Below are 57,202 nucleotides of genomic sequence, written 5' to 3' on the forward strand. Positions count from 1 at the left end.
CGTGATGCGGAAGATGCTGGTCATTCTCAACGCCCGCGTGCGCGACGCCTCAAGCGGACCGATCCCCGCTTGAGGCACGCCCAGGGCGCACGGCAGCGGCTGCCGGCCGGCAGCCGGCTTTGCCGTGTCTGTCTGCCAGACGGCCAAAATCCCATCCCACAACACAGTTGCTACACGGACGTACTTGCGGCGTCCCCGCACTCCGACACCGCCCCGCCTTCGACAGTTTTATGTGGTCTGTTGGAACGGCTCCTGGGGTCAGACCCGTTTTCCGCAGGAAAACGGATCTGACCCCGGATTCATTTCGATATCTGACAGAAAAATCGTGTCGACCAAGGTCGACACCTACCAACAGCCGCGCGGACAACCATCGCAGCTCCCAACAGCTGCAGGAATCTGTCAGAGGTGGGGAGGTGTCGGAGTGCGGGGTGTCAGCCGCATGGATGCGGCTGCCAAGCCTACACGGACGTACTTGCGGCGTCCCCGCACTCCGACACCGCCCCGCCACCCCACGGATAGCCTGCTTTTGACGTTGACGTTGACGTTGACTTTGCTCGACGCTTCGGCGGGTGCAGGGCGCAGCCCTGCCAACTACAACCACCGCCCCTGCACGACCACGCGTCGTTCAACCGGCACGCCCGCCACCGCCGCCGGACCGTGATCCGCGCGCACCGCCACGAACGTCGCCGGCAGCCCTTCGCCAATGCCGTATTGCGGCAGCCCGATCACCTGCGCGGCATGCGCGGTGACCATGTCCAGCGCCAGATCCAGATCGGCATCGGTGTAGAACCCCGAGCGGTAACCCAGCAGCATCGCCCGCTGCAACAGATCTCCATTGCCGTAAGGCCACCAGCAATCGCGGATGTTGTCGTTGCCAGCAAACACCCGCACCCCGGCATCATGCAGCGCACGCAACGGCGGGAACGGGTGGTCGCCCGGTGCATTGCTCATGATCGCCACGCCCGCCCGGGCCAGCGCCTCGCCCACCTGCAACGCACGCGCCAGCGGTACTTCGCCCAGTGCGTAGGCATGGCTGACCGCCACCCGGCCCTGCAGGCCCGCGGCCTGGGTGCGCGCGGCAATCCGCAGCAACTGCGCCAGTCCGGTTTCGCCCGGCTCATGCAGATGGATGTCCAAGCGCACGGCGTGGCGCTCGGCCAGGCCGAACAACAGGGCAAGCTGTCCTTCCGCATCACCGTCCAGCGTGGTCGGATCGATCCCGCCCAGTACCTGCACGCCAGCGTCCAGGGCCTGCCGCAGCACCTCGGCGGTGCCCGGGCAGGACATCACCCCGGCCTGCGGGAACGCCACCAGCTGGATCTGCATGATGTCCGCGCAGCGCTCGGCGGCCTCGCGTACCGCCTGCAGATGCTGCAGGCCGGTACTGCCATCAATGTCCACATGGCAGCGCATGGCCACGGTGCCGAAGGCACTGCACTGGCGGATCAGCGCCTCGGCACGCTCGACCATGGGCGCGGCCGCGGCGACGGCGGCCTTTTCCACGGCCAGGCGCTCGCGCAGGCTGGCCACCGGCTGGTGCGGGTGCCAGCGGTCACCGACGAAGCTCTTGTCCAGATGGATATGGCCATCGACCAGCCCCGGCAACAGGGTGAAACCGGCCAGATTGACGCTTTCCGCCCCTTCTGCCGGGCCGCCCGCTGCGTTGATCGCATGCAGTTGGCCGTCACGGATGTGGAAGTGCAGCGGCGCTCCGTGGCGGTCCACGCCACCATGAACGAACTGAAGGGTCATGGGTTACTCCACTGGCCAGACAAGGGGCTCATCGTGCGCCCACTCGCTGCCATCAGCCAACGAAATATGGCAATGCCACACATTCACCAGAGCGATGCGTGCCGCTCGTCGCCACGCTGCACACACCCCTGAACAGGTAACATAGCGCTCTGTTCCCGCTGTAGATGCCGCATGGGCCCGTCCGACCGCCACGATCGTCTTCGCCGCTGGCAGGCCGCGTCCCTGTTGGCCGCCGCGCCGATCGCCAGCCTGTCCGCCAGCGATGCCGCGGCCAGCACTACCCCGCCGCCCGCACCGCCCGGCCAGCAGCGCATCGCCGCCGCCGTGTTGGTGGAACGCCTGCACCAGCGGGTACTCAATGGCCAGAGTGCCACGGCCACCCTGGAAAGCTGGTGTGCCGAGCACGGCCTGGCTGAGCAGGCGCGGGTGCGCGCGGTACGCGTGCGAGGCCAGGACAAGGCTGCACCGGCCGATGTGCTGCACGCGCTGGGCGCAACCGATGGCAGCGCCGTGCACTACCGCCGCGTGCAGCTGGTCTGCGGCAGCCGCGTGCTGTCCGAGGCCGATAACTGGTACCTGCCTGCCCGCCTCAGCCCGGCGATGAACCAGGTGCTGGACAGCACCGACGAGCCTTTCGGCCGCGTGGTCGGGCCCCTCGGGTTCCAGCGCCAGACCCTGGCCGACCAGACGTTCTGGCCGCCACGTGGCGAACGCAACCAAGGGGTGATCCTGGAAGTGCGCGCCCTGCTGCGCGACCGCGGGCAGCAGCCTTTCAGCTACGTGATCGAATCCTACGGCGTCGCTGCGTTGCCCTAGCGCACGAGGCGCCTTCACGTGCTTTGCAACGTATTCGATGGTTTCTGCCAAGGCGGCAGGTCACCTTCGAATGCATGTGTACCGAACCCCTGCCCTCGCCCATTCCCGCACTGCACCCGGTACTGCGCCGGCACCTGCTGCATCTGTCCCACGGCGGCGTGATCGTGCGCCCGCTGCACCGCAATGACCTGAACGAGTGGCTGGGTATGTGCGTGACACGGCGCGCGCAGCACGGCTTCAGCTGCCGCCCGGACGCCGATGTACAGCTGCTGATCGGCGTGCAGCGCTCACGCCTGCAGTTCGACAATGATCAATTGCTGCTGGGCGTGTTCGACGCCAGCAGCCGTCGCCTGGTGGATCAACTGGGCGTACGCCTGCAGTCCACCCAGGCGCGCGCCGCCGAACTGTACCCGTTCTGCCAGGGCCCGTGGCGTGGTGCCGAACGCCTGCGCGACACGCTGTACGCGCTGTGCCCGTTCCTGTTCGAACAGGTGGGCCTGCACCGCCTGTATGTCCTGCTGCCGGCGCGGACCCCAGCGGCCATCGCATCGGCCTGGACCGAAGCGGGCTTCGCCCACGAGGGCGTGCTGCGCGGCCAGCACTTCGACGGCCAGCACTGGCAGGATCGCCACCTGCACGCCCTGACCGCGCCGGAATGGCGTCGCCGCCAGGGCGAGGTGGGCTAGCGCACCCGCTCCAGCGCCTGGCCGGCACCGGTCAGTACCGAACAGGCATGGTCCTGCAGTTCCTCGGCGCTGGCCTCGTTGCCGCTGGCCGGATCCAGTCGGGTCGCCAGCAGCACGAAACCGGGCGTGCCCTGCACGTTCTGCCGGCCCGCCACCAGCAGGCTCCACTGGCCGACATCGCCCACACCGCTCAGCTCATGTGCCAGCAGGTTCAGCGGATTGGCGGTCAGTTCGGCACCGGGCAGCAGGCGCGCCTGGTACTGGTGGCCGCGCAAGGGCACAGGCAGCGGCGCCCAGCGGGTTTCCAGCGCAGCGGCCTGCGCGTCCAGCGCCTGCAGTACATCGGCGCGCAGGCAGTCCACATGGATATGCAGCTGGTGCTGCGAACGTCCGTGCGGCGAATTCAGCGCCAGGCTGGCCACTTCACGCGGCAGGGCCTGGCCCAGTGCCCGTTCACTGTGTACGCGCGCCTGCCAGGCCGCGGCGAAATAGTTGGGCACGCCGCGCCGGTACAGCGCCGGGCTTTCAATGCCGCTCACCTTGTCCAGCGGCATGAGCAGGTACTGGTAATCGCCGTGGGTATCCTTCACCAGCACGTCGCGCCGGTCGGCGGCGGTTTCCACCCGCAGGCAGCTTCCCTGCGGCCCCTGCTCGCTCAGGCAGTCGCGCTGGATGACCCGCCACAGCGCATCGGAGTGGGCGGGCGGCGGCGGCGTGCTGGCACAGCCGGCCACGCAGGCAAGGGACAACAGCAGCAACGAACGGGTGAACACAGCGCGATCCGTACAGGCGGGCCGCCATTCTACCGGCTGCCGTCAGCGCATCAGTAGGTGCCGAACGGCACTTCGACCTGCAGCGGCGTACCGGCAGGCAGCAACTGCAGCGTGTAACGGTCCAGCGCGCCTTCCTCATCGGCCTGCGGCAGACGCTGGAACTTCAGTTGGTACTGCGCCTGGCCCCAGCGCACGGTCGTGCCCGCAGCATCCACCGCGGCACCTTCGGGCAGCAGCAGGCCGCCCAGATCGCTGTACGCGCCGGGCACGTCGGCAAAAGAGTAGTCAATCAGCTCGTCTACCCGCTGCATGGCATATACATGCGGCACATAGGGCCGCGCGGCGCTGTGCAGATTGCTCAGATCGGCTACCCAAACCGCAGGCAGGTGGTACTGCTCGCGCAGTGCGTTGACCCCCAGCGATGGGCTGGCCACCTGCAGGCAGCACACCGTGCGCCGGCCCTCCCGGTCCAGAATCGCGAACCGGTCACCGCGTGTGGCCGCCTGCGGCAGCATGGCAAAGGCGAGGTTGCGCTGCGCCGGCTCGTAGCCGGTCTCGGTCTGCAGGTTGCGCCAGGCGCCGAACGGAGCGCCATCGGCCGCGGAAGCCGGGTCGACCTGGGCCTGGGCGAGCGCCGCCGTGCACAGGCACAGCACGCCTGCCAGGATCTGCGCCAGGTGGAGTCTGCCTGCCTTCATCTGCGATCACACGCCTGTCGATACACCGGCCACTATGCAGCGTGGCGCCGCCAGCGGCAATGATCGCATCGCTCCCGGCCGCACGGCGGCGGTGCTATGGTGCAGCCAATCCCCTGCGCAGGAGCGCCCGCATGACCGCCATCCGCCTGTCCCTGCTGCTGCCCGCCTCGGCCCTGCTGCTGTCGGCCTGTGTCAGCACGCCCGGCCCGCAGGTAAGCGGCAGCGGCCACTGCAACGCCAGCGCGCTGGGCTGGGCCGTCGGACAGCCGGCCGACGAAGCCAACATGCGCCGCCTGTCACGCGAGAGCGGCGCCGGCCTGGTCAACCCGATCGGGCCGAACACCATCACCACCAGGGACATCCGCCCCGACCGCCTGCGCGTGTACGTGGACAAGGACAACATCATCACCGCCGCCCGCTGCGAATGACCCCGGGTGTGCCCCACGGCCCGCGCCCCGGCATTTCGTAGAGCCGAGCAAGCTCGACTCTACCCATCCGTGTAACCCGAACAATCTGGCAATGACTGGTCCGACCGATAAGCACCACCCCTGAAGTGGAACACGCGCGCATAGGTACACGCCGGGTCCTGCTCGGTCCGCAGGTCCTTCCTGGTCAGCGGCGCCCTGGCCAACGAATCTCCGTTGCGCGAAACACCGGCCGGAAAACGCGTAGCCACGGTCTGGTAATGCAGCACCGGCATGCCCGTGGCAGCGGCATCCAGCGAAAGCCGTGCCGAGAATCCATAGGTGTCATGGCAGGCCCCGGCGCGGCGCTTCACGTCCTGCTCGCCGAAACAGGCGCGGATCTCCGCCTCGCCCGTCCACGCCAGTCCCAGCACCTCATCGTCGATCTGGATGCCGTCGTCCAGGTGCCGCACGCGTGCCAGCTGCAGGCGCGACGCCTCGGCACCGCCGCCGGAATACATCGTGTTGACCTTGCTGATGCCGCCCACCAGCACATTCTGCCGCGCACGCTGCTGCGGATCGGTTACGGTCTGGTCGGCACCCACGCCCGGCGCCATGCGCACGATCCACGGCCATACGGACAGTTCGCCGTCGGGCGGCAGATCGATGCTCACGTGGTAGGCATGCGGCTCCCGCTCGCCCGCCACTTTCTCGAGAACTTCCAGCACGCTCGGCCGCTCACCGTCCGTAGCGGCCGGCTGCACGCGCACGCACCAAAAGCCATCGCGGGTGCATTCATACAGACCCGAGGAACCGCCGCGTTCGTCCACGCGCAGCACCTGACCCAAGGGCTCCATCACGTTGCCAGCGGCATCGCGCTGCTGCGGCAGTATCGGTCCCTGCGCAGATGCCAGTGCCGGCGCGGACAGCAGCAGCGAAAGCCAAGCGGCTCGCGAAATCATCGTGTGCATCGTCATTCCTGCGCGTCGGCGCGTCCCTGCGGAATGCCGATGATAGTCAATGCCCGCTGCAATCGCAGCCGTCCCACCCGGCCGCCTTGGACGTGTGGCCGATACCGGGATTGTCGGACCCCGGCTGCAGATTGCACGCGCACCTTGACGTTACGGCTGGTAGGCAGTGCGGAGAATTGCTGCGGGCGCGAAGCCATCATCAGTTGGCGACTCCAGGCTCTCACCATTCCAGCTTGCGTGCCTGAGCCACTCGACGGCCTTTTCAGCGAACGTGGCGAAAGTCGGGGCAAGAAGGTACTTGGTATCTTCGTCCGCACCGAAGGCAATCATTTGACCTTGATTGCCCCCCACGTCGGGGTCGAAATCCAATCCCATGTGATTTCCCCCGCCGTCGTGGGTCAGCGGTATCCAGCGTGCATTCGTGTACATCGGCTTCACCGCACCTGCGGGACTCGACTCCATGAATTCGGCGCAGCTTTCGTTCATGCCGTCGGCCTCAACCTCACGCCAACCTCGCCACTGCTGCAGGATTTCCGCGACCGAGAGCATCTGATTTCCAAACAGAATGCCAAAGCCATCCTGTCCGTTGTGAATCATCAACAACTGCCTTAGCAGATCTGGCAGCGCGACTCCAAGCTGAGCCTCCAGTTCAACCAGTTCGGCCTCAGAAGCTCCCGGCCGTAACTGCATCTCATCCAGGCAAGCTTTTTCCAGAAGCGGCTCCTTGATCGACGCCCATATTTGATCTGCACTCTGCATTGGTTCCGTATCCGTGTCAGCCAGTACCTCAGGCTAGTGCCACGCCAATCATTAGGGAATGCAACACGTCCTAATTTTCGACCAATGCGCGCCTAATGCCCGCTGCAATCGCAGCCGCCCCACCCCGCCACTTTGGACGTGTGGCCGATACCGGGGTTGAACGTGTTGCTCGGGTCCAGCTGCCGGTAGAAGCCGGCCAGCGCCGGCTTGGCCGGGTACAGATGGCCCACGTTGTGCTCGGCGGGATATTCCGCGCCGCGCTTGTCCAGCAGCGCCCACATCGCATGTTCGATCGCCATCGGGTCCTCGCCCTTGCGCGCGATGTAGTCCTGGTGGAAGACGTGGCACAGGAAGTGGCCGTAATAGAGCTTGTGCAGCAGCCGCCCGTCGATATCCTCCGGCAGGGTTTCGAACCACTCGGCATCATCCCGGCGCAGCGCGATATCCAGCGCCACGATGTCCTGCACCTGCGCGCGATGCACTTCGCGGTAGCGCACCGCGGCACCGGCCACGGCGAACCGGTGCAGGAAGGCCTTGCGCCCTTCCTCCGCCGTGCAGTGGAAGAAACCACCCTCATGGATGGCGAAGCACTCGCGCAGCCAGCGCTCGGTCTCAGCAGCATCCTGCGCCGATACCTTCAGCAGCAGGTGATGCTCGTAGCGCTGGCGGAACTCGCCCATGCGCGGCGGCAGGTGCGAGGGCAGCAGCGCGGTCAACGCCTGCATCACCCGGTCGGTCACGCCGCGCAGCCCGACGCGCTCGAACCAGCCGTCAACGCGGCTCTTCAATGCGAATGCAGCCGGCACACGGGCAGTGCCCAGGCGGTCGATCAGCAGGAAGGTGTCCTTGCCGTAGCGCTCGCCGATGTCGTACGCATCGCGGTGGATGTACTCACCGGCAATCGGCAGCCGCTCGAAGCCGGTCAGCAGCTGGCGGCGGATGGCGGTGAGCGTGGCGGTGCGGTTGCTGCCGATGTAGAACACTTCGGCCGCTTCCTTCTCGAACGTGTCCAGACGCACGGCGAAGACCGCCAGCTTGCCCGCAGAACCTGCCGCTTCGAAATGGCGGCCGGGGTCGGCATTGAAGCGTGCCGGGGTATCGGCATCGACCTGGCGCACGTCTTCGCCGTAGCGCTGGTCGGACGCGGCGCGGCCATCGCCATCGCCCACGTCGGCCGCACTGTACTGGCCGTCCTGCAGGCGCTGCAGGATCTGCTCCGGTGTATCACCCAGGGCGATACCCAAGTGGTTGATCAGTTGCAGCCGGCCCTGCGCATCGACCTGCGCGTACAGCGCCAGCTCGGTATAGGCCGGGCCACGGCGCACCAGCGCGCCCCCGGAATTGTTGCAGACCCCGCCCAGCACGGAAGCACCAATGCAGGACGAACCGATCACCGAGTGCGGTTCGCGGCCCAGCGGCGCCAACGTCTGCTCAAGTCGGTCCAGGGTGGCACCGGGCAGGCACAGCACCTGGCGGCCTTCGTTCAACAGCTGGATGCCGGTCAACCGCAGCGTGCTGACCAGCACGATCGGGCGCCCATAGTCGTTGCCATCCGGGGTCGATCCACCGGTCAGGCCGGTGTTGGCCGCCTGCAGGATGATCGCCGCGCCGCCCTGCACCGCGGCCTGCAGCACGTGCCACAGTTCCAGCAGCGTACCGGGGCGCACCACCGCCAGCACCGGGCCTTCACCGAAGCGGTAGCCGCGGCGGAAACGGCGGGTGGCCTTGTCACCGGTCAGTACATGGCGGCGGCCAACCGCCTGGCGCAGCTGCTGCAGCACGGCGTCATCGCCGCTCACGGCAGGCTCACCAGCGAATCGCGGCCGATATCGGCAATGCGGCGCGCACCGGTCAACGTCATCGCCACCTGCATTTCCTTGGCGATCAGGTCCAGCAGGTTGGCAACCCCTGCCTCGCCTTGCGCCGCCAGTGCGTAGACGAAGGCGCGCCCCAGCAGCACCGTATCGGCGCCCAGCGCCAGCATGCGCACCACGTCCAGGCCATTGCGGATGCCCGAATCGGCCAGGATTTTCAGATCGCCCTGCACCGCATCGGCAATGGCCGGCAGCGCCCGCGCGGTGGACAGCACACCATCGAGCTGGCGGCCACCGTGGTTGGACACCACGATGCCATCGGCGCCGAACTTGGCCGCATCACGCGCGTCATCCGGATCAAGGATGCCCTTGATCACCATCGGCCCCTTCCAGAACTCGCGGATCCATTCCAGGTCCTTCCAGGAAATGGACGGATCGAAGTTGCTGCCCAGCCAACCGATGTAGTCCGCCAGTCCGGTCGGATGGCCGCGGTATGCGGAAATATTGCCCAGGTCGTGCGGTCGACCGGACAGGCCCACATCCCATGCCCAACGCGGATGGGTGATGGCCTGGCCGATGCGGCGCAGCGACGCATTGGGGCCGCTCATGCCCGAGTGCGCGTCACGATAGCGCGCGCCGGGCACCGGCATGTCCACGGTGAACACCAGGGTGGTCACGCCGGCGGCCTGCGCCCGCTCCAGCGCATTGCGCATGAAGCCGCGGTCGCGCAGCACGTACAGCTGGAACCACATCGGGCGCTGGATGGCCGGTGCCACTTCCTCGATCGGGCACACCGATACCGTGGACAAGGTGAACGGAATACCGCGACTGTCGGCCGCGCGTGCCGCCTGCACTTCGCCGCGGCGTGCGTACATGCCGGTCAGGCCGACCGGAGCCAGCGCCACCGGCATCGCCAGTTTCTCGCCGAACAGCTCGGTTTCCAGGCTCAGGTCGGACATGTTGCGCAGGATGCGCTGGCGCAGCGCGATGTCGGACAGATCGGAAACGTTGCGCTTCAGTGTGTGCTCGGCATACGCGCCGCCATCGATGTAATGGAACAGGAACGGCGGCAGCCGGCGTTGCGCTGCGGCACGGTAATCGGTGGAGGCGGAAATGATCATGGAGTCAACCGGAAGGAGTCAGCCGTGCGGGGACGGCAGGCGCGAGGCCCGTGCACGCCGGGCTTCGTTGTCATCGAGCGTACGCAGCGTGGTGTGCACGAATTCAAGGTGGGCATGCGCGGCCGCGCGCGCACGCTCGGGATCCCCGGCCAGCACTGCATCCATCATTTCGCGATGCTGGTCGGACAGGGGCGAGAAAGTCCGGGCCGAGGTGTACAGCTTCTCGCGGCTCTGCGAGATGTTGGTCTGCAGCAGTTCGAACAGGCCACGCATCACCTGCAGCAGCACCAGGTTGTGCGACGCCTCGGCAATGGACAGATGGAACGCGGCATCGGCCTGCGCTTCACCGGCAGGGTCATCCTTGCCATGCGCGTCCATCATGGTCTGGAACGCGGCGGCGATGCGCCTGCGGTCCTCATCGGTCGCGCGCAATGCGGCGTGCCAGGCCGTGGCACCCTCCAGTGCGTGGCGGATTTCCAGCACGTCGAAGCGGTATTCCGGGTCGCCCTGGAACAGCGGCAGGTACGGCGCCAGCGGTTCATCCAGCGCCTGCCGGGCGCGTGCGGCCGGTGCGGCCACGTAGGTACCGCCGCCCACCCGTGCGGTCAGCAGGCCCTGGCTGGCCAGCTGTGCAATGGCCTCGCGCAGCGCCGTGCGCGATACGCCCAGCTGCACTGCCAGGGCGCGCTCGGCCGGCAGCCGGTCGCCCGGCTGCAGCTGCTGTTCCTGCACCAGCGCGCGCAGCTGCGCGGCCACCTTGTCCGAAACCCGTTGCATGGTCATGGCGCCATTGTCACCCGAACCGCACGAGGCTGGAGAAGCAGAGCGGCCATGGCTCAGGGAATCATCCAGGTCAGCCAGTAGGCCTGGGCCAGGGTGATCAGGCCGACCATCGTGGTGAAGATCAGACTGTGCTTGACGGTAAAGCGGAACAGGTCCGATTCCTTGCCGGCCAGGCCCACCGCCGCACAGGCAATGGCGATGGACTGCGGGGAAATCATCTTGCCGGTCACCCCGCCGGTGGTGTTGGCCGCCACCAACAGCACATCGGACACGCCGATCTGCTGCGCGGTGGTGGCCTGCAAGGCAGAGAACAGCGCGTTGGAGGACGTGTCCGAACCGGTCAGGAACACGCCCAGCCAGCCCAGGAACGGCGAGAAGAACGGGAAGGCATCGCCAGTGTGGGCAAGTGCCAATGCCAGGGTGGCCGACAGCCCGGAGTAATTGGCGATGAAGGCAAAGGCCAGCACCATGCCGATGGAATAGATCGGCACGCGCAGCTCGCGCACGGTTTCGCCGAAGGTCTGCAGCGCGGCCTTGGCCGGCATGCGCAGGGCGATGATGGCGATCACCGCGGCCAGGATGATGGCAGTACCAGTGGCCGAGAACCAATCAAACTTGTAGATCGCCTCGTAGCTGAGCGGCGCCGGCACGATCGGCGGCATCTTCTGCACCATCTGGTCCAGGCCCGGCACCGGGATTTTCAGCACCCAACCCTGCAGCGCACCGCCAGTGGCGAACAACGCCTTGAACGGCTTGATGCTCCACAGCGTGACCATCGCCGTGAGGATCAGGAACGGCGACCATGCCTTGGCAATCTGGCCGACGCTGTGGCGCGGTGCCTCCAGCGCCTGCGCCGCGGCCTGCGCACTGGTTTCGGTATCGAAACGGAAGATGCGCACCGGCTTCCAGCGGCGCAGGAACAGGGTCAGGCAGACCAGCGAGGTCAGCGAGGCGGTGATGTCCGGCAGCTCCGGGCCAATGAAGTTGGAGGTCAGGTACTGGGCGATGGCGAACGAGCCACCGGCCACCAGCACCGCCGGCCAGGTTTCCTTGATGCCACGCCAGCCATCCATGATCGCCATGATCCAGAACAGCACGATGATGGTCAGGAACGGCAGCTGGCGCCCGGCCATCTGGCCGATCTCGAACGCGTCAAGTCCGGTCACCTGCCCGGCGACGATGATCGGAATGCCCATGGCACCGAACGCCACCGGTGCGGTGTTCACGATCAGGCACAGGCCAGCCGCATACAGCGGCTTGAAGCCCAGGCCGACCAGCAGCGCGGCGGTGATCGCCACGGGCGCGCCGAAACCGGCAGCGCCTTCCAGGAAGGCACCGAAGGCGAAGCCCACCATCAGCATCTGCAGGCGCTGGTCTTCGGTGACCGACAGGATCGAGGCGCGGATGATGTCGAACTGACCGGTCTTGACCGAAACCTTGTACAGGAACACCGCTCCGATGATGATCCAGGCGATCGGCCACAACCCGTAGACGAAGCCATAGCCGGCCGCGCCCAGCGCCTGCGCCAGCGGCATACGGTAGAACAGCAGGGCTACGCCGAGCGCGATGGCCACGGTGAGGGTGCCGGCCAGCCAGCCCTTCATGCGCAGCACGGCCAGGGCGACGAAGAAGAAGGCGATCGGCAGCAGCGCGATCAGGCTGGACAACCACAGGTTGCCAGCGGGGTCGTACAGGTGTTGCCAGGGCTGCATGGAAAATCTCGGCGTTGACGGGAAACCCACCGCAGTGGGGCGGTCCGTGGCGCGCGAGTATTGGTCGTACCAGTTCTCGCAATAAACGCGCCACTCGTGGCGGATTGAACCGCCATTTCCGCAAGACGCCTATTAGACCATAGCGTTAGTTTCGGTTTATTGGTATGACCATTAGGAGAAAGGGTCAGAGCCCCTGCGGGGATCTGACCCTTGATTGTCGCGGGGTCGGATCCCCGCAGGGGCTCCGACCCCAGCCCGGCACTCACAGCTTCTTCTCCACACGCCGTATCACCGCCAGCACCAGCAGGCACAGCACGCTCACCCCCATCGCGATCACGTACTTGCCAATGCCCACGGCAATGCCGATGGCGGCGGCCATCACAAGAGAACTGGCGGTCGTCAGCCCACTGACCTGGTCTTCGCGGTTGCCGCGCAGGATGGTGCCGGCGGCAACGAATCCCACGCAGGCCACTACGGCCTCGATCAGGCGCACCGGATCGACCTGCAGCAGGTCCCGGTAGCGCTCCTGCTGGAAATGCTCGGCCACCGAATCGCCCAGGCCGACGATCAGCGCCGCCGCACCCGCAATCAGCATGTGTGTGCGCAGGCCCGCGGCATGTTTGCCCATCTCGCGCTCGACGCCCAGCACGCCGCCAAACAGCATGGCGGCGGCAACGCGCAACAGGATGGATACGTCCTGGGTAATTTCCATCGGCAGGCTCCGGGATTTTCCCGGAGCGTCGCGCGCCGCGCGTGGCACCACAGTGAAGGCGCCCGCACGGCCGGTTCACCCGGTAGCGGAACCGCACCTCAGCGCATTACTGCGCCAGGTAACCGCCATCGATCGCGTAATAGGTACCCGTCGCGAACGAGGCGTCATTGCTGGCCAGCCAGGCCACCAGCGCCGCCACCTCGTCCGGCTTGCCCAGCCGCTTCAGGGCATGCTTGGCTTCCAGCGTGGCACGCGCATTGGCATCCATCTTGTCCAGCAGCGGCGTGGCAATGAAGCCCGGACCGACGGCGTTGATGCGGATGCCATCGGCGGCATGTTCCCATGCCGCAGTCTGGGTCAGGCCCACCACGCCGTGCTTGGCCGCCACGTACGCGGTGGAACCGGCAAAGCCCACCTGGCCCAGGATCGAGGCCATGTTGATGATGCTGCCGCCCTTGCCCGCCGCGCGCATTGCCTGGATCTGCGCACGCTGGCACAGGAACACGCTGGTCAGGTTCACATCCACAACGCGCTTCCAGCCATCAACCGGGTAATCGCCGCTGCTGGCCGCTGGGCCGCCAATACCGGCATTGTTCACCGCCACATGCAGCCCGCCCAGTTCGCTCACCGTGCGCTGCACGGCCGCTTCCACCGCCGCCTCGTCGGTCACGTCCAGCGCGATGCCGATCGCTTCGGCACCCTTGGCCTTCAAGGCCTGTACGGTCGCATCCACGGCGTCCTGCTTCAGGTCCCACACCGAAATGCGTGCGCCCGATGCAGCCAGCAGCTCGGCCACGGCCAGGCCGATGCCGGAAACACCGCCGGTAACGATGGCGGTCTTTCCGCCCAGCTGATAATCGATCATCTGTGTACTCCACGTGTTGGCAATCGATGCGGGCCTGCCCGCCTGCTCTCGAATCTACGCCGCAACGTGTTACGGAAACGGCACGCGGCGCACCGGCGCCACGCAACGATCCTTCCCATCGCTGCAACGCGCAGCGCCCTATGCTCATGCACACCTCCCCTGCAGTGCATGGACCCCCGATGAGTGCCGAATCCCGCGTACTGTTCACGCCCACCCGCCTGGGTGATATCGCCGTTGCCAACCGCATCGCCATGGCCCCGCTTACGCGCAACCGCGCCCTGCCCGATCGCGTACCGTCGCCGCTGGCAGTCACCTACTACCAGCAGCGGGCCAGCGCCGGCCTGATCATTGCCGAAGCCACCCAGATCAGCCCGCTTGGCCAAGGCTACCTGGACACCCCGGGGATCTACAGCGCCGAACAGGTTGCGGCCTGGAAATCCATTACCGATGCCGTGCATGCAGAAGGCGGTCGCATCGTGCTGCAGTTGTGGCATGTGGGCCGCATTTCCCACACCAGCCTGCTGCCCGATGGTGAAGTACCGGTGGCACCCAGCGCGATCCGCGCCAATGGCAAGACCTTCACCGCCAATGGCTTCGAGGATGTGTCCGCGCCACGTGCGTTGGCCATCGAGGAAATCCCGGCGCTGGTCGAGGACTACCGCATCGCTGCACGCAACGCGATTGCCGCGGGCTTCGACGGCGTGGAAGTACACGCCGCCAACGGCTACCTGATCGACCAGTTCCTGCGCGATGGCAGCAACCACCGCAGCGATGCCTACGGTGGCAGCATCGAGAACCGCACGCGCCTGCTGTTTGAAGTGGTCAGCGCGGTAGCCGAAGCCATCGGCCCGGCCCGCACCGGCGTGCGCCTGTCGCCGGTCACGCCGGTCAACGATGCCCACGACAGCAATCCGCAGCCGCTGTTCAACCGCGCGGTGGAACGCTTGGACGGCATCGACGGACTGGCCTTCATCCACGTGATCGAAGGCGCAACCGGGGGTGACCGGGACAACATTGCGTTCGACTACGCTGCGCTGCGTGCCCGCTTCCGCGGCCCGTGGATTGCCAACAACGGCTATGACCTGGACAGCGCCGCGCACGCCGTCGGCAGCGGCTACGCCGACATGGTCGCCTTCGGTCGCGCGTTCATCGCCAACCCCGATCTGGTTGCACGCCTGCGCAGTGGCGCGGCCCTGGCCGAACTGGACCCGGACACGCTGTACGGGGGCGGCGAACACGGCTACACCGATTACCCCGCCTTGAGCGCGTAAGCGCCGCATCCGCCGGGCATGGCCCGGCGCTACCGGATCCCTGCGACCACTCCATCCGCCGGGCATGGCCCGGCGCTACCGCCTGCTCTGGTAGGCGTCGACCTTGGTCGACACGCGTTGGACGCCATCACAGTCCAGCATGCCCGGCGTCACCCCGCCACCCTCAATACACCGGCAGATCGATGTAACTGGCCTGCGCGGCGCTGTGCCAGACCCGCTGTGTGGCCTTCTGGTAATCGTCCGGCTTGGCCAGGTAGATGTTCGGCACGTAAGTCTGCGGATTGCGGTCATACAGCGGGAACAGGCTGGACTGCACCTGCACCATCACCCGGTGCCCTTTCTGGAAGGTGTGGTTGGCATTGGGCAGGTCGAAGCGATACGGCAGCACCTGGTCGGCGGCCAGCGGCTTGGCCTCGCTGAAGCTTTCGCGGTAGCGGCCGCGGAAGATCGCCAACGACACCGGCAGCTCGTAGCCTCCCATCTCCGGCGTCGATGCTTCCTGGTCTGGATACACATCGATCAGCTTCACCACCCAGTCGCTGTCGGTGCCACTGGTGGACGCCTGCAGGTGCACCACCGGCGTACCGCCAATGCGCAGCGGTTCGCTCAAGGGTTCAGTGATGAAGGTCAGCACATCGGGCCGACCATCCACGAAGCGCTGGTCCTTCACCAGCCAGGTGGTCCACATGTCACGGTCGCCGAAACGCACCGGGCGCGGCACGAACGGCACCGGCTTGGCCGGGTCGGACACGTACTCCTCGTAGTCACCCTCGCCTGCCGCCGGCGCCTGGAAGGCCAGCTTGCCGCCGGCACGCAGGTACAACGGCTTGCTGGCCGCCGTGCAGTTCTTTTCGCAGCTGCGTGGCCAGCCCTGCAGGCGGTCCCAGTGGTTTTCACCGGTGTTGTAGATCAGCACCGGCGGCGTGTCGGCCTTCGCCGCGCCGTCCACCAGATACTGGTCGAAGAACGGCTTGAGCACATCGCGGCGGAACTGCAGGGCGGTATCGCCATCGAACTTCAGGGCGCCCAGCGAGTCACCGGTGTAGTTCACCTGGCTGTGCCGCCACGGGCCCATCACCAGGTAGTTGTGGGTATTGCCGGTGTCGCGCCCTTCCATCGCCTGGTAGGCATGGTTGGCGCCCCACATGTCTTCCTGGTCCCACAGGCCCTGCAGCCACATGGTCGGCACCTTCAGCGGCGTCTTCGCCATCACCGCATCCAGCGCCTGGCCCTGCCAGAAGGCATCGTAGGACGGGTGCTGCACCAGCTTTTTCCACCAGTTCAGCTGGTCCACGCCGGTAAAGCGCGCGTAGTCACCGGCCGACCCGATGCGCAGGAAGGTGCTGTAGTCGTCGTAGCCCAGGCTGGGCAGCGGCGTGCCCTTGCCGCGCTTCTCGGTCTGCATGGCGAAGTAATTGAAGTTGACCTGGCGGAACGCACCGTAATTGAGCCAGTCGTCGCCCATCCAGCCATCGACCATCGGGCTTTCCGGTGCGGCAACCTTCAGCGCCGGATGCGGGTCGGTCAAGGCCATCACCACGGTGAAGCCTTCATACGACGAGCCCAGCATGCCTACCTTGCCGTTGGTCTCCGGCACGTGCTTGACCAGCCAGTCGATCGTGTCCCACGCGTCGGTGGAATGGTCGACCTTGGTGTTGTTCAGCGGCCCACGCAACGGCCGGGTCATCACGTAATCGCCTTCGGAACCGTACTTGCCGCGGATGTCCTGGAACACGCGGATGTAGCCGCCGTCGACAAACACCTCGTCGCCCTGCGGGAGCAGGTCACGCATGCGCGGCGAATCGCTGCGGTTGGCGCGGCCGGCCGCGTCGTAGGGCGTGCGGGTCAGCAGGATCGGTGCGTTGTGCGCGCCCTTGGGCACCACGATCACGGTGTACAGACGGGTGCCGTCGCGCATGGGCACCATCACCACACGCTTGTCGTAGTCGCGGCCGATATCCGGTGCAACGAACGGCTTGCCACTGATGTCCGGGGTCATCGGCGGGGTATCGGCAGCCAGCACGGTGCTGGACAGGCCAAGGGCGATCGCTACAGCAACGGCACGCACATGCATGGAAACCCCTCCCGACAGGAAAGTCCCAAGCCTACTCCTGCCCAGCCCGGTGAGGTGTGTGCAGGCTTTGCGTTCTGCGCTCTTTGGGGGCAGGACTGATGGCACATGCCAACCGGGGCGGCGCTGACCGCCGGACGGTAGTGCGGGCCGCTGGCCGGCGCTACCGATCAGGCGGTTGCCACTTCATGCAGCGCCAACCAGCGCCAACGCCCCTGCTCCTGCCGCAGCACCGCCAGCGATTCCCGCCATGCGGTCGCCCCATCGCCCACTGCATGCCCCTCGCGATAGCGCAGCACGGCCAGCGGTGACGGCGCTTCAATCATCTGCACGGCGTCGATGTCGATGCGCAGACCAGTGCGGGCCCCATGCCCACCCGCGAACAAGGCCTGCACCGCCTGCCGATCCAGCCGCCGCCCGGCAATGCCGACCATGCTGAAGTCCGCGCAGAAATGCGCCATCAGATCATCGAGTGCGTCGGCGCCGACTTCGGCGCGAAACCAGGCTTGAAGCTTATCGTGCAGTTCGTGGATTTCATGTTCAGCAGTGCGGTGCATCAGGCATTCTCCGGTTGCGCAAGTGTCAGGGGCTGCGAGCGGCGCAACAGCGCCATCGGCAGCAGGGTCAGGACAGCGGCCAGGCCCAGCGCCACGCCGGTGGCCCGCGCCGGCAACCACTGCATGGCCAGGGCCAGCAGCAGCGCGATGGCGGCGGTGCCAAGGCAGAAGCTGAGCTGTCGGTTGAGATTCCACAGCGCGCTGGCATCACCCAGTGCCTCGGCCTCCACACCATGGAACGCCAGCGTCTGCGCGGTGCTGCTGCACAGGCTGCCGCCCGCCCCCATCAGCGCGAACAGCAGCGCCGCCAGCGCGAACGAAGGCTGCGGCAGCAGGGCCATCAGCAGCAGACCCGAGGCCTGCAACAGCATCCCGCCGCGCAGCACCGCCGCAGGCCCGAAACGCGCCAGCAGGCGACGGCTGGCGGTGATGGCCAGTGCCGAGGCCAGCGCCCAAGGCAGCATCAGCGCGCCGATGCGTGCGGCGCTGTAACCGGCCTGGTGCAGCTGCAACGTGCTGGCCAGCTGGCTGCCGATGAACACGCCCGGCACGGCCAGGTACACCAGCATCGCCAGCCGCAGCCCGCGATGCGACAGCAGCGACCAGCGTAGCAGCGGCTGTGCCTGCCGGCGCGCGTGGCGCAGGTGGGCGGTCGCCAGCAGCAGCGCCAGCAGCAGCAGAAACGCGCCGGCAATCCGGTGGCCGGGCTCGCCCAGCCAGGTCAGTGCCAGCAGCAGCACGCCCAACGCGCTCATCGCCGTGGCCAGCGCATAGGCCTGCAGGTGCGGCGCGGTGCGTTCACCATCGGCCGGCATCCAGGCCATCACCAGGCCCATCGCCGCCAGTGCCAGCGGCAGGCTGGCCCATAGCACGCCGCGCCAGGACAGCCACTGCACCAGCAGCCCACCCAACGCCGGCGCCAGCGCCGGTACCAGCAAGGCCACCAACAGGATGCGGCGGGTCAGTGCCCCGCGCTGGTCCGGCGTGCACTGCCGGTAGGCTGCCGCCTGGGCGACCGGGATCAGCAGTCCACCGGCCAGTCCCTGCAGCAGCCGCCAGCCGAGCAGCCAGCCGATGCCCGGCGCCGCACCGGCCAAGGCCGCCGCCATCGCGAACAGCAGCAGCGCCACCAGCAGCAGGCGTCGCTCGCCACAGCGCGCGGCCAGCCACGGTGCCAACGGAATCACCACGCTCAGGCCCAGCATGTAGGCCGTGCCGACCCAGGCCAGCAGGCCGACATCGGCATGCAGCTCGGCCGCCAGCGCCGGGTAGGCCACCGTGGCGATGAACATGTTCACCAGGTCCAGGGCGAACACCAGCAGGAAGATCGCCTCATGGCGCTGGCGGGGGGACGGCATCGGCGGCGCTCCAGCAGGGAAGCGGCCAGCATGCCTTTCGATGGCTGTTGGAAAAACAAGACAGCAACTGCAACACTGTCAAATCTGTTTTGACAATGAATCGCCATGGTCAGCCTGGATCGCTTCGACATCTTCCGCGCCGTGGTCGAGGCCGGCAGCCTTACCGCGGCCGCCGACCGCCTTGGTCTCAGCCGCGCGGTGGTCAGTTTCAACCTGAAGCGGCTTGAGCAGGAACTGGGGGTGACCCTGCTGCTGCGAAGTACCCGCCACCTGGCCCTGACCGAGGCCGGCGAACAGTTCCTGCAGCATTGCGTGCAGGCACTGGATGCGGCGCAGGCGGCCATCGATGCCGCGCGCCGCGACCAGCATCAGCTGCAGGGCACGCTGCGCCTGACCACCACGCCGGAGTACGCGCAGCTGCGGCTGATCCCGGCGTTGGAGGCATTCCGAGCGCGGCACCCGGCGCTGCAGCTTCATCTGTCCACGTCGCCGGCACCGGCCGACCTGATTCCCGAGCGTTTCGACGTGGCCATCCGCCTTGGCCGCCTGCCGGATTCAGGCCTGCACGCCAGCGAACTGGAACGCCATCCGCTGTGCGCGGTGGCCGCACCGTCGCTGCTGGCGCGCCTGCCCTCTGCCGACGCAGCGGATGACCCGGTGCAGCTGGGCACCCTGCCCCGCCTCGGCTATCCGCGCCTGGCCGATGTGCCGGTGGTGGCGCCGGACGGTAGCGACGCGTTGTTTGCCACCAATCCTGGCAATGCCGTGGTGCGCGTGGACGGCGCCAGCAGCCTGCGCGCCTTCGCCCTGGCCGGTGCAGGCGTCACCGTGCTGCCGCGCTGGCTGATCGAGGACGACCTGGCCCACGACCGCCTGCGGCCGGTACTGCGCCAGCACCGCTTCCCGCAGCAGAGCGTCTATGCCGTCTACCCGCACAGCACGCAGCCCTCGCCGAAAGTGCGCCACCTGATCGATTTCCTGCGCGGGTGGTTCACCGGCACGCCCGGCGGATGATGGCGTCCGCCGGGGATGCCGTGGCCGGGTAGCGCCGGGCCATGCCCGGCGAACCCAACACCTCCCACAAACAAACACGGCCCCTTGCGGGGCCGTGTCTTCAAGCATCCATCACCTGCGGAATCAGCGCAGCACCTGCTCCACCAGCTGCACGTCCACGCTCTGCAGCGGTTCGGCTGCGTTGCGCGACAGCTGCACCTGGTAGGTGCCGCCGTCGATCTTCCACTGGCGGGCCTGCGCATCGTAATGCGCCAGCGTCTTCGGCTCGGCTTCGATGCGGATACGGCGCTGTTCGCCCGGCTGCAGGTTCACCTTGTCGTAGCCGATCAGGCGGATCGGCGTGGTGCTGCCGGCCGGCAGCTTCAGGTACAGCTGGGCCACGTCGGCACCGGCGCGCTTGCCGGTATTGCGGATGTCCACGCTGGCGACCAAGCGCGAACCTTCCACGCTCACCTTCAGGTTTTCATAGGCAAACGAGGTGTAGGACAGACCATGACCGAAGGCGAAGGTCGGGGTCAGGCCCTTGGCCGCCATCCACTTGTAGCCCACGTTGGCGCCTTCGATATCGAAATCGAACACATCGCCGAACGGCTTGGCCGGCTTGAAACCGAGGCCATCCACGTGCGGGCGCGGCAGCTGCGATTCGTCCACCACCCAGGTCACCGGCAGGCGGCCCGACGGATTCACCTGGCCGGTCAGCAGCGCGGCAATGCCTTCGCCACCACGGATGCCGGGGTACCAGGCCTGCAGCATGGCCGGAACCTGCGCCAGCCACGGCGTGCGCACCGGGCCATTGGTTTCCAGCACCAGCACGGTCTTCGGGTTGGCCTTGGCCACCGCGGAAATCAGTGCGTCCTGGTTGTCAGGCAGCTTCATGTCCGGCAGGTCGACCGATTCGGCCGCCCACTGGGTGGCGAACACGATGGCCACGTCCGCCTGCGCGGCAGCCTTGGCGGCCGCAGCGGCATTGCTGCCGTCCACATATTCGATGGTGGCGTCCGGACGTGCTGCACGCAGCGATTCCAGCGGCGAGGACGGATGGAACATCACCGGGCCCGGCCACGTCGTGGGCAGCACGCCCGGCACCGCATTGGTGCCCTTGGCGGTCACACCCACCATCGACGAACCACCACCACCGATCACGCCCTTGTCGGCATGGCCGCCAATGATGACGATGCGCTTCACGCTGTCGGCCAGCGGCAGCAGGTTGCCTTCATTGCGCAGCAGCACGCTGCCCTCTTCCACCGTGCGCTGGGCCACGGCGAAGCCGGCTTCGGCATCGACCTTCTGGTGCTGCGGCGGGTTGTCGAAGTTGCCGTGCAGGAACATCGTGCGCAGGATCCGCGCCACCATGTCGTTCAGGCGCGCCTGCGGCACCACGCCGCCGTGCACGGCCAGGCGCAGCGGTTCATCGAAGAACACCGCCGCATCGAACACTTCACCGGCCGATTGCTGGTCCAGGCCGGCCAGCGCCGCCTTCGAACCGCTGTGCACGCCGCCCCAGTCGGACATCACGAAACCGGGGAACTTCCACTCCTGCTTCAGCACCTGGTTCATCAGGTAGCCGTTCTCGCAGCCGTAGGTACCGTTGATCTTGTTGTAGGAGCACATCGCCACGCCCGGGCGACCGGCTTCCAGCGCGATCTCGAAGGCCAGCAGGTCCGACTCGTGCATGGCCTGTTCGCCGATGCGCACGTCGTGGAAGTTGCGGCGGGTCTCCATGTCGTTCAGCGCGAAGTGCTTCATCGACGAAATCACGTGCTGGCTCTGCACGCCCTGGATCAGTGCGCCCACCATCGAACCGGCCAGCAGGGGGTCTTCACCGGCGTATTCGAAGTTGCGGCCGTTGCGCGGGTCACGCTGCAGGTTGACGCTGCCCGAAAGCAGGATGTTGAAGCGCTGCTGCCAGGCTTCTCGGCCCATGGTCGCGCCACCGGCGAAGGCGACTTCGCGGTTCCAGCTGGAGGCGGTGGACGGGCCCGACGGCATGGCCGTGGCGAAATCGCCCGGTCGGATGCCACCCGGGTTGGTCACGCCCACGCCGGCGTCGGCCGACTGCTGCGCCGGAATGCCCAGGCGCGGCACCGCCGGCACGAAACCGGCCGAACCCACCGCGCCTTCCGGCAGCGGACCGCCATCCTTGCCCAGCCCGAAATAGCTGTGCAGCATCTGGAACTTCTCGTCCTCGGTCATCGCCTTCAGCAGCAGCGCAGCGCGCGCATCGGCGTTGAGGCTGGCGTCCATCCACGGGCGCTCACCGCCCTTGTCGGCCGCATAGGCCAGGGTCAGCAGGGTTGCCTGCAGGCCACTGCCATCGATCTTGAACGGTGCGCTGCTGGCCGCCTGGAAACCATCGCTGAAGTAGCTGGCGTCGGCTTCCAGGGCCACGCGCGAGGGGTCGAAACCGGCCGCTTTGGCCGATTCACCGGCCACCGCGCCCAGCAGCACCGCCGGTGCGCCCAGCCGCGAACGCGACACCAGCGCCGGCAGACGTGCGGCGCCGGCACCGGCGTCGGTGTAGACGGCCACGGTGTGGCGGCCGTCATCCAGGCGCAGGTAGTTCAGGCCCGGCTGGTCCGGGCCGCTTTCAGCGGCAATCGGCAGACGGGTCAGCACGGCCTGGCCGTGCTGGGTCTGGCCATCGTCCTGGCCGGCGGCAATGAAGCGGTAGTCGTAGCCCAGGCCATCGGCCAGCAGCTGCAACGGATCGACCTGGCCGATACCGCGCTGCACCTGGCGCACGCTCACTGCGTCCACCTGCAGGGTCTTCAGCTGCGCCACCAGGGCCGGCATGGCATCCGGCGCGGGCGCCTGGTCCAGGGTCAGCACGGTGAAGGCGTCCGGGGCGGCCCAAGCCGGAGCGGCCAATGCGGCAGACAGGGCAAGGGACAGGGCAAGCGGCTTTGTAAACGTTTTCATCGGCAGGCGTAATTCCGTTGCCAAGGCAATCGGTCCAGGGAAAGTGCCGCCGAAGGGTGCAGCGTCATGCCGCGCAAGCGTTGCCGGGCAACAACCTGCAGGCCAAAGGACGGGCCGGTCTGCGCGCGGGACCCTCCTCCCGGCGTGACAACCTGCCTGCCCGGGCCGCACACGGCGACCCATCATGTGAAGATTGTGCGAGGGCGTTGATCGCTGTCAACAGGACCTAAGTCACAGGCGCCCGCGCGCACGGTGGTTATCAGGCCATCACCGCTGGTCATCAGCGTGGCCGGTGGTGCTGCCGATAATGGAATTCCCGGCCCCGAGCGCTGCCCATGACCCTGCACCGCGACTTCGACCATCTCTGGCGCGACCGCTGCGATACCTCCAGCCAGCGCAGCCCCCGCGTGCTGATCCGCGTGTTCGTCGCCCCCGGGGAACTGGAAGCACGGGTGGCCTTCTACGAACAACTGCAGGGCGTGGTGGCCGACGCGGGCTTCCCCTTCCCCGATGCCGGCCTGCGCCTGGCCATGGTCGGTGCGTTCCTGCTGATCGAAGGCAATGACACCGCACTGGCGCCGTTCACCTCCACCACCGGCACCCTGCTGGTCGATGACGTGCGGCCCTATCACGACAGGTTGGTCGCAGCCGGCGCGCAGATCATCTTCCCGCTGCAGGTGGTACCCACCGGCGCGGCGTTCAACGCGGTGCACCCCGATGGCACCGTGGTCGAGTACGTGCATCACCGGCCGGACCCAGACGGGCGGTGATGCGACGGCCGGGCTGCCGCCCGGCACCCGCAGAGACAACGGCAAACGCAACAGCAAGATCAAATGCCGCATTCCGTGGGATGGCGGGGCACTGTGGGTGTGCGGGGTGTGAGCCGCATGGATGCGGCGACCAAGCCTCCACGGATGGATTCACGGCGTCCCCGCACACCCACAGTGCCCCGCCTTCGACGGTTTCCTGCGAGCTGTTGGAACCCCTGCTGATGGAAGCTGCTGATGGTGGTGGGTGCCGACCGTTGGTCGGCACGGGGGTCGGATCTCCATGGATTCAATTCCGATGGAAATCCATCCACGCATGGCGTGGATCTACAATCGCTGCATGTCCTCACCTGCCCGGCCCTGGAACGGCACCTTGCTGCTGCACGCACACGTGGCGGTGCTGCAGGGCCATGCCGGTGACAGCGGCACGCACGCGCACTACGCCCACCAGCTGTTGCTCAGCGATGGCGCGCCCTGGCAGGTGGAGATCGATGGCGTGGCACAGCACGGCCAGCGCCTGTGGCTGCCGTCTTTTGTGCCACATGCCATCCTCGCCGCGCCCGCGGACGGCTGCACGCTGTTCCTGGAACCGGCCCACGCCGATCCCGCACAGATCCAGCAGCGACTGCCCTCGCTGCCCACCGATATCACCGCCCTGCAGCAACACCTGCCGCAGCTGAGCCGTGCGCAGCCGCTGGACCGTCGCGTGCAGGTGGCGCTGGAACGCATCGCCCAGCACCTGCCCGGCCCGGTACCGGCCGCCGACATCGCCGGGGCCGCGCACCTGTCCACCAGCCAGCTGCATCGCCGCTTCCAGTCCGACCTGGCCGTGACCCTGCGCGGCTGGGTGCTGTGGCAGCGGCTGCGCAGCGCCCTGGCGCATCATCTGCTCGGCCACAGCCTGACCGACAGTGCGCACGCGGCCGGCTTCGCCGACCTGGCCCATCTGTCGCGCAGCCTGCGCCGCATGTTCGGCATCGGTGCGGCGCAGCTGCAGGGCCTGCAGCTGCGCGCTGCCTGAGGCGCACTCAACGGCGACGGCGCAGCCTTTCGGGTACTTCGGGTACCTGCCCATGGGGCAGGTCGCGGAACGGCGCCAGCAGTTGTCCGGCATAGTCACGCGGATAGTCGGGCTGGCTGCCGATGCCCAGGTCACGCACGCGCAACCGGTAACCCGGCGCATCGAAGGCAGTGCCGAGCAGGTGATCCCAGACGGTCAGGAACAGTCCGAAGTTGACATCGCCCGCCGTGCCGTAGCGCATGTGGTGGAAGCGATGCAGCGGCGCCCACGCCATCACCCGGCCCAGCACGCCCGGCCGCATGTCCACGTTGGAATGCTGCAGCAGCAGCTGGATGGCGATGGCGAAGGCCAGCACCGCCGCCACCGGCATCGGCAGGCCCAGCACCAGCAGCGGCAGCACGCCGCCCAGCGCTTCGGCGGCCTGGTGCAGCGGATGCTTCATCAGGCCGTTGAAGCCGTACATGCGGGTCACGCTGTGATGCACCGCATGCAGCCGCCACAGCCATCCGATGCGATGGCTGGCGTAGTGCACCAGGGTGATGCCCAGATCGGCGGCAATGATCGCCAGCAGCACCTGCACCGAAAACGGCCACTGCCCTGGCCACAGCTGCCACGGAATCACCGCCGCCAACAGAGGCACCGCAGCGATCGACAACAGGTTCAAGCCTTCGTTGACCAGCGCATGCAGGCTGTCGCGCAGGCGGTCGCCCTGCGCCTGATTGAACGCAGGGTCATACGGCCATGCGCGTTCGGCGGCGAATGAAACAGCGATGGCTAGCGCCAGCAGGGCCAGCAGCCACAGCGGGCCCCCCTGCCGATGGCCAACCCAGACCACGGCAGCGGCAACGAATCCAGACAGGAACAACGGCGCATACAGGCGGAGCATCCAGTGCTTCATGGGCAATCCGGGAGTGAGGGGCCTGCATGCTGGCCTGGCCCCCGGCCTGCCGGCTTGAACAAACCGCGCAAGCCGAACCGGTTGCGCCATCCACGCACGGCGTGGATCTACAATGGCGCCCTCATCGCGCCGGGGGCAGCATGGATTCCTTCAACCTGATGCGCACCTTCCGCCGCATCGTCGAACGCGGCGGCCTGGCCCGCGCGGCCGAAGACCTGGGTCTGTCAGCGGCCGGCTTGAGCAAACAGCTGCGCACGCTGGAGGCGCACCTGGGCGTGGTGCTGCTGCAGCGGACCACGCGACGCATGAGCCTGACCGAGACCGGCCAGGCCTATTACCGCGAGTGCTGCCGCCTGCTGGACGAGCTGGAAGCGCTGGAACGCGGTATCGCCGAACAGCGTGGCGAGGTTGCCGGGCGCCTGCGGGTGAACGCGCCGCAGTCCTTCGCGCTGAGCACGCTGTCGCCGCTGCTGCCGCGCTTCCTGCAGCAGCATCCACAGCTGTCGCTGGACCTGGTGATGGAAGACCGCCTGCTCGATGCGGTGGGCGAAGGCTTCGATGTGTCGCTGCGGCTGCGCGCCGAGCTGGACGATTCACGCCTGGTGGCGCGGCGGCTGGCCTCGCTGCAGCAGGTGTTGTGCGCGGCACCGTCCTACCTGCAGCAGCATCCGGCACCGCAGGTGGTGGACGATCTGCAGGCGCACAGCGTACTGGCCTACAGCCTGTCCGACTCGCCCGGCAGCTGGCCGCTGCTCGGCCCCGATGGCCAGGTGACCATCACCCTGCCAGCGCGCGTCACCGCCAACAACAGCCTGCTGCTGCGCGACCTGCTGCTGGCGGGCCTGGGCATCGGCGCCCTGCCCTCGTTCCTGGCCGCGCCCGCACTGGCAAGCGGCGCCCTGCAGCAGGTGCTGCCCGACCACCGCTATCCACCGCGCTTTGTCCATGCGGTCTACCCCACCGCGCGCTACCTGCAGCCCAAGGTGCGGGCCTTCATCGATTTCCTGCACGCCGAACTGCCCGGCTGCGCGGGACTGGATTCGTAACCGCCAGCGAAAACTGAGCTGCCCGAAACCCGCTGTTTCGGCCACGCTGCGCTGCCTACGCTGCCGCCTCCCCTCTCACCGATGGCAGGCAGATGTCTTCCGCTCCCTCCCCCACCACCGCCGCGCCGGTGGTCGATTTCTTCCACGATGTGGTCTGCGGCTGGTGCTTCGTGCTGGCCCCGCGCCTGCAACAGGTTTCGGCCGAACTGGGCATCCAGGTGCGCCACCGCAGCTTCGTGCTGCAGGACTCGCGCGCCCGGATGATCGACGTCTTCGGTTCCATGCCCCGCGCCAAGGACACCATCCTGCGCCACTGGGCCGACTGCGCGGCGCATGAAGACACTGCGCGCATCGACATCGACGGCATGCGCGCGCAGACGTTCGAATATCCGTCCGGCTGGCTCGGCGCACTGGCCTGCCAGGCGGCCGGTGTGCTCGGCGGCAACGATGCCCATGGCGCGATGTTCGATGCGGTGCAGTGGGCGCACCTGCACCAGCACCGCAACATCGGCGATGCCGACGTCCTGCTGGACATCGCCGAATCGCTGGGCCACCGGCGCGGCGTCTTCGCTGGCCACATGCGCAGCGACACCGTGCGCCAGCGCGTACAGGCCGACCGCGCCGAAGCCGCCGCCCTCGGCATCCGTTCCATTCCCACCGTCATCGGCGGCAACGGCCTGCGCCTGCAGACCCTGCCGCTGCCACAGCTGCGCCAGGCCCTGGCGCCTCTGGTCGCGGCCACCGCCGCGCCCTTCCCCACCCTGCAAGGAGAAACCCCATGACCCCACGTACCCTGGCCAGCGCACTGGCCCTGCTGGTGGCGGCCGCCGGCGCAGCCAGCGCCGTGTCCGCACACGAACACGTTCCTTCCGGCCAGCAGGTCGGCACCAGCCCCTGGGGGCCGAAGGACGAGATCGGTCGCCTCAACCTGATCACCGACGCCTCGCGTGCCGCCATCCTGTCGCGGGTCAGCGGCGGCAAGGCCTACGATCTGGCCACCGAATACTACGTCGGCATGCCCAGCTGGCAGGACGCCGGCGACCCGCACTACCAGTTCTGGATGACCCATACCCCGCGCGGCACCGTGGTGGACGACCCGATGGACGTGGGCCAGGCCATGAACCTCACCCGCAGCTACACCGGCACCGCGTTTTCGATGTACAGCCACACCGGCACCCATATCGATGCGCTGAACCATTTCGGCATCCACGGAAAGATCTGGAATGGCTTCGAGGCCGATGAGCACCTCGGCGATCGCGGCTGGAAGGTCACCGGCATCGAGAAGTTCCCGCCGCTGATCGCCCGTGGCGTGCTGATCGACGTGGCCGGTGCCAAGGGCGTGGACATGCTGCCGGACAGCTACCGCGTCACCCGTCAGGACCTGAAGGATGCGCTGGCACGCCAGCACGTCACCCTGCAGCAGGGCGACGTGGTGCTGATCCGCACCGGTCGCATGCGCCTGTTCGAACAGCCCCGCGCCTACATGGCCAACCCGCCGGGCATGGGCCTGGATGCGGCACGTTTCCTGGTGGAAGACAGCGGCGCGATGATCGTCGGCGCCGACAACCTCAGCTTCGAGACCTTCCCCTCGGAGGTGTCCGATGATTACGTGCCGCTGCACACCTACCTGCTGGCCCAGCAGGGCGCGCCGATCATCGAGCTGGTGGCGCTGGACGAACTGGCCCGTGACCAGGTCTACGAGTTCGCCTTCATCGGCGGCCCGCTGAAGATCCGCGGCGGCGACGCCGCCCCGCTTCGCCCGGTAGCCCTGCCGGTACGCCGGTAACGCGCCGGTAGCGCCGGGCCATGCCCGGCGAACGCATGGCGTCCCATACCGGGTAGGTGCCGACCTTGGTCGGCACTCCCCCATGCCGGGTAGGTGCCGACCTTGGTCGGCACTCCCTTCCCCCTTCAGCAACCTGAAATCCACCCCTCGATTTCATTAGTAATTCTACTCACAAGGCGAGTAGCATGTCCGGTCTCAGCCCCTGATACCGGCCTGTCGATACTCGTTCCATGCCCGCCGTTCCCGTCCACTGCTGCCGCTTCCAGCCTGCCCGGCGCCTCCCCTGGAGGACCGGCTGATGGGTGCCGTCGTCGCCCTGGACCGCCTGCTGGATGGCCGCCAACTGTGGCGCGGGCCGGCCCGCCATGGCCCGGCCAGCGACCATCTGGCCAGCGGGCACCCGGCCCTGGATGCCCGCCTGCCCGGCGGCGGCTGGCCCGCCAGCGGGCTGTGCGAAGTACTGCTGGCCAGCCCCGGCGTGGGCGAACTGGCCCTGGTCTGGCCGGCGCTGGCGAAGCTGAGCCAGCGCGATCGGCCGATCGTGCTGGTTGCCCCGCCGCATCGCCCGCATGCCCCGGCCTGGGCCGCGGCCGGGCTGGACCTGGCCCAGCTGCAGATCATCCACGCCACGCCGAAGCAGGCGCTGTGGGCGGCCGAACAGTGCCTGCGCTCGGCCGCCTGTGCGGCGGTGCTGTGCTGGCCGCAGCAGGCCGATGATCGTTCCCTGCGCCGGCTGCAGGTGGCCGCCGACAGTGGCCAGTGCCTGGGCTTCGTGTTCCGCGAAGCGCGCGCCGCACGCAATCCGTCGCCGGCCAGCCTGCGCCTGCAGCTCGACCCCGGCCAGGTGCGCGTGCTGAAGTGCCGCGGCGGGCTGCCGCCTGCGCAGCCCTTGCCGCTGGCCATCGCCCACTGAGGCCGCGCCATGCATTGGGCCTGCCTGTTGTTGCCGCAACTGGCGCTGGACAGCGTACTGCGCCAGCAGCCGGACCCGCAGCGGCCGCTGGTGCTGCTGCAGGGCCCGGCCCAGCGCCGGGTGCTGCGCGCGGTCAGCCCGGCCGCACGGGCCGCCGGCCTGCGCCCGGGCATGCTGCTGTCGGCCGCGCAGGTGCTGGTGCAGGACATGCAGCTGCACGACTACGATCCCGCCGCCGAACAGCAGACCCGGCAACTGCTGGCCAGCTGGCTGTACGCTTACAGTTCGCAGGTCAGCCTCGATTTTCCGCATGCACTGGTGCTGGAAATCCACGCCAGCCGCGCCCTGTTCGGCGATTGGCCACGGATCGAACAGCGCCTGCGCCACGGCCTGCATGAACTCGGCTTCCGCCACCGCCTGGTGGCGGCGCCCAACCCGCATGCCGCGCGCGTGCTGGCCAACGTGCATGACGGCCTGGGCATCGATGCCACGCAGCTGGCGGCCGCGCTGGCGCCGCTGCCGCTGGCACGCAGTGGCCTGCCGGCCGATGCGGTCACCGTGCTCGGTCGTTCCGGCCTGCGTACGCTGGGCGCGGTGTTCGACCTGCCGCGCGACAGCCTGGCCCGCCGCTTCGCCCCGCAGGTGCTGCAGCAGCTCGATGCCGTGCGCGGCCTGGACAACACGCCACTGCGCTACTACCAGCCCCCGGACCGTTTCGATGCCCGCATCGAATTCGAATACGAAATCGAATCCAGCCAGGCCCTGCTGTTCCCGCTGCGGCGCCTGCTGCTGGACCTGGCTGCCTTCCTCTGTTCGCGCGATGGCGGCGTGCAGCGCTTCGACCTGCACTTCGAACACGACCTGCTGCCGGCCAGCGTGCTGACCATCGGCCTGCTGGCGCCCGAACGCGATGCCGCGCTGCTGTTCGAAATCGCCCGCAACCGCATGGAAGCCTTCGCCCTGCCCGCCGGCAGCCGCGCACTGCGCCTGCAGGCCGAGCAACTGCCGCCGTTCGTGCCGGTGGCACGTGATCTGTTCGACACCCGTCCGGCCCAGGCCATGCCCTGGAACCAGCTGCGCGAACGGCTGCGCGCGCGGCTGGGCGATGATGCCGTGCAGCCGCTGGCGGTGCAGGCCGACCATCGCCCCGAACGTGCCAGCGGCACCCAGCCGCCAGCCAAGCCTCCTACGCACTGGCCGCTGCGCCCCGGTTGGCTGCTGGAGGCACCACAGCCGCTGCGCGACCCGCGCCTGCGCATCGTCGCCGGCCCGGAACGGATCGAATCGGGCTGGTGGGACCAGGCCGATGCGCGGCGCGACTACTACGTGGTGGAAACCGCGCACGGGCAACGCGGCTGGGCGTTCCGCCCGCGCAACGATCCACATGCGCCGTGGATGCTGCACGGCTGGTTCGGCTGAACCAGCATGCACGCAGAACTGCCCGCCTATGCCGAACTGCATTGCCTTTCGGCCTTCAGTTTCCAGCGCGGCGCCTCCACCGCCGACGAACTGTTCGCGCGCGCCGCCAGCCAGGGCTACCGCGCCCTGGCGATCACCGACGAATGCTCGCTGGCCGGCATCGTCCGCGCCTGGCAGGCGGCCAAGGCACATGGCGTGGCGCTGATCGTCGGCGCCGAACTGCAGATCGAAGATGGGCCGAAGATCGCCCTGCTGTGCACCGACCAGGCGGCCTACGCCGGGCTGTGCCAGCTGATCACCACCTGCCGCCGGCGCGCCGGCAAGGGTGAGTACCGTTGCCTGGCCGACGATCTGCAGGGCCTGCCCGACAGCCTGCTGTGCCTGTGGCTGGACCGGCAGCCCGATGCCAGCCACCTGCAGGGGCTGCGCGCCGGCTTCGGCGACCGCCTGTGGCTGGCGGTGGAACTGCACCACGAACACGACGACGCGCGCCGCCTGCAGCAGCTGCAGGCCTTCGGCGAACGCCACGCGCTGCCGCTGGTGGCCAGCGGCGATGTGCACATGCACGTGCGCCGTCGCCGCGCCCTGCAGGACACCCTTACCGCCATCCGCCACCGCTGCAGCGTGGCCGAAGCCGGCTGGCGCCTGTTTCCCAATGGCGAACGCCACCTGCGCCCGCGCACGTCGCTGGCCCAGCTGTACCCGCCGCAGCTGCTGGCCGAAACCCTGCAGATCGCCGCGCGCTGCCACTTCAGCCTGGACCAGCTGAAATACACCTACCCGCGCGAACTGGTGCCCGCAGGCCACACCCCGGACAGCTGGCTGCGCGCGCTGGTGGAACAAGGCATTCCCGAACGCTGGAAGGACGGCATCCAGCCGGCCCAGCGCCAGCAGATCGAACACGAACTGGAACTGATCGCCAAGAAAAACTACGCCTCCTACTTCCTCACCGTGCAGGACATCGTGCGCTTCGCCCGCAGCCAACAGATCCTGTGCCAGGGCCGCGGCTCGGCGGCCAATTCGGCGGTGTGTTTCGTGCTGGGCGTCACTGAGATCGACCCGGCGCGCAGCAACCTGCTGTTCGAGCGCTTCATTTCCGAAGAACGCGACGAACCGCCGGACATCGACATCGATTTCGAGCACGAGCGCCGCGAGGAAGTGCTGCAGTACGTGTTCAAGCGCTATGGCCGCGAACGCGCCGCGCTGACCGCCGTGGCGATCAGCTACCGGGGCCGCAGTGCCATCCGCGATGTGGCCCGCGCGCTGGGCCTGCCGATGGACCAGGTGAACGAGCTGGGCGCCGCCATGGACCACTGGGGCGGGCACATACCGCTGCCGGACACCCTGCGCGAACGCGGCTTCGACCCGGACACACCGCTGATGCGGCGGCTGCTGTCACTCACCGCCGAACTGATCGATTTCCCGCGCCACCTGTCGCAGCACCCGGGCGGTTTCGTGATTTCCGAACATCCACTGTCCACCCTGGTGCCGGTGGAAAACGCGGCCATGGCCGACCGCACCGTCATCCAGTGGGACAAGGACGATCTGGACGCCACCGGTCTGATGAAGGTCGACTGCCTGGCGCTGGGCATGCTCACCGCCATCCGCAAATGCCTGGCCCTGCTGCAGCAGCACGGGCTGCACAGCGGCCGCATGGATGCGGTGCCCGCCAAGGACAGCGCGACCTACGACATGATCTGCGCCGCCGATACCATCGGCGTGTTCCAGATCGAATCGCGCGCGCAGATGGCCATGCTGCCGCGCATGCAGCCGCGCACCTTCTACGATCTGGTGATCGAAGTGGCCATCGTGCGCCCCGGGCCGATCCAGGGCGACATGGTGCACCCCTATCTGGAGCGCCGCCGGATCCTGCGGGAACAGGGCCCCGAGGCCTTGAACGACCCGGCCAACCCGCTCTACCCACCGCAGCTGGAACGCGTGTTCGCACGCACCCTGGGCGTTCCCCTGTTCCAGGAACAGGTGATGCAACTGGCCGTGGAAGCGGCCGGCTACACCCCGGGCGAGGCCGACGCCCTGCGCCGTTCGATGGCCGCCTGGAAGCGCCGTGGCGGGCTGGAACCGCATCGGGAAAAACTGCTGGCCGGCATGCTGCGCAACGGCTTCAGCCGCGAATACGGCGAACATCTGTTCGAGCAGATCAAGGGCTTCGGCAATTACGGTTTTCCGGAAAGCCATGCCGCCAGTTTCGCCCTGCTCACCTATGTCAGTTGCTGGTTGAAGTGCCACCACCCGGCCGCGTTCACCGCCAGCCTGATCAACAGCCAGCCGTTGGGCTTCTACAGCCCGGACCAGTTGCTGCAGGATGCGCGCCGCCATGGCATTGCCGTACTGCCGGTGGATGTGCGCTACAGCCACTGGGACTGCACCCTCGATTTCAGCAAGGGCGCGGCCGCCATCCGCCTCGGCCTGCGCCTGGTCGATGGCTGCAGCGAACGGGCGGTGCAGGCCCTGCTGCGCGAGCGCGCGCGGCGCCCGTTCGACGATGTGGGCGATCTGTGCCAGCGCGTCGCACTGGATCGCCGCCAGCAGGGCCTGCTTGCCGATGCCGGCGCCCTGCGTGGCCTCAGTGGCCATCGTCATCGCGCACGCTGGGATGTTTCCGGCGTGGAAAACCGCCTGCCGCTGTTCGACCCGGCCCGCGCCACCGGCGAAGCACGCGTGCCGCTGCCGCTGCCCAGCGCCTGGGACGACATGCAGGCTGATTACCGCAGCACCGGCACCACGCTGGGCCGCCACCCCCTGTCGTTCCTGCGTGCACAGCTGCGCAGCCGTGGCTGCCTGGATGCCGCGCAGCTGGCTGCCCACGGGCATGGCCGCCGCGTGCGCATTGCCGGGCTGGTGCGCATGCGGCAGCGGCCGCAGACCGCCAGCGGGGTCACCTTCCTGACCCTTGAAGATGAAACCGGCATGGTCAACGCCGTGGTCTGGCGGCACGTGGCCGACCGCCAGCACCGCATCCTGGTCGATACCCAGTTGATGCAGATCGACGGCCGGCTGGAACGCGTGGACGGCGTGCAGCATGTCATCGTGCAGCGCATGCTGGGGCTGGACGATCTATTGCAGGGCCTGCGCAGCCACAGCCGCGATTTCCATTGATGGGTCGTTGATGTGTCGACTCTACCCATCCGCTTTTGCATCCGCTATCGTCGCCACATCCAAGGAAGGACTACACGATGGCCCGTGCGTTGCTGCTTACCACCCTGGGGGTATCCACCCTCGCCCTGCTGGTGTCCGGCTGGACGGCCTGGAACCTGCACCACAGCCAGTCGCCCGAACGCGTGATCCATGCACGCGGCCTGGTCGTACACGATGCAAAGGGCCAGGCCCGCGTCATCGTCGGCGCGCCGGTACCCGATCCAACCAGCAAAGGGCGCAGCCAGGGCCCACGTGCCACGGCACTGTCCGGTGTGATCCTGCTCGGCCCGGACGGTTCCGAACGCGGCGGCTATGGCACCAGCGACCGTGGCGGCGAAGCCCTGCTCACCCTGGACGATGCCAGCGGCACCACCGAAGTGTTCAAGGTGGTCGCCAATCCCGATCGCGGCGCCACCCTGATGGTCCGCCACCAGAACAATACCGGCGCCATGCTCACCTCGTGGCAGGGCAAGCCGGAACTGCTGTTCCTGGACGACAGTGGGCAGACCTACTACGTGCGCCCCGGGGTCAACGCCGCGCCATGAACCGGGCCCTGACGGCCCGGCATTAATGCAAACGATTCTCTTTTGCGGTAAGGTGCGCGCGCTGCCCTTGCCGCCGCGGGCCGTTCCTGTCCCGCTCTCCGCAGCCGTCCGTGCCCGTCCAAGCGCTCCGTCCAATGCCATTGCCGTTGACGCCTGCCCGCCCGGCGCGGCGCGGCGCACGCGAGCGCCGCACGCACTGGATGGCGGTGGCGATCACCGCCACCCTGCATCTGCTGCCGGTGCTGGGGCTGCTGCACTGGACGACGTCCACACCCCGGCCCACGCCGCCTGTCGAAGAGGTGCGCATCAGCCTGCGCATGTTGCCGCCCACCGCGCCGCCACAGCCGCTGGAAGAACTGAAGGCCGAGCGTCCCAGCCAGGCCCAGCAGCCGCGTCCAGCGCAGCCACGCACCCTGTCGCCGCCCCCGCCCAGCCGCGCGCAGGAAGGCACCCTGGCCGCCGCTGACGGTCGAACGCCCGATGCGCAGGCACAGCCCCTAACGGCCCTGGTCCTGCCGGCCCACGAAGCGCCCCCGGCACCGGCGTCCATCAGCGCAGCGCCGCCCAGCCCCGACGCCGCACCGGCGCCGCAGTTGGCCGGCACCCACAGCGATACCTGGGAAGCACGCCTGATGGCGCGCCTGGAACGCCACCGCTATTTCCCCAGTGCCGCCCGCGCCCGCCGCCAGCAGGGCACGGCCTGGGTGCGCGCCAGCGTCGACCGCAGCGGACGCCTGCGCACGCTGCTGCTGGAACGCAGCAGTGGCGAGCCCATGCTCGACCAGGCGGCCCTGCAGACCTTCCGTCGCGCACAGCCACTGCCGCGTATTCCCGATGATCTGCCGGCGCCGCAGGAACGCGTGGTACCGGTGGAGTACTACCTGCGCTGAAGCGCGCCGCGCCGCCGCTCAGGTCCAGGCCGGGTCGGCGGTGAAATCGATCGTCAGCCAGAACATGCCGCCGCGTGCATCCAGGCGCACGGCAATCTCATCGCGCATGGCATCCACCTCGCCCACCGTGCCCAACGGCGTGGCCGGGTCGGTCAGCACGTGGATCTCGATGAAGCGCATGCGCCCCATCTTCGCCACATGGCTGGTGAAGCCGGCATAGCCCCGCTCGCGTACGAACGCCTGCATCACCTGCTGCACGCGCTGGTCCAGGTCATCAGGCGCGACCTGCAGTACCTCGCGCAGCGCCTTGAACGCGGCGCGCGTGGGCACCGGCAGCACGGCCAAGCTGATCAGCATCAGCACGATCGAATCCAGGTACGGTACCCAGTGCTGCCAAGGCCCGTCCTGCAGGGCCAGCGCCAGCAGGAAGGCCAGCACCACCGCCAATGCCATCAGCCCGCCCAGCAGCCAGGCACGCACGTCCAGCCACAGCAACGGCGAGTGCAGGCGCCGCGCCTGCCCCGCCACGAACGCGGCCATGCCCAGGTTGGTTGCACTGATCAGACCGGCCCACCACAGCGCCGGCCCGAATTTCACCACGTGGCCGCCGGTGGTCAGCCCGATCATCGCGTTGGCCAGCGCATACACGCAGGCCAGCGACAGGATCACCCCGCCCAGTGCTTCCACCATCGGTTCCAGATGCCAATAGCCGTACTGGAAGCGCGGGCTCTGCTCCCGCGCCACCAGCCGCAGCACCGACAGCGACACCAGGGTCAGGGCCACGTCCACCAGGCTGTAGATACCGTCGAACAGGATGGCCTGCGATCCCACCAGCAGGCCGCCCAGGAAGCCGGCCGCACTGACCGCCACGGTCATCCCGATCGACAGCAGCAGGATGCGTTGTTCGCGGGCGGTATCCATGCAGCGCCAAAGGTCCGACCCTCAAGGTCAGGCCTTCAGCACCTCCACCCGGTAGGTGGTGCCTTCCTCGTCGTGCTCGATGATCAGCCCGTGCACATCCGATTCGAAACCGGGGAAGCGCGCGTTCTGTTCGCGGGCAATGCGCAGCGACTGGATGATCGGCTCGTCGCTGGCGCCGAAGCGTTCGCCCGGCATGATGGTGGGAATACCCGGCGGGTACGGCACCAGCATGGTGGCGGCAATGCGGCCACTCAGCTGCTCGATGTCCACCCGCTCGATCTCGCCCTTCACCAGATGGTTGTAGGCATCGGCCGGGGTCATCACCGGGGTCGGCAGGTCCACGTACATCTCGCGCATCACCTTGGCCACCGCGAATTCCTGGTTGAAGGCATGCAGCGCCTCACACAGGTCACGCAGGCCCCAGCCGGCATAGGCCACCGGATAATCGGCGGCCAGCGTCGGCAGTGCCTGGTTCAACGGCGCGTTGCGATCGTACAGCTCCTTGAACGCCATCAGCTCGGTCACCAGGGTGCTCCACTTGCCCTTGGTGATGCCCATCGAGAACAGGAACAGCACCGAGTACAGGTTGGTCTTTTCCACGGTGATGCCGCGGCCCCACAGGAATTTGCTCAGCACCGCCGCCGGAATGCCCAGCTTGCCCATGCTGCCGTCCATCGACAGGCCCGGGGTCAGCAGGGTCACCTTGATCGGGTCGATCAGCACGTAGTCGTCCACCAGCCCATCGAAGCCGTGCCAGTGCGCATCGGGCTGCAGGTACCATTCCTCACGCTTGGCCACCACCGGTGCCGGTGTATCGCCCTTGTCCAGGCTGCGCTCCACCTTCGTGGGCTGCCACACGCTGAACCACCAGTCGTCGCGACCCAGGTCATCGCGCACGTGCAGCATGGCGCGGCGGAAGGCAATCGCTTCGTCGTGCATTTCCTGCACCATCGAGCGCCCGGCCTCGCCCTCCATCATCTTCGAGGCCACGTCGCAGGCCGCGATCACCCCGTAATGCGGGCTGGTGGAGGTGTGCATCATGAACGATTCGTTGAAGCGCTCGGCGTCCAGGTCGCGGCTGGCCGAGTTGCGCACGTGGATCATCGAAGCCTGCGAGAACGCGGCCAGCAGCTTGTGGGTGGAATGGGTGGTGAAGATGATCGCGTCCTGCTCACGCGGCTTGCCTTTGGCCATGCCGTAATGGTTTTCGTAGAACGGATGGAATGCCGCATAGGCGTACCACGCTTCATCGAAGTGCAGGAAGTCCACCGCGCTGCCGATCTCCTCGGCAATCTTTTCGGCGTTGTAGCACAGGCCATCGTAGGTGGAATTGGTGACCACCGCGATGCGCGGCTTCGATCCGGCCTGGTAGGCCTGGCTGGCCAGCGGGTTGTCGGCAATGCGCTGCTGCAGCGCCTCGGGGGTGAACTGGTCCAGGCTGATCGGCCCGATGATGCCGTGCGCGTTGCGGCTGGGGGTGAAGTAGACCGGCACGCCGCCAGTCATGATCAGCGCATGCAGCAGCGATTTGTGGCAATTGCGGTCGACGAACACCACGTCACCGCGCGCCACCGTGCCATGCCAGACGATCTTGTTGGCGGTGGATGTGCCGTTGGTGACGAAGAAGGTGTGGTCGGCGCCGAAATTGCGTGCGGCCTCGTCCTCGGCCTCCTTGATCGGGCCGGTGTGGTCCAACAGCGAACCCAGTTCCGGCACCGAGATCGACAGATCACTGCGCAGGGTGTTCTCGCCATAGAACTGGTGGAACGCACGCCCCACCGGCGATTTGGTGAAGGCCACGCCACCGGCATGGCCCGGGGTATGCCAGGAATAGTTCGATTCGGCCGCGTGGTGGATCAACGCCTTGAAGAACGGCGGCAGCAGGTTGTGCATGTAGTCTTCGGCCGCGCGCATCACCTGCCGGGCGACGAAGTTCTTGGTGTCCTCGAACAGGAAGATGAAGCCGTGGATGTACTTGAGCAGCTTGCTGGGCACCTTCTCGATGGTGCGCCGCTCGCCGTACAGGAACACCGGCAGGTTGGCCCGGCGCGCGCTCTGTTCGCGCAGGAAGGCCGCCAGGCGCTGGAACTCGCCCTCGCCCTCCTCGCTGCCATCGATCGAGATCAGCACCGCCGACGCCGCCACGTAGGTACGGGCACCGGCGCGCGCATCGTCCAGGTTCAGGCCGCACAGCACGCGCTGGCCGTTGCCACGCAGCTCTTCCACCAGCGCGCGGATCAGGATGCCGCCGATGCGCGGTGAATCGTAATCGCCATCGATGACGATGACCGGGTAATCCAAGGACTTGAAGTACACGTTGATTCTCCTTGTCGAATTCAGGAACGCTGGGCGCCGCCGGACAACGCGGCCGCCTCACGGGTGCGCTGCCGCTGCTGGCGGCGCTCCTCGCTGAAGAAGGGATAGAACACGGTGATGAACAGCACGAACAGGAAGGCGTACTGCACGATCGTTCCCGACGAGCCATAGATCGCCCACAGGCAATACACCACCGTCAGGCTGGTCAGCGCCCAGAACGCGCCGGTGTGCACGATGGTGTGCGAGCGTTCCACCACGAAATAGCAGGCCACGCAGGAATAGATGTACGGCAGCAGGGTCAGCACCACCGCCGCCGAGGTGATCACATCGAACTGCGCCGACGCGGTTTCCGAGGTGGAGGTGACCAGCACGGCCAGGGTCATCAACACCGCCACGATCAGCACGCCCTTCACCGGCACGTCGTCCTTGTTGGTCTTGCTGAAGATGCTGGGGAACAGGCCATCGTCGGACGCCGCCTTGGCGCTCTGCGCGGTCAGCAGGATCCAGCCGCCCAGCGAACCGGCCGCGCCGATGAAGGCGCACAGGCTGACCAGGCCACCGCCCCAGCCGCCCACCGCCTTGGCGGCGGCCAGCGCGAACGGCGCATCGGAGGTCTGCAGTTCGGCATTGGGCACCATGCCCATGATCACCGACGAACTGGCGATGTAGGCCACCGCCGCCAGGAACACACCGGCCAGGGTGGCGCGGGCCACGTTCTTTTCCGGGTTCTCCACCACGCCGGCGGTCACCGAGGCCGATTCCACGCCGATGAACGCCCACAGGGTCAGTGCGGCGGCACTGGAAATGGCGCCGAAGTTCGATTCGCCCGATACGTTGTAGGCGCCCTTGAAGATGTCCGCATCGAAGAAGAACCAGCCGAAGATGGCGATGCCCAGGATCGGCACCAGCGCGAAGCTGGTGGTGACGGTCTGGACCTTGGTCACGAAGGCCGGACCGATCACGTTGGCGAAACTGAGTGCCCACACCAGCGCCAGCACCGCAATGCAGCGCACCAGCGGCTCGGACAGGATCGGGAAGAAGTAACTGAAGTAGCCCACCGCCGCGATCGGAATGGCCACGTTGCCGATCCAGTTGGCAAACCAGTAGATGGTGTTGGTCTGGAAGCCCATGTAAGGCCCGAACCAGTCACGCGCATAGGCATACGGGCCGCCGGCCTTGGGCGCCAGCTTGCCCAGCTTGGCGAACACGAACGCCAGCAGCAGCGCCCCGGCTGTGGTGATCAACCAGCCCCAGATCGAGGCGGTACCGATCTTGGCCAGGCTCGATGGCAACAGGAACACCCCTGAACCCATCATGTTGCCGGCCACGAGGAAGGTGGCACCGACCACCCCGATCTTCTTTGTTTCTGCCATGACACTCTCCTGCACCTGGCAAAGGCCCGGCAGCACCGGGCATGGGGACGGAAAACGCGGGCGTAACGCCGCTGGCGTCTACTTGATGAAGTTGTATTGCAGGCTGCCCTGCACCCGGACCGTGTCGCCGCGCGCGCCGCTCTGTTGTTCCAGGCGGCCGTACAGCAGCTCCATGCCCATCGTCCACGACGGTGCCGGGCTCCAGATCAGGTTGAACACGCCGTAGCGGCTCTCACGGAAGGCGTCGGCCGGCAGCGCCGCGTTGCGCTCCAGCGTCAGCTGCCCGTAGATCAGGTTCGAACGCCACAGTTCGGACCAGTAGTGGGTGTAGCCGACGAAGCCGCCGCCCACGTCCAGCGCGCGCAGGCGTCCGTCGGCGTCCACCACCGCGTCCAGGCCGGAACCGGTCAGATCGGCGGTATAACGGCTCAGGCCGCGCCCGCCCAGTGCACCAAACAGCAGCAGGTCACGCTCGCCCACCGCCGCCGAACCACTCAACTGCAGGCCGCCGGCCATGCGCCGGTCGCGTTCGCCGTCACCGTCGTAGGCCAGGCTGCGCGCCACCGCGCCCAACTGCAGGTGGCCCCAGTCGCGCTCTACGCGCGCGGCCACGGTCACATCCGGCAGCCGATTGGCGGCAATCACACTGTCGCTGGCCCCGGCCAGCTCGGTATCCGGGTCTTCGGCGGCCAGCGTCAGCGTGGTGCCCTTGCCCAGCGCGAAACTGTGGTGGATGCCGGCCACCAGCAGATAGCCCGCGCCACCCGGGCCGGCGAAGTCCAGCGTGTCGGGCAGGCTGTCGGCATCCATGAAGCTGGAATAGCCGTAGCCGGCATAGGTGTTGCCCAACTGCCCGTACGCGTGGCGCAGCCGGAACTGATAGCCGTCGCTGCTGCCGAAGAAGTCGTTTTCCAGATAGAAGCGCAGGTTGCCGTGGGTGGTCGGCCGGCGTGCCTCGAAACTGAAGCGGGTCTGCTTGGCGTGCAGGTTGAAGTTGGATACATCGCGGTGGCTGCCGCCGACAGGCATCGACGAGGGAATGAACTGGTCTTCGTCGCCGGCTGCCCGCGAATCGGCAATCGCATCCAGTTTGGCGTAGCCGCCGATGCGGATCACCGTGTCGGTACCGGGGATGGCGAAGAAGCCCTTCAGGTCAGGATCGGTCGGGCCGGCCGCACTGTCCGGGCGCGAAGCCGCGGTCGAGGGATCGGACACCGAATCACGCTGGGGCAGCACGGGCTGCGCAACGCCTGGCACCTGGGTGGCGTGCAGCCCTGCCGCAGTGCCTGCCACCGCTGGCGTGGCCGGCTCCGGCCTGGGCAACGGTGCCGACGGCGTTGCCGCAACCGGCGCACTGCCGTCGCGCTGCTCCAACCGGTCCAGACGCTGCTGCAGGCGCTCCAGCGTCTGCCGCATGCCTTCAATTTCGCGCCGCAGCGCCTGTGCATCATCGGGTGCACCTTCCTGTGCCTGGGCAGGTGCTGCTGCCAACACCGCCGCACACGCCACACTCAGTACCGCAACGCGCATTGCATTCTCCCCAAACGAACGATCGCGGGGCGCTGCCGGCGTGCGCATGCGCGCAGCCAGGTGGGCACCCCACCGCTACTGGAAATGCAGGTACTGCGTTGGCGAGCGCTGACAGCCTGCCCATCGCAGGCAACAGGACGATGACACTGCCCTGCGGCTGTCGACGTCTTCGCCGCTGCGGCCACGCTGCCGGAGAGGTGGCGGTCGCAGCGGTCTGGGTAACAAGCGCGGAGTGAGAGTGTCGTGAACGGCACGCCGTGGCGTTGCGGATTCAGCCACGTGCCAGAAGGTACGAAATGCGCTGTCGTGCGGGGTTTCATGCACACCAGCGTAGCTGGCGTGTCGCTTTTGGCCTTGATCGCAATCAAGGCAGAAGTGTTGAACCAGGTCACGCTTCATCGATGACCCTGGCAAGGCGACTGCGCCGTCCGCACAGCCGCCGTGTCGCAGAATGCGACAGCACTACCGACGTATGCCGAACCGCCTCGGCACACGTCCCTGTGCCGTCAGCGCGGGCCCAGCACCGTCTGCAGATCGGTACCCTGCGGCATGCCCGAGCGACGCTGCACCTGGCCCTGCGCATCCTGGAACAGGATGCCCGGCGTACCCTGGAAGCCCAGCTTGATCATCAGTTCCTGGTTGGCGTTGAGCTTGCCGGCCAATTCGGGGCTGATCGTGGCCACCGGCTTGATCCCGCCCTGCTCGAACTGGTGCTCGTTCTGCAGCAGCGCCGCACTGGGGTCGCGCGCGGACAGGATGGCCGCTGCCTTGGCCGGGCTGTCCTCACGGATCACGCCCACCAGCACGTGGCGCAGCTGTACCTTGCCGGTATCCACCCACGGCCGTGCCGCTTCCCAGAACTTGTGGCAGTACGGGCAGTTGGCATCGCTGAAGGTGTAGACCACACGCGGCGCGTCGGCCTTGCCATCGCGCACCCAGGCGCTGCCCTCCAGATCCTTCCAGATGCGTTCGGACATCGGGCCGGCCACCAGCTTTTCCACCTTGTCGGTGGCCACTTCATTGCCCTGCGCGTCGAACAGGCTGCCGACCAGTACGTTCTTGCCATCGGCCGTCACGAAAGCGGCCGCCGGCTGCTGGCCATTGACCACGCCGGCAAAGCCACGCAGGCCACCGGGCGCATCGAACTCGGCCACGACCTGGAAGCCGTGCTTCTCGATGCCCTGCAGCACCGCCGGGCGATCGCCCTTGGCTGCGGCGGCTGCCGGCTGGGCGTCCGCCTTGCCCGGCGGGGTCTGCGCCTGGCTGCAGGCAGCCAGCGCCAGCAGTGCCGGCAGGATCAGGGCCTTGTGCGCAACGCGCGGGGAAATGGACAGCATGGGAACTCCGAAATGAAATGCGGGGGCAGGCTACCGCAGCCGGCGCAGTTTGTGTTCAAGGCCGGCGGCGGTCAGTTCACCCAGGTGCAGCTCCTGCAGGCGCCCCTGCGCATCGAAGAACAGCGTGGATGGGTAGGCCTTCACGCCCAGCACCGTGGATGCCTCGGACGCTTCATCCAGCAGCACGTTGTCCAGCGCAAGGCCATTGGAGGACAGGAATGACTGCACGTCCCCGGCGGTTTCGCCCTGGTTGACGAAGACGAACTGGATCTGTGGATGCGCCTGCTGTGCGTTGGACAGGACCGGCATCTCGCGCCGGCACGGGCCGCACCAGGTCGCCCACAGGTTCAGCACCAGCGGGCGCCCCTGGAACTGCTGCAGCGCCTGTGGCTGCCCGTGCAGATCCACCGTCTGCACGGCTGGCAGCGGCATGTGTGCGGCCTGCCACTGCGACAGCGCGATGCCGCCGCCCGCCCACAACAGCACACCCAGCGCCGCACTGCTGAAGACGGGCAGGCGCAGACGCGGATGCCGGCGCAGTGCCCACAGTGCCCAGCCGGCGCCTGACAGCAGCGCCACGGGGACCGAGTAGCCACCATCAGCGATCTGCAACACCGACCACGGTGACGGCCGATACAGTTCGAAGTTCAGCGCGACGAACGCCAAGCGCCCGCACAGCAGGCCCAGCAGCAGCATGTCCAGCACCACGCTGGCAGGCGACGGCGCTGCATCGCCGGCAGTGGCGCGCGGCCACAGGCGCGCCAGGCCCATGGACGCCAACAACGCCAGCACGATCAGAATCACCGGCATCGGCACCGGCCCTACACTCGACATACGTCACTCAATCCATCACAGCACACGCCATGTTCAAAGCCGCCCGCTGCAAAGGCAAGGGGCGGCCGGGCTGCCGGTCAGGCAGCATCGCGTCGCATCTGCAGTTCCGGCGATGGCCGCAGCCCGCGCACGGTGGCCGTTGCCGCAGCCACCGCGGCACGCTCGCGCTGCTTGTTGCAGCTCACGTGGCGCCGATAGTTGGCCGGTGTCATTCCGATGATGCGCAGGAACAGGCGACGGAACGCGCTCTGGTCGGCATAGCCCACACCCCAGGCGACCTCATCGATGCTGGCGCCCTGCTGCAGCATGGCCTGCGCCTTGGCAATGCGCAGCCGCTGGCAGTATTCGATCGGGCGCAGGCCGGTGGCCTTCAGGAAGCGGCGCTGCAGGGTGCGCGGCTCCAGCCCGGATATTTCACAGATACTGGTGAGCGTTGCGCCACGCGCCGCGGTGGTGTGCAGCCAGCGCTGCGCCTTCAGCACATCACGGTCGCCATGGGCGAAGTTTGCGCTGAAACGTTCCAGATCCTGCTGGATCGCCACCGGCACGCTGATGCCCAGCTGTGCGGCCACCTCGCTGGCCACGCCCTGCCCATGCAGCCGGTACAGCAGGCGCAGCCCCATGAAACGCCAGGCTTGGCTGCCGCCCACCGTCAACACATCACCATCGTCCACCAGCGCGCGCTCACTGGGGGCCCAGCTGGACGGTTGGCCCTGCAGGCCGGGATAGCGGCTCAGGTCCGGACCGGACACCGTGCGCCCGGCCAGCAGCCCGGCACGGGCCAGCACGCCCACGCCATCGCCGGCGGCCGCAAGCAGGCTGCCACCGTCGTAATGTGCCCGCAGCCAGTCCAGCAGCACATCTTCGGTACGCAGCGCGGCCCCGGGGCTGACCAGGGTCGGCAAGGCGATGACCGCAGGAATGGCCGCATCCAGCATGTCCGCACCCGCCAGCCGATGCACACCGCTGTTGCTGGCCGGCACGATCCAGCGCGTGATCAGCACCCGCCGGAAGGGGCGTTTCTTCTGCTGGGCCAGGCGATTGGCAACATGCGCCATCTCGGCAAGGACCGACGCCGCCGAGGGGTCACCACCCGGGTACTCCACCACTGCAACCTCCACGAATCCTTCGCTATTGAGTGCGTCCACAGCCCTTCCTCCATTCGTTCAGGCCATCCAGCGGCCGGTGCAGACGAAGGGTAGAAACCGCCCCGGAGCGGGGGCTATGAAGAAAGTTGCAAATATCCCTGAACGAGCGGCTTCCGCTCACAACCCTTGACTCTGGACCAGACTCAAGGGTTCACAATGGCCACAGATTCCACGGGAGTGCGCCATGAACATCGGGCAACTGGCACGCGAAGCGGGCGTGCCGATCGACACCGTCCGCTATTACGAGCGGCAGCAGCTGCTGCCCACTGCAGCGCGGTCAGCTGGCGGCTATCGCATCTTCGGCGTGCAGGACCTGCGCCGGCTGCGCTTCATCCGCCGCGCCAAGGCGCTGGGGTTCACCCTGGAAGAAATAGCCGAGCTGCTGGCCCTGAGCGACCGCCATGCGCAGGACATGGGCAGCGTGCGCGACACCGCACGGGCGCGGCTGGCCGATATCGAGCAGCGCATGGTTGAACTGCAACGCATGCAGGCGGCGCTGTCACAGCTGGTGGACGCCTGCCCCGGCCACGGCGCGCTTGAACAGTGCCCGATCCTGGCCGCGCTGACCGAGGACAACGCATGAACAGCACGCATACCGGCCGCGCGCACGACCACGGCGCGCCCGCGGCCAAGGCCAGCTGCTGCGGCGGCTCGAAGAAGACCGCCACCACGGTGAAGGACCTGGTCTGCGGCATGGACGTCGACCCGGCCACCACCCCACACCACGCCCAGCACCAGGGCACGGCCTACCACTTCTGCAGCGGCGGCTGTCGGCAGAAGTTCCTGGCCGATCCGCAGCGCTATCTGGACCCGGCTTCGCATGTCGCGCCCCCAATGCCGGCGGGCACGCTGTACACCTGCCCGATGGATCCGGAAATCGTGCAGGAAGGGCCCGGCACCTGCCCGATCTGCGGCATGGCGCTGGAACCGATGATGCCCAGCCTGGATGACGGCGAGAACCCTGAACTGACCGACTTCCGCCGACGCTTCTGGGTGTCGCTGCCGTTGAGCGTGGCGACCATGGCGTTGGCGATGCTGGCCATGACGCCCGTGCTGCATGCGATGTCGCCCACCGTGCGGGTATGGATCGAAGGCGCGCTGGCCACGCCGGTGGTGCTGTGGGCCGGTTGGCCGTTCCTGCAGCGCTGGGCGCAGTCGATCCGCAACCGCAGCCCGAACATGTGGACCCTGATCGGCACCGGCGTGATCGCCGCCTACGGCTACAGCGTGGTCGCCACCGTGGCCCCGGGCCTGTTCCCGCCCTCGTTCCAGCAGCATGGGCACGTGGGTGTGTACTTCGAAGCGGCGGCGGTGATCATTTCGCTCACCCTGCTGGGCCAGTTGATGGAACTGCGTGCCCGCGCACGCACCTCGGCCGCGATCAAGGCGCTGCTGGGGTTGGCGCCGAAAACCGCCCGACGCATCGACACCGACGGCAGCGAACACGACGTGGAATTGAGTGCCGTGAAGGCCGGCGACCGCCTACGCGTTCGCCCCGGTGAGAAGGTTCCAGTGGATGGCCGCGTGCTGGAAGGTCGCTCCACGCTGGACGAATCGATGCTGACCGGCGAACCGGTGCCCGTCAGCAAACAGGCCGGCGACAGTGTGATCGGCGCCACGTTGAACGGCTCGGGCGCGCTGGTGATCGAGGCTGAGCGTGTGGGCGATGACAGCATGCTGGCGCAGATCGTGCAGCTGGTGGCGCAGGCACAGCGCTCGCGCGCGCCGATGCAGCGCATGGCGGACAAGGTTGCCTATTGGTTCGTGCTGGCGGTGCTCGCGGTGGCCGTGTTGACGCTGTTCGGCTGGGGCCTGTTTGGCCCGGAACCGTCGTGGACGCATGGTGTGCTGAGTGCGGTGGCGGTGCTGATCATTGCCTGCCCCTGTGCGCTGGGCCTGGCCACACCGATGTCGATCATGGTGGCCACCGGTCGCGCTGCGCAGCACGGCGTGCTGTTCCGCGACGCCGAGGCCATCGAAGCACTGGTGAAGGTTGATACGCTGGTGGTGGACAAGACCGGCACGCTTACCGAAGGTCGCCCGGCGTTCGATACGGTGCATGCCACCGACGGCCACGCGCCCGACCAGGTGCTGCACTGGGCCGCCAGCCTGGACCAGGGCAGCGAACATCCGCTGGCCGCGGCCATCGTCGCCGAAGCACGCCTGCGCACGATGGAACTGCTGCCCGTGCAGGACTTTGATTCGATCACCGGGCTCGGTGTGGTCGGACGCGTTGAGGGACGCCAGCTGTGGCTGGGCAATACCGCCCTGATGGGCGAACACGGCATCGACGTGACGCCGCTGCAGGACACCGCCGATGCGCTGCGCCGGCGCGGTGCCAGCGTGATGTATCTGGCGGCGGACGGGCAACTGGCCGGCCTGCTGTCGGTGGCCGATCCGATCAAGCCCACCACGGCCGAAGCGATCGCCGCGCTGCGCCAGGATGGCCTGCGCATCATCATGGCCACCGGCGATGGCCTGCTGACTGCACAGGCCGTGGCCAGCACGCTGGGCCTGGACGAGGTACACGGCGAAACGCGCCCGGCCGACAAGGCGGCGCTGGTGGAGCAGCTGCAGGCGCAGGGTCGCACGGTGGCAATGGCCGGCGATGGCATCAACGACGCGCCTGCCCTGGCCAGCGCCGCCGTCGGCATTGCCATGGGCACCGGCACCGATGTGGCCATGTCCAGCGCACAGGTCACGCTGGTGAAGGGCGATCTGCGCGGCATCCTGCGTGCGCGCCAGTTGTCGCGTGCAGCCGTGCGCAACATGCGTCAGAACCTGGGCTTCGCCTTCCTCTACAACGGCCTGGGCATTCCGGTGGCGGCCGGCGTACTGGTGCCATGGGGCATTTCGCTGTCGCCGATGCTGGCTGCGGTGGCGATGAGCCTGAGTTCGGTTTCGGTGATCAGCAACGCGCTGCGCCTGCGTGCACAGCGTCTGCCAGGCAGCTGACACTGGCGCAGCAACGCGCGTGCAGAAAAGTGCAACAAACGCTTGCCAACCCCCGGGGGCACAGCTATTATTTCGCTCCTCAGCGACGTGGGGCCATAGCTCAGCTGGGAGAGCGCCTGCATGGCATGCAGGAGGTCAGCGGTTCGATCCCGCTTGGCTCCACCAAACTTTCGGCATTAGGCCGTCGAAAGGTCGCAAAGAACATTGATGAGATCTGCGTCCCCATCGTCTAGAGGCCTAGGACATCACCCTTTCACGGTGGCGACCGGGGTTCGAATCCCCGTGGGGACGCCAACTCATCACGAACAATCAGGACCCGGCCGATAACCGGGTCTTTTTTGTTCACCGCCCGCCGGCGTTCAGGTTGTGGCGTTGTGGATCCCCTGCCCTCTTGGCCTGGCGGAACCCAACGAAGAAAGCGAAAAAAAGCTTCCACAAAGGTGAATACGCTGGTAAGATAGGCGGCTCGGTAACACGGGGCCATAGCTCAGCTGGGAGAGCGCCTGCATGGCATGCAGGAGGTCAGCGGTTCGATCCCGCTTGGCTCCACCACTTTCGACATTAGGCCGTCGAAGGTTCTACAACTTGAAGTTTTTCGTGCGTCCCCATCGTCTAGAGGCCTAGGACATCACCCTTTCACGGTGGCGACCGGGGTTCGAATCCCCGTGGGGACGCCAGTTTCAAAACGGATTCTGCTCCCGGCAGATCATCCGCAGTTTCATTGGGGCCATAGCTCAGCTGGGAGAGCGCCTGCATGGCATGCAGGAGGTCAGCGGTTCGATCCCGCTTGGCTCCACCACTTCGACATTAGGCCGTCGAAGTTCTACAACTTGAAGTTTTCGTGCGTCCCCATCGTCTAGAGGCCTAGGACATCACCCTTTCACGGTGGCGACCGGGGTTCGAATCCCCGTGGGGACGCCAATTCTTGAAGACCCCGGCCTCGGCCGGGGTTTTTCTTTGCCTGTCCTCCAAGCATTGGTTTCAAAAGCGCCGATACATGCCGACCGACGCCGGTGCAGTGGGTGCGAACCCGAACTGCGCGTACAGGCGATGCGCCTCGCCATCGGCAAGCAGGCTCACATATGCCGACGGCGGCAGGTTGGCCCGCATCCAGGCATCCAGCCGCGCCATCACCTGCTTGCCCAGCCCCTGCCCCTGCAGGCGTGGCAGCACCGCGATGTCGCACACCTGAAGATGGCAGCCACCGTCACCCACTATCCGCCCCATCGCCACCAGTTCACTGCCCTGGTAGGCGCATACCCCGAACACGGTATTGGGCAACGCACGCTCGGCGGCCTCGGGGGTCTTGGCACTCAGCCCAGCCAGCGCCCGCAGCTGGCAGTAGTCTTCCACCGTGGGTACCGCGTCGCGGAACTGGCAGTCGCTTGCAGCATTCATACACGTTCTCCCGGATTGTCCGGCTATCCTGCCGCACTCCCGTCGCAGCCGCTGCGACCTCCACCGGCCACGCCCGCATGTGCTATTCCGCCCTGATCCGCGCCGACTACGCCAAGCTTGTCCGTGAATACGGCGCCGTGCTGTCGCTGGAGGAGTTCGCCGAACTGTACGCGCACGATCCCGGCAAGAAGCGGCCCAAGACCCCCAAAGCCATGGACGATGGCTTTGCCGGCGCGCGCACTGAGCAGGGCCGCGACATCGTGGCGAAGATCCAGCAATGGCACGCCGAAGAACAACAGGCGCTGCAGGCCGAGCTGGTGAAACAGAGCGAGCGCCGCGACATTGCCGCGGCCACTCTGGCCACCCGCCCCACGCAGAAGGCCCGCAACGACCTGCGCGTGGCCGGCAACCGCATCGAGCGTGCGCAGGCACGGCTGGACGACCTGCACCGCGTGCAGCTGCTGCCGCGCGACAACCGCATCTTCCCCGGCACCTATGCGCCGGTCATGGTCAGCGAGAACGGCCAGCGGGTGATCAAGCCGATGCGCTATCAATGCCGTCTTCCGGACAAACCGGCGCGCAACGACGTGCTCTATCCGGGTACCTACAACGCGCGACGCGACAGCCTGGAGGGCTACTGGCGCGGCGCGTTCGGCCTTCGCCACGGCGTGGTGATGGTGCGCGCGTTCTACGAGCATGTACCGCGCCATGCCATCGCCGGGCGACAGCTGGGCAGCGACGAGAAGGAACAGGACGTGATCCTGGAATTCCGCCCCGACCCGCCGCGCGACCTGCTGCTGGCCTGCCTGTGGGCGGAATGGGAAGGGCCCGAAGGCCGCCTGTTATCGTTTGCCACCATTACCGACGCGCCACCGGCCGACGTGGCAGCCGCCGGCCACGACCGCGGCGTGGTGCCGATCCGCCCCGAACATCTGGATGGCTGGCTGAATCCTGATCCGGACCAGCTGGGGCTGCAGTACGCGATCCTGGACGACCGCGAAGACATCCACTACGTGTACGAAGAGGCCGCCTGACTGGATCGGCCCACCGCACGCTGCAGCGCAGTGCACAGATCGATGGACAGGTAAGGCTTGACCAGCAGCACGCCGGCGCCCATCGCGGCCGGCAACTGCGCGGCGCTCATGCCGGTGGCCAGCACGAACGGTACGCCCGCCTCGACCAGGGCCGTCGCCACCGGTTCGCTGGTTTCGTTGCGGGCCAGGCGATAATCCAGCAGCACCACGTCCGGGCGTTGGGCGGCCAGCAGACGCAGGGCATCGGCCACCGAAGCGGCCACACCGACCACTTCGGCGCCGAACTGTTCCAACTGCATCTGCAGCAGCGAGGCGCTCATTTCGTCGTTCTCGACCACCAGCACCCGAAGGTCCTGCAACGGTGACATGGGCTCTTGCTCCGGCACGTGTTAAGCCGTTGCAGTATAGCCATCACAGTGCCGTTACCGACAAATTACGGGGGGATCGTCTCAGTTTCCGGCGCCCTCTATGAACAGCCGTCGGGCTCGGTTACACTAGCCCGCTGCTGCCGGTGTGGCGGAATGGTATACGCAGCTGACTCAAAATCAGCCGGGGGTAACCCCATGAAGGTTCGAGTCCTTTCACCGGCACCAACGCATCAAAGGCCAGGTCATCGACCTGGCCTTTGGCGTTTCTGGGCCTGCCGCGCGCTCACACCACCCGCAGCACCGGCGCATGCCCGGCAGGCCCGTGCCCTGCCCCGGCCTCTACCCGGAACCCGGCCACGGTCTGTAGCAGCTGCGCCGACTGCTCTTCCATGCTGCGCGCCGCTGCCGATGCCTCTTCCACCAGCGCAGCATTCTGCTGCGTGCCCTGGTCGATCAGGTCCACGGCCTGGTTCATCTGCTGGATGTCGTCGCTCTGCTGCTGCGCGGCGCTGCTGATGTCGGCCATCAGATCGCTCACGCGGCGCACGTCGCGCACGATCTCGTCCATCGTGCGCCCGGCGCTTTCCACCTGGGCGGTACCGGCGCCGACATTGGCCACCGATTCGTCGATCAGGCGCTTGATCTCCTTGGCTGCGCTGGCCGAGCGCTGTGACAGCTCACGGATTTCGGTGGCCACCACGGCAAAGCCACGCCCATGCTCACCGGCGCGCGCGGCTTCGACCGCGGCGTTCAGGGCCAGAATGTTGGTCTGGAAGGCGATGCCATCGATCACCCCGATGATGTCGACGATGCGCCGCGACGAAGCGTTGATGACCGCCATCGTGGACACCACCTCGTGCACCACGCTACCACCACGCGCAGCCACTTCGGCCGCGCCGCCGGCCAGCGCGCTGGCCTGGCGGGCATTGCCGGCGGTGCGCTGCACGGTGTCGGCCAGCCCCTTCATCGAAACGGCCGTTTCCTCCAGCGATGCGGCCTGCTGTTCGGTGCGCTGCGACAGATCGCTGTTGCCCAGCGCAATCTCGCTGGCACCCACCGAGATGGTGTCGGCGGCGAACTTGATCTGGCCGATGATGCCGGCCATGGTCTCCACCAGCGCGTTCACGCCCTCGCACAGCTCGGCCACCGGGCCGCGCTTGCCGTCCAGCGGAATGCGACCGGTCAGATCGCCCAGCTTGGCAGCCGCCACCACTTCGCGGGTCTGCGCCACGGCCTGCTGCATGGCCTGGCTTTCGTGCATCTGCGCGGTGATATCGGTGGCGTACTTCACGACCTTCAGCGGTCGGCCGTTCACGTCCAGGATCGGGTTGTAGCTGGCCTGGATCCACACCTCGCGGCCGTTCTTGCCCAACCGCCGGTACTGGGCCGCGTCATATTCGCCGCGCCCCAGCTTTTCCCAGAACTGCTTGTAGGCCGGGCTGGCCCGGTACTCCGGTTCGACGAACAGCGAGTGGTGCTGCCCCTTCACCTCGTCCAGCGTGTAGCCGGTGGCGGCCAGGAAGTTCGCGTTGGCGGTCAGGATCCGCCCGTCCATGCTGAACTCGATCACCGCCTGTGATTTGTCGATCGCCGCCAGCTGCCCGGCCAGCTCGGCGGCCTGCTGCTTCTGCGCGGTGATGTCGGTGGCGAACTTCACCACCTTCACCGGTCGCCCGAAGCGGTCCAGCACCGGGTTGTACGAGGCCTGGATCCAGATCTCGCGGCCCCCCTTGCCGAAACGGCGGTACTGGCCCGCGTCGAATTCGCCCTGCCCCAGGCGTGCCCAGAACGCCCGGTACTCGGCGCTGCGGGCGTGCTCGGGGTCTACGAACAGGGAATGGTGCTTGCCGCGGATCTCATCTTCGGTGTAACCCACCGCCTGCAGGAAGTTGTCGTTGGCCTGCAGGATGGTGCCGTCCAGCGCGAATTCGATGACCGCCTGCACCCGGTGCAGCGCCGCCACCTGCGCGGCCATGTCGGCGCGCTCGCGTTCGGCCGTGGTCTCGGACGCGGCGGTGCCGCCCTGCCCGGCCAGACGCCCCTGCAGGGCGCGCCAGAAAGACCAACGGGACGGTGTGTCTGCCGGCGCCTGCGCGCCCGCGGTGAAGCCTGGCATGAGCATGGTCTGTTCCTTGGTTTCCGTGAGCGGTGCGACCCATGGGCGGAATGCCCACGGGAACATCGATTGCCTGGAACCTGCAGACACCTGGGGGGCGGCGTCACTCGAGCGATGGCGCGGAGCGGCAGCAAGCGCCTCCGGCAAGGGAGGCAGTCTGGATATCGGCCGCCATTACCGGGCCTTGAGGACTATTTTTGCAGCGTCGGTTCAGCCCCGGCGCCAGATTGCCCAGCGCAGCACGGCCACGGCCAGCACCGACGGCAGGTAGCCCACCGCGCCTACCAGCGCCATCAGGGCAGCGTTCACCCATGGCCCGCCCCCGCCCAGGATCCAGCTGGTGTGCTTAAGAATGTACAACGCCCCCGGCAGCACCAGCAGCGGCGCCAAGCGCAGCAACTGCCACGGCCACCGGACCGGGCCAATGAAACCGGCCAGGGTGCCCAGCAGGGCGCCGACCATCGCGATGGGGATGACCGCTTCCATTCACATGTTTCCTTCGTGTGCGGCAGACAGTGTCGCGTGCACGCCTTGAACCCGCGATGCACGCCCGGGCCCGAAGGTTTACATGACCTCCGGGAGATATGCCGGCCTGCACGCACTGGCAGGCTGTGCACTCTCAGGGAAGCCCCTTCATTCAAGGAAACTGCATGTTCCGACGCCTGCGCTGTCTCGTCCTGTTGTCACTGTGCGGTGCCAGTGCTCTGGCCGCTGCCGACGACGGGCGCTACCGCCCCTCGTTCCATCCCGATCAATTGAAAGGCCCGCCCGCCGGCCGGGTGAACGAAGTACTGGTGCTGGGCAGCCCGCACCTGTCCGGTCTGCCCGAGGCGTTCAAGCCTGCGCAGCTGGAACCGCTGCTGGGGCGCCTGCAGGCCTGGCAGCCCACCGCGATCGCCGTAGAGAACGTGTCCGGCCTGCAGTGCGATTTCATGCGCCGCAATCCCACCCGCTATGCCGACAGCGTCAAGAGCTACTGCATCGACACCGCCCCGGCACAGGCCGCCACCGGCATGGATGTACCCACCGCCAATGCCGAAATGGAGCGCCTGCTGGCGGCCTGGCCGACGGCGCCGACGCCGGCACAGCGTCGCCACCTGGCCGCCGTGTTCCTGGCCGCAGGCGAGCGCGGTTCGGCCATCGTGCAGTGGCTGCGCCTGCCTACCGCCGAACGACGCGCGGGCGACAGCCTGACCGCGGAACTGGTCGAATTCCTGGACGCCCGTGCGGCACGCAAGGACGAAGTCAGTCTGGTCGCCGCAAAGCTGGCCGCACGCCTGGGCCTGGAGCGGCTGTGGTCGGTGGATGACCACACCGCCGATGCCCCTACCCCGCAGAAGCTGGAGAAGGACTACGCCAAGGCGATCCGCGCAGCATGGAACACCCCCGCCGGGGCAACACGGCGGGCAACCTACGACCGCCTGTACGCCGATGTCGCCAAGCCTGACGGGCTGATGGCGATCTACCGCAATGACAATGATCCGGCCACCGCCCGGCTGGTGTATGACAGCGACTTCGGCGCAACACTGGTCGAGCCGTCGCCGCAGGGCTTCGGGCGCAGTTACCTGGGCTACTGGGAGACCCGCAACCTGCGCATGGTCGCCAACATCCGCGACGTACTGGGCCAGTACCCCGGCACGCGCATGCTGGCCATCGTCGGTGCGTCGCACAAGTGGTACTACGAAGCCTACCTGGACCAGATGCACGACGTGCAGCTGGTTGATACCGCGCCGCTGCTGCGCTGAGGGCCGCGCAACCGTTTCAGCCTCCGAGAGTCGAGCTTGCACGGCGCTACGAACGCCTGCGCCGGGCCAGCATCGCGCTGGCCGCCACGATCCACCCCAACGTGACCAGCAGCGCGCTCACCACGCCCCACTGCAGCACCGGCACCAGCGCCTGGGCCTGCGGATCCATGCGCAGCTGTTCCAGCCGCAGCCAGCCGGCCAGCGCCAGCACCCAGCCAATGAACGCCGGCGCGTAGGCGCCGCTGATATTGCCGATCCAAGCATTCATGCCGTACTCCCATGAGAACTGCGATGGCGGCATTGTTCCGCCTCGCCCTCTCACAGGTTGAGACACCCTCATTCGCGCGTGTCTGCCGCCACCGACCAGCCCCCGCCCAAGGCGGCCATCAGGGCGGCGCTGGCCTGCAGCTGGCGGCTCTGGATGTCCTGCAGCCCCAGTTGCGCCTGCCGCGCGTCGGTCTGTGCGGTCACCACGTCCAGATAGCTCACCGCGCCACCGGCGTAGCGGTCACGGGCAATCTGCTCGGTACGGCGCGCGGCCTGCACGGCCTCTTCCTCGTGGCCGCGCTGGTCGGCCAGGCCGTGCAACTGCACCAGCTGGTCCTCCACCTGACGGATCGCCGCCAGCACCGTGGACCGGTACTGCGCCGAGGCCGCATCGAATTCTGCATAAGCCTCGGCCTTGGCCGCCCTGCGCCGGCCGCCGTCGAACACCGGCAATGCCGCCAGCGGTCCCAGCGCCCAGTAGCGATTGCCGGCATCCAGCAGCGCGCTGCTGCCCGAGGTCTGGCCACCGAACAGGCCGGTCAGGCTCAGCTGCGGGAACCATGCGGCGCGCGCCACACCGATACCCGCGTTCGCGGCGAACACCCGGCGCTCGGCAGCGGCAATGTCCGGGCGCTGCTGCAGCAGGGCGCTGGGCAGATCGGCGGGCACCTGCGGCAGGGTCGGCGCCTGTGCCATCGCCCCCACGCTGAAGCCACTGGCCGGCGCCCCCACCAGTTCGGCCAGCGCGTGCCGCAGCATGGCCTGGTGCACCTGCAGCGCATCCAGATCGGCCTGCGCACTGGCCAGCTGATGGCGTGCGCGTGCCACATCCAGCTCCGAGGCGATCTCGCTCTGGAAGCGGTCCTGGGTCAGGCGCAGCGCCTGCTGGTAGTCATCGATGCTGTCGCGCAGGATGGCCTGCTGTGCCTCGGTGTTGCGCAGTTGCAGGTAGGTGGCGGTCAACTGCTGGGACAGGCTGAGCCGTGCCGCGGCCAGGTCATCTGCACTGGCCTGCGCGCGCGCATGCCCGGCCGCCGCCGCGTTGCGCAGCCGGCCCCACAGATCCAGATCGAAGGACAGCGAGAACGTGGCCGCATTGCTGTCATACACCGCTGGCTGGGTGGCACTGCGCAGCGGCTTGTCGTCTGACTGCCGCTGGCGCATCGGGCCGGTGCTGAAGCCGACCTGGGGCGCGCGTGCCGAGGCCGTCTCGCCTGCGGCAGCACGCGCGGCGTCGTAGTGCGCCACGGCCAGCGCCAGGTTCGGGTTGGCCTGGCGCAACTGCACCTGCAGCTGGTCCAGCACGGGGTCGTTGAATGCCCGCCACCAGTCCTGCGCCAGTGCCGGCTGCGCCGCAGCAGCGGTCGGCTGCTCATACGCCACCGGCACATCGACCGCAGGCACCTGGTAGGTCGGCGCCAGCGAACACCCGGCCAGCAGCAGCGCCAGCGACGCGGCAACGCCGCGCTCAACCGCGCGCATGGGGCGGCTCCTTGGCTGCGGCCACCACGCGCACGTGATCGCCCTCGCGCAACGCGTCGGGTGGGTTCGGAATCAGGCGCTCGCCAGCCTTCAGGCCATGGTCGATGCGCAGCGTGCTGCCCAGGTCGCTGGCGATATGGATGTCACGCAGATGCACCACGTCGTGCGCATCCAGAACCGCCACCTGCGTGCCCTTGGCGCGGAAGATCAGCACCTCGGCCGGTACGCTTACGCCGTCGGCACCACCCTGCAGCGGCAGGGTCACCTCGGCGTAGCTGCCGGGCAGCAACGCACCGTCGGCGTTGTCCACCACGAACTGCGCCAGCAGGGTGCCCGAGCTGCGGTCGATCGCGCTGGAATCGCCCTGCAGCGTGGCGGTGAAATGGCGGCCGGCCAGACCGGGCACCTGCAGCGTGGCCTGCAGTCCCGGCTGGATGCTGGCCGCACTGTTCTGCGGCACCGGCACCATCAGCCGCAGGCGGCGGGTATCGGCAATGTTGAACAGTTCACGGCCACTGTCGTCGGCGCGGATCAATTGACCGACATCGGTCAGGCGCGCGGTGACGGTGCCGTCGAAGGGCGCGCGCAGCGTGCGGTAGCGCCCCAGTTCCTGCAGTCGCGCATAGTCGGCCTGCGCCGCCTCCACGCTGGCGTGCGCGGCCACGGCGTTGGCCTGCTTCTCGTCGGCTTCCTGGCGCGATACCGAGTGACTGCCGAGCATGCCCTGCCAGCGCTCGGCGCTGACCGTGGCCAACGCTGCATCGGCCTGCGCCTGCAGCAGGTGCGCATGCGCCTGGGCAATCTGCTGGTCTAGTTCCGGGCTGTCGATCACCGCCAGTACCTGGCCGGCCTTCACCGACTGGCCGATATCGGCGCTCCAG

The 57,202-nt window shown here is 67.6% G+C and carries 49 protein-coding genes and 7 tRNA genes (1 of these 56 only partly in view); 26 read left to right on the forward strand and 30 right to left on the reverse strand.

What is annotated here, in order from left to right; all coding sequences use genetic code 11:
- Positions 1–591: 591 nt before the first annotated feature.
- A complete protein-coding gene (locus C1922_RS11380; protein ID WP_108749857.1) occupies positions 592–1,752 on the reverse strand; it encodes an amidohydrolase family protein in 1,161 nt (386 codons plus the stop codon).
- A 171-nt stretch (positions 1,753–1,923) separates the two neighbouring features.
- Between C1922_RS11380 and C1922_RS11385 the strand changes: the two genes are divergently transcribed.
- Both C1922_RS11385 and C1922_RS11390 read left to right on the forward strand, forming a co-directional pair.
- Positions 1,924–2,568: a hypothetical protein gene (locus tag C1922_RS11385; protein WP_108749858.1), complete on the forward strand. Its 645-nt coding sequence runs from the start codon at positions 1,924–1,926 to the stop codon at positions 2,566–2,568.
- A gap of 74 nt (positions 2,569–2,642) precedes the next feature.
- On the forward strand, positions 2,643–3,254 hold the full coding sequence (locus C1922_RS11390; RefSeq protein WP_108749859.1) for a GNAT family protein: 612 nt from the start codon (positions 2,643–2,645) through the stop codon (positions 3,252–3,254).
- On the opposite strand, the gene C1922_RS11395 is transcribed toward C1922_RS11390, so the two are convergent.
- Together C1922_RS11395 and C1922_RS11400 are read right to left on the reverse strand one after the other, a co-directional pair.
- A complete protein-coding gene (locus C1922_RS11395; protein ID WP_108749860.1) occupies positions 3,251–4,027 on the reverse strand; it encodes a CDP-diacylglycerol diphosphatase in 777 nt (258 codons plus the stop codon). The genes C1922_RS11390 and C1922_RS11395 overlap by 4 nt on opposite strands.
- A 50-nt stretch (positions 4,028–4,077) precedes the next feature.
- Positions 4,078–4,725, reverse strand: coding sequence for a decarboxylase (locus tag C1922_RS11400; protein ID WP_108749861.1), 648 nt, complete (start codon positions 4,723–4,725; stop codon positions 4,078–4,080).
- Between the two features lie 131 nt (positions 4,726–4,856).
- Between C1922_RS11400 and C1922_RS11405 the strand changes: the two genes are divergently transcribed.
- Entirely contained in the window at positions 4,857–5,153 is a 297-nt protein-coding gene (locus C1922_RS11405; protein ID WP_108749862.1) for an I78 family peptidase inhibitor, read from the forward strand.
- Positions 5,154–5,212: 59 nt separating this feature from the next.
- Here C1922_RS11405 and C1922_RS11410 read toward each other — a convergent pair whose 3' ends face one another.
- The 8 genes from C1922_RS11410 to C1922_RS11445 form a co-directional block, all read right to left on the reverse strand.
- Positions 5,213–6,100 (reverse strand): hypothetical protein, encoded by an 888-nt coding sequence (locus tag C1922_RS11410; protein WP_108749863.1) that lies wholly within the window; start codon positions 6,098–6,100, stop codon positions 5,213–5,215.
- 150 nt (positions 6,101–6,250) lie between these two features.
- Complete coding sequence (locus C1922_RS11415; RefSeq protein WP_108749864.1) at positions 6,251–6,859, reverse strand: SMI1/KNR4 family protein; 609 nt, start codon at positions 6,857–6,859, stop codon at positions 6,251–6,253.
- A 92-nt stretch (positions 6,860–6,951) separates the two neighbouring features.
- Positions 6,952–8,658 (reverse strand): D-lactate dehydrogenase, encoded by a 1,707-nt coding sequence (gene dld, locus C1922_RS11420; RefSeq protein WP_108749865.1) that lies wholly within the window; start codon positions 8,656–8,658, stop codon positions 6,952–6,954.
- Entirely contained in the window at positions 8,655–9,794 is a 1,140-nt protein-coding gene (lldD, locus tag C1922_RS11425) for an FMN-dependent L-lactate dehydrogenase LldD (RefSeq protein WP_108749866.1), read from the reverse strand. The genes dld and lldD overlap by 4 nt, the downstream gene beginning before the upstream one ends.
- A gap of 18 nt (positions 9,795–9,812) precedes the next feature.
- Positions 9,813–10,577: a transcriptional regulator LldR gene (gene lldR, locus C1922_RS11430; protein ID WP_108749867.1), complete on the reverse strand. Its 765-nt coding sequence runs from the start codon at positions 10,575–10,577 to the stop codon at positions 9,813–9,815.
- Positions 10,578–10,630: 53 nt separating this feature from the next.
- Positions 10,631–12,289: an L-lactate permease gene (gene lldP, locus C1922_RS11435; protein WP_108749868.1), complete on the reverse strand. Its 1,659-nt coding sequence runs from the start codon at positions 12,287–12,289 to the stop codon at positions 10,631–10,633.
- Between the two features lie 262 nt (positions 12,290–12,551).
- Complete coding sequence (locus C1922_RS11440; RefSeq protein ID WP_108749869.1) at positions 12,552–13,001, reverse strand: MgtC/SapB family protein; 450 nt, start codon at positions 12,999–13,001, stop codon at positions 12,552–12,554.
- Between the two features lie 106 nt (positions 13,002–13,107).
- Positions 13,108–13,866 (reverse strand): SDR family NAD(P)-dependent oxidoreductase, encoded by a 759-nt coding sequence (locus C1922_RS11445; protein ID WP_108749870.1) that lies wholly within the window; start codon positions 13,864–13,866, stop codon positions 13,108–13,110.
- Positions 13,867–14,045: 179 nt separating this feature from the next.
- Here C1922_RS11445 and C1922_RS11450 point away from each other — a divergent pair, with 179 nt between their 5' ends.
- Positions 14,046–15,137: an alkene reductase gene (locus C1922_RS11450; RefSeq protein WP_108749871.1), complete on the forward strand. Its 1,092-nt coding sequence runs from the start codon at positions 14,046–14,048 to the stop codon at positions 15,135–15,137.
- A 163-nt stretch (positions 15,138–15,300) separates the two neighbouring features.
- Here C1922_RS11450 and C1922_RS11455 read toward each other — a convergent pair whose 3' ends face one another.
- The 3 genes from C1922_RS11455 to C1922_RS11465 all read right to left on the reverse strand — a co-directional run bounded on the left by C1922_RS11455 (position 15,301) and on the right by C1922_RS11465 (position 19,123).
- Positions 15,301–17,211 carry a CocE/NonD family hydrolase gene (locus C1922_RS11455; RefSeq protein ID WP_108749872.1) on the reverse strand — a complete coding sequence of 637 codons (1,911 nt, stop codon included), beginning with the start codon at positions 17,209–17,211 and terminating at the stop codon, positions 15,301–15,303.
- A gap of 167 nt (positions 17,212–17,378) precedes the next feature.
- On the reverse strand, positions 17,379–17,765 hold the full coding sequence (locus tag C1922_RS11460; protein WP_108749873.1) for a DUF4440 domain-containing protein: 387 nt from the start codon (positions 17,763–17,765) through the stop codon (positions 17,379–17,381).
- Positions 17,765–19,123, reverse strand: coding sequence for an MFS transporter (locus tag C1922_RS11465; protein WP_108749874.1), 1,359 nt, complete (start codon positions 19,121–19,123; stop codon positions 17,765–17,767). The genes C1922_RS11460 and C1922_RS11465 overlap by 1 nt, the downstream gene beginning before the upstream one ends.
- 105 nt (positions 19,124–19,228) lie before the next feature.
- Here C1922_RS11465 and C1922_RS11470 point away from each other — a divergent pair, with 105 nt between their 5' ends.
- Entirely contained in the window at positions 19,229–20,137 is a 909-nt protein-coding gene (locus C1922_RS11470; protein ID WP_108749875.1) for a LysR family transcriptional regulator, read from the forward strand.
- A 123-nt stretch (positions 20,138–20,260) separates the two neighbouring features.
- On the opposite strand, the gene C1922_RS11475 is transcribed toward C1922_RS11470, so the two are convergent.
- The gene (locus tag C1922_RS11475; protein ID WP_108749876.1) at positions 20,261–23,056 is read right to left on the reverse strand and encodes a glycoside hydrolase family 3 C-terminal domain-containing protein; all 2,796 of its coding nucleotides are present in this window, start codon (positions 23,054–23,056) and stop codon (positions 20,261–20,263) included.
- Positions 23,057–23,391: 335 nt separating this feature from the next.
- Here C1922_RS11475 and C1922_RS11480 point away from each other — a divergent pair, with 335 nt between their 5' ends.
- Both C1922_RS11480 and C1922_RS11485 read left to right on the forward strand, forming a co-directional pair.
- Entirely contained in the window at positions 23,392–23,826 is a 435-nt protein-coding gene (locus tag C1922_RS11480; RefSeq protein ID WP_108749877.1) for a glyoxalase, read from the forward strand.
- A 313-nt stretch (positions 23,827–24,139) separates the two neighbouring features.
- Complete coding sequence (locus tag C1922_RS11485; RefSeq protein ID WP_108751573.1) at positions 24,140–24,844, forward strand: AraC family transcriptional regulator; 705 nt, start codon at positions 24,140–24,142, stop codon at positions 24,842–24,844.
- Positions 24,845–24,851: 7 nt separating this feature from the next.
- Here C1922_RS11485 and C1922_RS11490 read toward each other — a convergent pair whose 3' ends face one another.
- Complete coding sequence (locus C1922_RS11490; protein ID WP_108749878.1) at positions 24,852–25,742, reverse strand: sterol desaturase family protein; 891 nt, start codon at positions 25,740–25,742, stop codon at positions 24,852–24,854.
- 140 nt (positions 25,743–25,882) lie between these two features.
- Here C1922_RS11490 and C1922_RS11495 point away from each other — a divergent pair, with 140 nt between their 5' ends.
- From C1922_RS11495 to C1922_RS11530, 8 genes are all read left to right on the forward strand, one after another.
- Positions 25,883–26,788, forward strand: a complete 906-nt coding sequence (locus C1922_RS11495; RefSeq protein WP_108749879.1) for a LysR family transcriptional regulator — start codon at positions 25,883–25,885, stop codon at positions 26,786–26,788.
- Between the two features lie 92 nt (positions 26,789–26,880).
- Entirely contained in the window at positions 26,881–27,570 is a 690-nt protein-coding gene (locus C1922_RS11500) for a DsbA family protein (RefSeq protein ID WP_108749880.1), read from the forward strand.
- Positions 27,567–28,574, forward strand: coding sequence for a cyclase family protein (locus C1922_RS11505; protein ID WP_108749881.1), 1,008 nt, complete (start codon positions 27,567–27,569; stop codon positions 28,572–28,574). Before C1922_RS11500 ends, C1922_RS11505 begins: the two co-directional genes overlap by 4 nt.
- Before the next feature lie 298 nt (positions 28,575–28,872).
- On the forward strand, positions 28,873–29,487 hold the full coding sequence (imuA, locus tag C1922_RS11510; RefSeq protein ID WP_108749882.1) for a translesion DNA synthesis-associated protein ImuA: 615 nt from the start codon (positions 28,873–28,875) through the stop codon (positions 29,485–29,487).
- 9 nt (positions 29,488–29,496) lie between these two features.
- The gene (locus C1922_RS11515) at positions 29,497–30,906 is read left to right on the forward strand and encodes a DNA polymerase Y family protein (protein WP_108749883.1); all 1,410 of its coding nucleotides are present in this window, start codon (positions 29,497–29,499) and stop codon (positions 30,904–30,906) included.
- 6 nt (positions 30,907–30,912) lie between these two features.
- Positions 30,913–34,023 (forward strand): error-prone DNA polymerase, encoded by a 3,111-nt coding sequence (locus C1922_RS11520; protein WP_108749884.1) that lies wholly within the window; start codon positions 30,913–30,915, stop codon positions 34,021–34,023.
- 77 nt (positions 34,024–34,100) lie between these two features.
- Positions 34,101–34,607, forward strand: coding sequence for a hypothetical protein (locus C1922_RS11525; protein WP_108749885.1), 507 nt, complete (start codon positions 34,101–34,103; stop codon positions 34,605–34,607).
- Positions 34,608–34,753: 146 nt separating this feature from the next.
- Positions 34,754–35,497 carry an energy transducer TonB gene (locus C1922_RS11530; RefSeq protein WP_234413301.1) on the forward strand — a complete coding sequence of 248 codons (744 nt, stop codon included), beginning with the start codon at positions 34,754–34,756 and terminating at the stop codon, positions 35,495–35,497.
- An 18-nt stretch (positions 35,498–35,515) separates the two neighbouring features.
- On the opposite strand, the gene C1922_RS11535 is transcribed toward C1922_RS11530, so the two are convergent.
- The 7 genes from C1922_RS11535 to C1922_RS11565 all read right to left on the reverse strand — a co-directional run bounded on the left by C1922_RS11535 (position 35,516) and on the right by C1922_RS11565 (position 44,956).
- The gene (locus tag C1922_RS11535) at positions 35,516–36,418 is read right to left on the reverse strand and encodes a cation diffusion facilitator family transporter (RefSeq protein ID WP_108749887.1); all 903 of its coding nucleotides are present in this window, start codon (positions 36,416–36,418) and stop codon (positions 35,516–35,518) included.
- Positions 36,419–36,445: 27 nt separating this feature from the next.
- Entirely contained in the window at positions 36,446–38,734 is a 2,289-nt protein-coding gene (locus C1922_RS11540; RefSeq protein ID WP_108749888.1) for an Orn/Lys/Arg decarboxylase N-terminal domain-containing protein, read from the reverse strand.
- Positions 38,735–38,754: 20 nt separating this feature from the next.
- A complete protein-coding gene (adiC, locus tag C1922_RS11545; protein WP_108749889.1) occupies positions 38,755–40,107 on the reverse strand; it encodes an arginine/agmatine antiporter in 1,353 nt (450 codons plus the stop codon).
- Between the two features lie 78 nt (positions 40,108–40,185).
- A complete protein-coding gene (locus C1922_RS11550; RefSeq protein WP_108749890.1) occupies positions 40,186–41,637 on the reverse strand; it encodes a DcaP family trimeric outer membrane transporter in 1,452 nt (483 codons plus the stop codon).
- 506 nt (positions 41,638–42,143) lie between these two features.
- Positions 42,144–42,974, reverse strand: a complete 831-nt coding sequence (dsbG, locus tag C1922_RS11555; protein WP_108749891.1) for a thiol:disulfide interchange protein DsbG — start codon at positions 42,972–42,974, stop codon at positions 42,144–42,146.
- Between the two features lie 30 nt (positions 42,975–43,004).
- Entirely contained in the window at positions 43,005–43,808 is an 804-nt protein-coding gene (locus tag C1922_RS11560) for a TlpA disulfide reductase family protein (protein ID WP_108749892.1), read from the reverse strand.
- Positions 43,809–43,885: 77 nt separating this feature from the next.
- Positions 43,886–44,956, reverse strand: coding sequence for a helix-turn-helix domain-containing protein (locus C1922_RS11565; protein ID WP_108749893.1), 1,071 nt, complete (start codon positions 44,954–44,956; stop codon positions 43,886–43,888).
- 184 nt (positions 44,957–45,140) lie between these two features.
- On the opposite strand from C1922_RS11565, the gene C1922_RS11570 reads away from it, so the two are divergent.
- The 8 genes from C1922_RS11570 to C1922_RS11605 all read left to right on the forward strand — a co-directional run bounded on the left by C1922_RS11570 (position 45,141) and on the right by C1922_RS11605 (position 48,832).
- Positions 45,141–45,539: a heavy metal-responsive transcriptional regulator gene (locus C1922_RS11570; RefSeq protein ID WP_108749894.1), complete on the forward strand. Its 399-nt coding sequence runs from the start codon at positions 45,141–45,143 to the stop codon at positions 45,537–45,539.
- A complete protein-coding gene (locus C1922_RS11575; RefSeq protein ID WP_108749895.1) occupies positions 45,536–47,911 on the forward strand; it encodes a heavy metal translocating P-type ATPase in 2,376 nt (791 codons plus the stop codon). Before C1922_RS11570 ends, C1922_RS11575 begins: the two co-directional genes overlap by 4 nt.
- A gap of 89 nt (positions 47,912–48,000) precedes the next feature.
- Positions 48,001–48,076 (forward strand) — tRNA-Ala (locus tag C1922_RS11580).
- A gap of 53 nt (positions 48,077–48,129) precedes the next feature.
- Positions 48,130–48,205, forward strand: a tRNA-Glu gene (locus C1922_RS11585).
- 182 nt (positions 48,206–48,387) lie between these two features.
- Positions 48,388–48,463: transfer RNA gene (locus C1922_RS11590), tRNA-Ala, on the forward strand.
- Between the two features lie 49 nt (positions 48,464–48,512).
- Positions 48,513–48,588, forward strand: a tRNA-Glu gene (locus C1922_RS11595).
- Between the two features lie 46 nt (positions 48,589–48,634).
- Positions 48,635–48,710 (forward strand) — tRNA-Ala (locus C1922_RS11600).
- Positions 48,711–48,756: 46 nt separating this feature from the next.
- Positions 48,757–48,832: transfer RNA gene (locus C1922_RS11605), tRNA-Glu, on the forward strand.
- A gap of 60 nt (positions 48,833–48,892) precedes the next feature.
- Here the strand turns inward: C1922_RS11605 and C1922_RS11610 are convergent.
- Positions 48,893–49,309, reverse strand: coding sequence for a GNAT family N-acetyltransferase (locus C1922_RS11610; protein WP_108749896.1), 417 nt, complete (start codon positions 49,307–49,309; stop codon positions 48,893–48,895).
- Between the two features lie 77 nt (positions 49,310–49,386).
- On the opposite strand from C1922_RS11610, the gene C1922_RS11615 reads away from it, so the two are divergent.
- Complete coding sequence (locus C1922_RS11615; RefSeq protein ID WP_108749897.1) at positions 49,387–50,343, forward strand: SOS response-associated peptidase family protein; 957 nt, start codon at positions 49,387–49,389, stop codon at positions 50,341–50,343.
- Here the strand turns inward: C1922_RS11615 and C1922_RS11620 are convergent.
- Positions 50,319–50,711, reverse strand: coding sequence for a response regulator (locus tag C1922_RS11620; protein ID WP_108749898.1), 393 nt, complete (start codon positions 50,709–50,711; stop codon positions 50,319–50,321). The two genes, C1922_RS11615 and C1922_RS11620, sit on opposite strands and share 25 nt — an antisense overlap.
- Positions 50,712–50,850: 139 nt before the next feature.
- On the opposite strand from C1922_RS11620, the gene C1922_RS11625 reads away from it, so the two are divergent.
- Positions 50,851–50,936, forward strand: a tRNA-Leu gene (locus tag C1922_RS11625).
- A 58-nt stretch (positions 50,937–50,994) separates the two neighbouring features.
- Here C1922_RS11625 and C1922_RS11630 read toward each other — a convergent pair.
- The gene (locus tag C1922_RS11630; protein WP_108751574.1) at positions 50,995–52,833 is read right to left on the reverse strand and encodes a methyl-accepting chemotaxis protein; all 1,839 of its coding nucleotides are present in this window, start codon (positions 52,831–52,833) and stop codon (positions 50,995–50,997) included.
- A 204-nt stretch (positions 52,834–53,037) separates the two neighbouring features.
- Positions 53,038–53,313: a hypothetical protein gene (locus tag C1922_RS11635; protein ID WP_108749899.1), complete on the reverse strand. Its 276-nt coding sequence runs from the start codon at positions 53,311–53,313 to the stop codon at positions 53,038–53,040.
- 164 nt (positions 53,314–53,477) lie between these two features.
- Here C1922_RS11635 and C1922_RS11640 point away from each other — a divergent pair, with 164 nt between their 5' ends.
- The gene (locus C1922_RS11640; RefSeq protein ID WP_108749900.1) at positions 53,478–54,572 is read left to right on the forward strand and encodes a DUF5694 domain-containing protein; all 1,095 of its coding nucleotides are present in this window, start codon (positions 53,478–53,480) and stop codon (positions 54,570–54,572) included.
- A 46-nt stretch (positions 54,573–54,618) separates the two neighbouring features.
- Here C1922_RS11640 and C1922_RS11645 read toward each other — a convergent pair whose 3' ends face one another.
- The 3 genes from C1922_RS11645 to C1922_RS11655 form a co-directional block, all read right to left on the reverse strand.
- Positions 54,619–54,840: a hypothetical protein gene (locus tag C1922_RS11645; protein WP_108751575.1), complete on the reverse strand. Its 222-nt coding sequence runs from the start codon at positions 54,838–54,840 to the stop codon at positions 54,619–54,621.
- A gap of 68 nt (positions 54,841–54,908) precedes the next feature.
- Positions 54,909–56,321 carry an efflux transporter outer membrane subunit gene (locus tag C1922_RS11650; RefSeq protein WP_108749901.1) on the reverse strand — a complete coding sequence of 471 codons (1,413 nt, stop codon included), beginning with the start codon at positions 56,319–56,321 and terminating at the stop codon, positions 54,909–54,911.
- On the reverse strand, positions 56,308–57,202 hold the 3' portion of the coding sequence (locus C1922_RS11655) for an efflux RND transporter periplasmic adaptor subunit (RefSeq protein WP_108749902.1). It continues 269 nt past the right edge of the window; the window shows 895 of its 1,164 coding nt (coding positions 270–1,164); its start codon lies off the right edge, out of view; it ends in the stop codon at positions 56,308–56,310. The genes C1922_RS11650 and C1922_RS11655 overlap by 14 nt, the downstream gene beginning before the upstream one ends.

This window comes from Stenotrophomonas sp. ZAC14D2_NAIMI4_7 (assembly GCF_003086675.1).
Classification (GTDB): Bacteria; Pseudomonadota; Gammaproteobacteria; order Xanthomonadales; family Xanthomonadaceae; genus Stenotrophomonas.

Coding starts and splice junctions, on each gene's coding strand:
- C1922_RS11380 (WP_108749857.1), bottom strand. CDS start 1,752: ATGACCCTTCAGTTCGTTCATGGTGGCGTGGACCGCCACGGAGCGCCG.
- C1922_RS11385 (WP_108749858.1), top strand. CDS start 1,924: ATGGGCCCGTCCGACCGCCACGATCGTCTTCGCCGCTGGCAGGCCGCG.
- C1922_RS11390 (WP_108749859.1), top strand. CDS start 2,643: ATGTGTACCGAACCCCTGCCCTCGCCCATTCCCGCACTGCACCCGGTA.
- C1922_RS11400 (WP_108749861.1), bottom strand. CDS start 4,725: ATGAAGGCAGGCAGACTCCACCTGGCGCAGATCCTGGCAGGCGTGCTG.
- C1922_RS11405 (WP_108749862.1), top strand. CDS start 4,857: ATGACCGCCATCCGCCTGTCCCTGCTGCTGCCCGCCTCGGCCCTGCTG.
- C1922_RS11410 (WP_108749863.1), bottom strand. CDS start 6,100: ATGCACACGATGATTTCGCGAGCCGCTTGGCTTTCGCTGCTGCTGTCC.
- C1922_RS11415 (WP_108749864.1), bottom strand. CDS start 6,859: ATGCAGAGTGCAGATCAAATATGGGCGTCGATCAAGGAGCCGCTTCTG.
- lldD (WP_108749866.1), bottom strand. CDS start 9,794: ATGATCATTTCCGCCTCCACCGATTACCGTGCCGCAGCGCAACGCCGG.
- lldR (WP_108749867.1), bottom strand. CDS start 10,577: ATGACCATGCAACGGGTTTCGGACAAGGTGGCCGCGCAGCTGCGCGCG.
- lldP (WP_108749868.1), bottom strand. CDS start 12,289: ATGCAGCCCTGGCAACACCTGTACGACCCCGCTGGCAACCTGTGGTTG.
- C1922_RS11440 (WP_108749869.1), bottom strand. CDS start 13,001: ATGGAAATTACCCAGGACGTATCCATCCTGTTGCGCGTTGCCGCCGCC.
- C1922_RS11445 (WP_108749870.1), bottom strand. CDS start 13,866: ATGATCGATTATCAGCTGGGCGGAAAGACCGCCATCGTTACCGGCGGT.
- C1922_RS11450 (WP_108749871.1), top strand. CDS start 14,046: ATGAGTGCCGAATCCCGCGTACTGTTCACGCCCACCCGCCTGGGTGAT.
- C1922_RS11455 (WP_108749872.1), bottom strand. CDS start 17,211: ATGCATGTGCGTGCCGTTGCTGTAGCGATCGCCCTTGGCCTGTCCAGC.
- C1922_RS11460 (WP_108749873.1), bottom strand. CDS start 17,765: ATGCACCGCACTGCTGAACATGAAATCCACGAACTGCACGATAAGCTT.
- C1922_RS11465 (WP_108749874.1), bottom strand. CDS start 19,123: ATGCCGTCCCCCCGCCAGCGCCATGAGGCGATCTTCCTGCTGGTGTTC.
- C1922_RS11470 (WP_108749875.1), top strand. CDS start 19,229: ATGGTCAGCCTGGATCGCTTCGACATCTTCCGCGCCGTGGTCGAGGCC.
- C1922_RS11475 (WP_108749876.1), bottom strand. CDS start 23,056: ATGAAAACGTTTACAAAGCCGCTTGCCCTGTCCCTTGCCCTGTCTGCC.
- C1922_RS11480 (WP_108749877.1), top strand. CDS start 23,392: ATGACCCTGCACCGCGACTTCGACCATCTCTGGCGCGACCGCTGCGAT.
- C1922_RS11485 (WP_108751573.1), top strand. CDS start 24,140: ATGGCGTGGATCTACAATCGCTGCATGTCCTCACCTGCCCGGCCCTGG.
- C1922_RS11490 (WP_108749878.1), bottom strand. CDS start 25,742: ATGAAGCACTGGATGCTCCGCCTGTATGCGCCGTTGTTCCTGTCTGGA.
- C1922_RS11495 (WP_108749879.1), top strand. CDS start 25,883: ATGGATTCCTTCAACCTGATGCGCACCTTCCGCCGCATCGTCGAACGC.
- C1922_RS11500 (WP_108749880.1), top strand. CDS start 26,881: ATGTCTTCCGCTCCCTCCCCCACCACCGCCGCGCCGGTGGTCGATTTC.
- C1922_RS11505 (WP_108749881.1), top strand. CDS start 27,567: ATGACCCCACGTACCCTGGCCAGCGCACTGGCCCTGCTGGTGGCGGCC.
- imuA (WP_108749882.1), top strand. CDS start 28,873: ATGGGTGCCGTCGTCGCCCTGGACCGCCTGCTGGATGGCCGCCAACTG.
- C1922_RS11515 (WP_108749883.1), top strand. CDS start 29,497: ATGCATTGGGCCTGCCTGTTGTTGCCGCAACTGGCGCTGGACAGCGTA.
- C1922_RS11520 (WP_108749884.1), top strand. CDS start 30,913: ATGCACGCAGAACTGCCCGCCTATGCCGAACTGCATTGCCTTTCGGCC.
- C1922_RS11525 (WP_108749885.1), top strand. CDS start 34,101: ATGGCCCGTGCGTTGCTGCTTACCACCCTGGGGGTATCCACCCTCGCC.
- C1922_RS11535 (WP_108749887.1), bottom strand. CDS start 36,418: ATGGATACCGCCCGCGAACAACGCATCCTGCTGCTGTCGATCGGGATG.
- adiC (WP_108749889.1), bottom strand. CDS start 40,107: ATGGCAGAAACAAAGAAGATCGGGGTGGTCGGTGCCACCTTCCTCGTG.
- C1922_RS11550 (WP_108749890.1), bottom strand. CDS start 41,637: ATGCGCGTTGCGGTACTGAGTGTGGCGTGTGCGGCGGTGTTGGCAGCA.
- dsbG (WP_108749891.1), bottom strand. CDS start 42,974: ATGCTGTCCATTTCCCCGCGCGTTGCGCACAAGGCCCTGATCCTGCCG.
- C1922_RS11560 (WP_108749892.1), bottom strand. CDS start 43,808: ATGTCGAGTGTAGGGCCGGTGCCGATGCCGGTGATTCTGATCGTGCTG.
- C1922_RS11570 (WP_108749894.1), top strand. CDS start 45,141: ATGAACATCGGGCAACTGGCACGCGAAGCGGGCGTGCCGATCGACACC.
- C1922_RS11575 (WP_108749895.1), top strand. CDS start 45,536: ATGAACAGCACGCATACCGGCCGCGCGCACGACCACGGCGCGCCCGCG.
- C1922_RS11610 (WP_108749896.1), bottom strand. CDS start 49,309: ATGAATGCTGCAAGCGACTGCCAGTTCCGCGACGCGGTACCCACGGTG.
- C1922_RS11615 (WP_108749897.1), top strand. CDS start 49,387: ATGTGCTATTCCGCCCTGATCCGCGCCGACTACGCCAAGCTTGTCCGT.
- C1922_RS11620 (WP_108749898.1), bottom strand. CDS start 50,711: ATGTCACCGTTGCAGGACCTTCGGGTGCTGGTGGTCGAGAACGACGAA.
- C1922_RS11630 (WP_108751574.1), bottom strand. CDS start 52,833: ATGCTCATGCCAGGCTTCACCGCGGGCGCGCAGGCGCCGGCAGACACA.
- C1922_RS11635 (WP_108749899.1), bottom strand. CDS start 53,313: ATGGAAGCGGTCATCCCCATCGCGATGGTCGGCGCCCTGCTGGGCACC.
- C1922_RS11640 (WP_108749900.1), top strand. CDS start 53,478: ATGTTCCGACGCCTGCGCTGTCTCGTCCTGTTGTCACTGTGCGGTGCC.
- C1922_RS11645 (WP_108751575.1), bottom strand. CDS start 54,840: ATGAATGCTTGGATCGGCAATATCAGCGGCGCCTACGCGCCGGCGTTC.
- C1922_RS11650 (WP_108749901.1), bottom strand. CDS start 56,321: ATGCGCGCGGTTGAGCGCGGCGTTGCCGCGTCGCTGGCGCTGCTGCTG.